This is a genomic window from Bifidobacterium apousia (genome assembly GCF_007559275.1).
In the GTDB taxonomy this organism is placed as follows: Bacteria; Actinomycetota; Actinomycetes; order Actinomycetales; family Bifidobacteriaceae; genus Bombiscardovia; species Bombiscardovia apousia.
On sequence record NZ_VMHK01000002.1, the window covers coordinates 461,374 to 519,044 of the forward strand.

The following is a 57,671-nucleotide window of genomic DNA, read 5'->3' on the forward strand; positions in this document are numbered from 1 at the left end:
CGCCTGACATCAACGAGTCTGTGGCCGAGTACTCCGCTGTCGGCGACGTGGTCCGCTTCGGCCTGGGCGCTATCCGCAATGTGGGCGACAAGGTGGTGGCGGACATCATCAAGGAGCGCCAGGGGCCACGCGGCAAGTATGTCAACTTCATGGACTTCGTCAAGCGGGTGCCCATGGAGGTGCTCAACAAGCGAACCGTGGAATCCCTGATCAAGGGCGGCGCCTTCGACGGCATCGATCCCAACAGAAGGGCCCTCTTCCAGATTCATGACGAGGCCGTCGACCAGGTCATGCCCATCAAGCGCAAGCAGGCCGAGGGTCAGTTCGATCTCTTCGCTGACCCCGATGACGACGTGCCCCAGCAGGATGCCTTGGGCGACGCCCAGGTGACCGTCCCTGACATCGACGAGTGGGACAAGTCCACCAAACTCAACTTCGAGCGTCAGATGCTGGGTCTGTACGTGTCCGACCATCCGTTGAGCGGCATGACCTCGGTTCTGGCTGGCATGCGGGACATGTCCATCGCCCAGCTGCTCAACCGGTCCAAGGGCATGGACGGCAAGGCGGTGACCCTGGCGGGGCTGGTCACTGCTGTGGACCGACGGGTCTCCAAGAAGGGCAATCCCTGGGCCATCGTCACCATCGAGGACCTGGAGAGTTCCATCCAGTGCATGTTCTTCGGCAAGGTCTACGACGCCCACTCCGACGACCTGGTCCTGGACTCGGTCATCCGGGTGAAGGGTGTGGTCGAGCTGCGGGACGAGGCCACCAACATCCGCGTCAACGATATGGAGGTGCCCGTTTTGGAGTCGGCGGACGAGCGGCCTCTGACCATCACCCTGCCCAGGCAGGCCCTGGATCGGGGGCACATGGAGCGGCTGGCCCGGATACTCAAGTCCCACCCCGGCTACTGCCAGGTCCGTCTGGCGGTCACCGACGATCGGGGCAACGTCCGTTTGCTGACCTTCGGCGACGGATTCCGCACCAGGCACGACACCTCTATGATGGCCGAGATCAAGTCCGTTTTCGGACCCTCCTGTCTGCCGTCAGCCTAGGACGCGCCCGCAACCGTCTCACCATTTGGGACGGTGGTGAATCGCTGGCTTTGGGGACACAAAAGTTCACTACCATCAAAGTATGTCAAAGCTCATGATGAGAACCATGGATCTGCGCGGGAAAACCATGTCCCGCGCCCAACTCCTCGCCGCCATGCCCCGAGCCGATATGGGTACCCGGGAGGCCAGCGCCCAGGTGCAGCCCATACTGGATCAGGTGCGTGAGCATGGGGCCGGCGCCTTGCGCGACCTGGAGGAGAAGTTCGATCATGTGCGTCCTCATGATCTGAGGGTCCCGGCATCGGCCATGCAGGAAGCCTTGGATGGGCTGGACCCCAAGGTCAGGGCGGCAATAGAGGAGTCCGTTGCCCGCATCCGCAAGGTCTGCACCACCCAGGTGCCCAAGCCTATGGCCACCGACCTGGCCCGCGGCGCCCGGGTCAGCGAGCGGTGGATCCCGGTTCAACGCGTAGGTCTCTACGTGCCGGGAGGCAAGGCCCTGTATCCCTCCTCGGTCATCATGAACGCGGTGCCTGCCCAGATTGCCGGGGTCGATTCCCTGGCCGTGGCCACTCCGCCCGCCTCCGACGACCCCCGTGGCCTGCCGGCGGCCATCATCCTTGCCACCTGCGCCATCCTGGGGGTGGACGAGGTCTATGCCGTGGGTGGTGCCCAGGCCATAGCCATGTTCGCATACGGGGCCAAGGGATCCGAGCCTCAGGATGGGGAGATTCTCTGTGACCCGGTCGACAAGATCACCGGCCCGGGCAACATCTTTGTGGCAACGGCCAAGCAGATGGTCTCCGGCATGGTGGGCATCGACGCCGTGGCCGGACCCACGGAAATCGCTATTCTTGCCGACGGCCAGGCCAACCCCGACTGGGTTGCGGCAGACCTGATCGGCCAGGCCGAGCACGATGAGCTGGCCGGCTCGGTGCTGATCACCGACAGCCAGGACCTGGCCCAGGGCGTTCAGGAGGCTCTGGAGCGCAGGGTCCCTCGAACCGAGCATGCCGACCGGGTGCGCACCTCCCTGGGCGGCAACCAGTCGGGAATCATCCTGACCGACGGAATCGACCAGTCCATCGACGTGGCCAATGCCTATGCCGCCGAGCATCTGGAGGTTCAGACCGCCGATCCTGACGCCGTCATCGACCGGATCCGGAATGCCGGCGCCATCTTCCGCGGCCCTTACTCTCCTGTACCCCTGGGCGACTACATGTCCGGATCCAACCACGTCCTGCCCACCGGCGGCACCGCCAGGTTCGACGTGGCCCTGGGCGTCCACACCTTCATGAAGCCTGTCGAAGTCATCGAATATGACCAGGAAGGGCTCAAACCCATCGCTGCCAAGATCAACGATTTCGCCGTAGCCGAGGACCTGCCCGCCCACGGCGAGTGCATCCTGAGCCGGTTCCTGGACGACCCCTACGACAAGGCCGACCTGGAAGCCAACGAAGAGAAGGCCGGTCTGCGGTGAGTGCCATACCTGCCGATCTGCCCCTCCGCACGGATCTGGTGGGGGAGGAGCCCTACGGCGCCCCCCAGCTGGATGTCCCGGTCTGTCTGAATGTCAACGAGAACCCCTACCCCCTGGACCAGGAGGTGGTCGAGGCCATCTGCCAGCGTGTCCGCCAGGTGGCTCCAGGCCTCAATCGCTATCCGGACAGGGAGCATGAGGACCTGCGGCGGGCCCTGGCAGCCTACCTGAAAAAGGAATCAGGGACCTCGCTCCGACCCGAGCAGATCTGGGCGGCCAACGGGTCCAACGAGATCATGCTCCAGCTCTTCCAGGCCTTCGGCGGGCCGGGGAGGACCGTCTTGGGCTGCGACCCGACCTATTCCATGTACCCCGAGTACGCCCGTGACACCTTCACCGACTGGGAACTGGCCCACCGGCTGCCTGATTTCAGCCTGGATATGGATACGACCATCGAGCGCATCGAGGCTTTGGGGCCAGCCATGGTTCTGGTGACCAGCCCCAACAATCCCACGGGGACGCCCCTGCCCATGGATCAGCTAACCAGGCTTCTTGAGGCCTGCTCCAAGGTCCCTGTAGCGGGCGCGGATCCCTCCGCCCGACCCATCGTGGTCGTGGACGAGGCCTACATCGAGTTCCGCGACCCGGGCACGCCCTCGGCGGTCAGCCTGATCGGGCAGTACGACCACCTGGCAGTCAGCCGGACCATGTCCAAGGCCTTCGCCTTCGCCGGCGCCAGGGTGGGCTACCTGGCCGCATCCCAGGGGATAGTCGACGCGGTCCGCATCGTCCGGATGCCTTACCATCTGAGCGCCCTGACCCAGGCTGCGGCCCTGGCTGCCCTGGAGCACACCGACCTCCAGCTGGCTCGGGTGGATCAGCTCCGCCGGACCCGTCAGGAAACCGCCCGGTGGCTGGCCGGGCAGAAGTTCCATGGCCGGCCCTTGACCGTGGTCCCTTCGGCCTCCAACTTCATCCTCTTCGGTACCTTCCCCGACCGCGATGCCGTCTTCGAGGCCATGAAGGATGAAGGCGTGCTGATCCGGGCCGTGGGCCCCGAGGGCTACCTGAGGGTCTGCATGGGCACGGACGCGGAGATGGAGCGATTCCGCCAAACCCTGGTCCAGGTCCTCAAGCGGTTCTAGGAGGATACAGACCAGCGGCACGGCTATGCTGGTGGTCTAGACGTCGTGCAGAAGACCTAGTGCGGACGGAGTGCGCGGCAGAAAGCGGAGGAGCAGCAATGGCAGGCAGAACAGCCACCATCACCCGCCAGACCAGTGAATCCAAGGTGAGCCTGAGTCTGGACCTGGATGGCACCGGAGTGACCGACATCGACACCTCGGTTCCCTTTTATGACCATATGATGACGGCCCTGGGCCGCCATTCCCTGATCGACCTGACCATCAAAGCCAGCGGGGACACCCAGATCGACGTTCATCACACCGTCGAGGACGTGGCCATCGTCTTTGGCGAGGCTCTGGCCCAGGCCCTGGGCGACAAGCGGGGCATCAAGCGCTTCGCCGACGCCACCGTCCCCCTGGACGAGGCCCTGGCGCGAGCCGTGGTCGATATTTCCGGCAGGCCCTATGCGGTCTGCACCGGCGAGCCTGAGGGGTTCGAGTACGCCATGATCGGCGGGCACTTCACCGGCTCCCTGGTCAGGCACGTCATGGAGTCCATTGCCCTGCATGCCGGCATCTGCCTGCACCTGACCCTCTTGTCGGGCAGGGATCCGCACCACATCGCCGAGGCTGAGTTCAAGGCCCTGGCCAGGGCTCTGCGCTTCGCCGTGGAGCCGGATCCCAGGGTGAAGGGCATCCCCAGCACCAAGGGGTCGCTATGAGTGCTGATGAACACGACGAGAATGACAGCGAGGATCAGGGTTTGCCGGATTCCGGCCATCATCTGAGCGAGGAAGAGGTCGAGCGGGCCCTGGCCAGCTTTGAGGCCGAGTTCGATGAAGGCCAGAATCAAGCGGATCAGCCCGTTGAACACTCCGGATCAGGCGTGGATGACGAGGCTGGTTTGGATTCCGCGCCCGCTGACGAATCGTCGATGGGACCGGACGGGGCCAATGGCGTTGCTGCCGATTTCGACCAAGAGCTTGAAGGCCTGATCGGCAACCGGGCTAAGGCCGCCGTCATGGTGACCCGTCTGGCTTCGGCAGAGCTTCTGGCGGCCTTCTGCCAGATCTCCGATATTTCGGCCTGGTGCATCCAGGCCCGTGAGGGTGCCGTGGCTGTCCTGAGAAACCTGGACGGTGACGGACCCGAGGCAGCCATCCGCGATCTGACCACGGTCGTATCCGGGCTCAGCGCCATCCTGGCGGTCAACCGGGCCGACAAGCTCGAAGTGACCCTCTGGATCAGCGGGCAGTCGGGGCAGACGCTTGCGCCGCCCATCCTCTTTGCCGCCACCGCTGACTTCGTGGAGGACCTGATGATCGGGACCACCACCGTGGACAGGCTGCGCCAGGATGGGGCCGCCATCTTCGACTCGGGGGAGTACAACCGCGAGAAGGCCATGGGCATCATCGCCTCGCACACCAGGTTCGGGGCCGGAGGATCGACCCGCAAGGGTCGCGTCGAGTAGACGTTGGGACAACAGACCTGCTAGGAGGAACATGACCAGGATACAGGTGCTTGACTATGGGTTCGGCAATGTCAGATCCATGGTGCATGCCCTCTCCCAGCTGGGGGTCGATGCGCAGATCAGCGCCGACCCGCACCTGGCTATGAAGGCCGACGGCCTGGTCATTCCCGGCGTGGGGGCCTACGGGGCCTGCATGGCAGGGTTGCGCGCCGTCGGCGGCGACCGGATCATCCTGGACCGCCTGGCCCAGGGCCTGCCGGTTCTGGGGGTCTGCATAGGCCTTCAGATCATGTTCCAGTTCGGGGACGAGGACGGCCGCAGCGAGCCCGGACTGGGCCTGATCCCCGGCCGGGTGACCAAACTGGACGCTGATGTGGTGCCCCATATGGGCTGGGACCATGTCCAGGCGCCTCAGGGGACACAGCTGTTGGCGGGGGTCCAGGACCAGCGTTTCTACTTCGTCCACTCCTATGCGGCCATGACGGTGCAAGGGGATGACCGGGCCGGCGTGGCGCAGCCCGATCTGTCCTTACGAGTATCGGCGTTGAATGAGCATGGCGACAGGCATCCAGGGTCAACAGAGGGTGCATCGTTCGGTGAACCGCTGGTTACCTGGGCCACTTATGGGCGCAGCAGGTTCGTTGCTGCCTATGAGTGCGGTCCCTTGAGCGCCACCCAGTTCCATCCTGAAAAGTCCGGTCAGGCCGGGGCACGGTTGCTGACCAATTGGGTGCGGACCCTTCCCGGGGCTTCCGGACTCCCCTCTGAGAAAGGTGAATGAGATGCTGACGCTCCTGCCCGCTGTTGATGTCCGCGACGGAAAGGCGGTCCGCCTCAGGCAAGGGGTCTCCGGCTCCGAGAAGGTCTACGGCGAGCCTGCCGATGCGGCCAAGGCCTGGGTCGACCAGGGTGCCCAGTGGCTCCACCTGGTGGATCTGGATGCGGCCTTCGGCACTGGAGACAACCGTGACAAGCTGGCCGCCCTGGTCAACGAGCTGGGCGATCGCGTCAAGGTGGAGTTGAGCGGCGGCATCCGTGACGATGCCAGCCTGGAGGCCGCCCTGGATGCGGGTGCCACCCGGGTCAACATCGGCACGGCGGCGCTGGAGGATCCGGAGTGGACCAGCCAGGTTCTGGCTCGCTACGGGCAGAGGGTCTGCGTGGGTCTGGACGTGCGCGGACACACCCTGGCCGCACGGGGCTGGACCAGACAGGGCGGGGACCTTTTCGAGGCCATGGAGCGACTGGACCGGGACGGGTGCAGCCGGTACGTGGTCACCGACGTGACCCGCGACGGGATGATGACCGGCCCCAATCTGGACCTGCTGGGCCAGGTGGCTGACCGGACTCCGGCCAAAGTGACCGCATCAGGCGGCATATCCAGCCTGGATGATCTGAGCCGCATCCTGGATCTGGTTGATCGGGGCGTGGACAGCGCCATTCTGGGCAAGTCCCTCTATGAGGGAGCCTTCACCCTGGGGCAGGCACTGGACCTGGTCTCGGGGCATTGTTAACGCTATAAGCAAGTCTGCGAAATATAGGAATGGGAGCATAAGCTCTATGGATAAGCAAGAGGAGTTCGCGCTGCGCACTGTCGAGGAGCGCGATGTCCGGTTCATTCGTCTCTGGTTCACCGACGTCTTGGGAACCTTGAAGTCGGTGGCCATAGCGCCCACCGAGCTGGAAGTGGCCTTCGAGGAGGGGCTGGGCTTTGACGGCTCGGCCATCGAGGGCATGACCAGGGTCTCCGAGGACGACATGATCGTCAAGCCCGACCCGTCCACCTTCCAGATCCTTCCCTGGAGGGGCGGACCGCAGGGCACAGCCCGGATCTTCTGCGACGTGCTCACCCCGGACGGCGAGCCCAGCAGCGGGGATCCCCGGCACGTGCTCAAGCGGGCCCTGGCCAAGGCCAAGGAGAAGGGATTCATCTTCTACACCCATCCGGAGATTGAATTCTACTTGTTCGAGAATCAGGAGGACTGGTCCCAGACCCCGACCCCCATCGACGAGGGCGGATACTTCGACCATGTGCCCCGCAGCCCGGGGATGGACTTCCGCCGGGCCTGCGTCAACATGCTGGAGCAGATGGGCATCTCGGTGGAGTACTCCCACCATGAGGCCGGACCGGGGCAGAACGAAATCGACCTGCGCTATGCCGACGCCCTGACCACCTCCGACAACATCATGACCTTCCGGACCGTGGTCAAGGAGATCTCCTTGGAGCGGGGGATCTATGCCAGCTTCATGCCCAAGCCCTTCACCGACCAGCCGGGATCGGGCATGCACACCCATCTGAGCCTGTTCGAGGGGGACACCAACGCCTTCTACGAGGTAGGGCAGGAGTTCAACATGTCCCAGACGGCCCGGCAGTTCGCCGCCGGCATCCTGGCCCATGCGGCCGAGATCTGCGCGGTGACCGACCAGTACGTCAACTCCTACAAGCGTCTCTGGGGCGGGGCCGAGGCGCCCAGCTACGTCTGCTGGGGGCACAACAACCGGTCCGCCCTCCTGCGCATACCCCAGTACAAGCCTGGCAAGGGCAACTCGGCCCGGATGGAGTTCCGTGGGCTGGATCCGGGGGCCAACCCCTACCTGGCCTACTCGGTGCTGCTGGCCGCCGGCCTGGACGGGATCGAGCAGAAGATGACCCTGTGCGAGCCCACCAGCGATGATGTCTGGGAGCTGACCGACGCCGAGCGGCAGGCCATGGGCATCGAGCCCCTGCCTGACAGCCTGGACGCGGCGCTCAAGGTCATGGAGAAGTCGGACTTCGTGGCCCAGGTGCTGGGCGAGCAGACCTTCGAGTACTTCCTGCGCAACAAGCACCGGGAGTGGGCCGGATACAGCCGGCAGGTCACCCCCTACGAGCTGGCCTACTACCTGCCCAGGCTTTGAAACCAGGACTCACTGGTCCGATCGGCCGAACCAGTTGTTGTAGATGATGACGAAGTTGCGGTTGCCATAGCTTGAGCAGCGGTCGCCTTCGCCGTCGCCTGCCTGCAACGCTGCCTCGTTGGGCTGGTAGGGCGTATAGATATAGAGCAGGGCAGTGGCGTCGTTCTCGATGTAGACCTTGCCGCTGCCGCAAGAGGCATCGGGGCTGAAGCGCACATCGTTCAGGGCCTTGGTCTGGTAGGCATACTGATCCCGATGGGCCTGGTAGTAGCGGAATCGGTGGGCGGCCCCGTAGACCTGATTGAAGAATCCGGCATAGCGGGTGTCGCAGTCTGCATCATCCGGGCAGGAAAGGCCCATGGCCGACTTGAGCTGAACCTGTGTGGGGGACTGGTTGGTGGCCACCAGATGCTGCTCCTTTTGCAGCATGGTCAGGAGGACCTTCTGGCTGATTCCACAGGAGCGGGCGGCACCGTCGATGATCTGAGCCGCGCTCTGTCCCTTGCCGCCCTTGTAGGCATCACATAGACCGTCACCGGGACGGTCGGGGACATCCATCTGCAGGCTGCGCAGGCAGGTGGATCCGCTGCATGAGGCCTCATGTTTGTTGAAAAAGTCCTGGACATCGTCGGCGTTCATGTCCACGGTGTCATGGAAGCGGTGATCGGTGATGATCTTGCCAGGATTGAAAACGTACTCCTGGGAAAGCTCCTCCTGGTGGCGGATGACGCGGCCGACCATCAGCCGGTAGGAGACGAAGCGGACAGCCAGGATGCACAGGGCGACCACCAGGACTATGGCCATCAGGGCGGCCCCCAGGGTCTGCGCGCGGCGGAGGGTCATCCGTCCGCGTTTGGTGCTGCCCCTGCGTGATCGTCCCGATGGCCTTGTGCTCATGGTTTTCCTTCCAGCGCCTTCCTGATTCGTTGCAGGCTGACAGGGATGGCTGTCCCCAGCTCCTGGGCCCAGATGGAGACGAAGTACTCCTCCATCATCCAGCGTCCCCTTCGCGCACGGTCCATGGCCTGGTCTCGTCCGGGACCGGCGGGCAGAGCCTGGGCCGTCTTGGCCGCCTGGTCCACCAGATCCTGGGCGGTCTGCGCCTGCCAGGCCCATCGTACGTCACGGTCCTTGTCCCTGCGGGCCTTGTCCAGACGCATCTGATCCGCCTTCAGATATGTGCGCAGGCGGGGGAGGGCGTAGGGCGGGTCGGTGCCGATGAAGCCCTTGGCCACCAATCCGCCGGCGTGCTGGCGTATCCACTGCAGGACCGAGAGCAGCGGCAGATCAGCTGGGCCTGATACGGCCTTGTCCACCTGGGCCGAGGTCTCCAGAATGGCGACCACATCCTTGGCCACCTGGTAGACGGTATCCTCGTAGACCTGGCTGACGCCGGCCACAGCCTCTTGCAGGGACCGGTCGTCGGTGATGGCCTCAGTGTGGGGGATCAGGCGCTTGACAGCAGCCATCTGCAGGTCCTCGGCAAGGGCAGAGGTGTCCGGGTAGGGGGCCGAGGCCAGCATCAGGGCCTCCCGGCTCAGCCAGCGTGAGGAGATCCTTTGGGCAGGCAGGTGGAGCTTGTCCAGGGCGGCCTGCCAGATCAGCTCCTCTCGCGATTTGGTGGTGGCGCCGGACTGGTGAAGCAGGTCGGCGCTCTTGACCACCTGGCCCTGTCGGGCGGCCTTGCTGGCCTGGGAGTCAACCCGGGACCGGGCCGACTGCCGGGCCTGTCCGGCCAGGTCGCGCTGCAGGTCGGTCAGGGACTTGGACCGGCCCAGGACCTTGGGATGGCCATGGCGCCGTTTCTCCTCCACCTGGAAGGTGGGCCGCAGGTAGTCGGGCAGTCGTTCCAGCCTGTCCTGGGTGAAGACCTCCGGGTGCAGCTGGGCTCCGACCGTGTCTATGGCCGCGGCGGTGAAGGCCTGCTCGAAGTCCGGCCAGTCCTCGGCGGGGATGGCTTCTGCACCGTTTTCGTTCCCGGACGCAGACTGCTGGTCAGCCGATCCGTAGGTGGCCTGCTCTGCCGAGTCAGGATCGGCGCCGGGCAACAGGGGATAGTGGCCGTCTATCCAGGCGCGGATGGTCCGGGCGGCGTCAGGGGCGGGGACGAACTGGACCCGCAGGGCCTTGGGCAGGGACTTGATGGTGGCTGTGATCAGGTCGTCCAGGAGGCCGGGCACGGTCCAGCTGAACTGCCCTGGTGTCAGCTGGTTCAGGCAGTGCAGGGGGATGTGGACCGTGATGCCGTCGTCCGGCTCTCCCGGCTGATAACGGTAGGTCAGGGGCAGGTCCATGGGCCGGCCGTCGGTGCCCAGGGTGTGCCAGTGGTCGGGGTAGTCTCCGGGTCGGTAGGAGACGGACTGGTCGTTCAGGCGCTCCACCTTGTCAGGGTCGAAGTCCAGCAGGTGGGGGTCCGCATCGTGATGCCGCCGCCACCAAGAGCCCAGTGCGGCCAGGGAGGTGGCCTCCTGGGGAATGCGCTCCTGGTAGAAGTCGTAAAGGTCCTCCTCGGTGACCGTGCCGGTCACCTGGCGGGTCCGGCTGGTCCGCTCGCCGGCCTCGCTGAGCACCTGACGGTTGGCCTGGATGAAGCCGTCATGCGGGAAGCGCTCGCGCACGTCGCCCTGGACCAGGCCCTGGCGTATCAGCATGTCCCTGGCTTGGCCGGGGTTGATACGGGCCCACTGGACCGTCCTGTCGCGCACGATGGGCAGTCCGTAGAGCAGAACCTTGGAGGTTGCCACCGCGGCACCACGGGAGGCCGACCAGTGGGGTTCGGCGTAGGTGGTCCTGGTCAGGGACTTGGCCAGGGGTTCGGCCCAGGCCGGATCAATGGCCGCGCAGCAGCGCGCCCAGAGCCGGGAGGTCTCCACCAGCTCGGCGGCCATGATCCAGGGCGGATTGGCCTTGGAGAGTGCAGAACCGGGGAAGATCGCGAAATGCGTGCCACGCGCCCCCTGGTAGTCGTTCTTGGCCTGCCGGCGCGCCCGCTTCATGGCCTTGGCCCGGGCCGCGCCATGCAGGCCGGCGAAATCGGAGGCCTTGGGCTCGTGGATCACCTGCATGCCCAGGCTGGAGAGCAGGCCGGCCAGCATGGAACGATGGATGCCCTGGTCGTCCCAGGAACAGACCAGGGCGTGTGCCGCCTGCTGCCCCATAGGCAGGGCCAGGAGGGCCTGGTCCGGGCCCTTGACGGGAGTGGGGGAGCCTACCTTCATGTGCAAACCCCGGCACATCTGGGCCAGCTGCCGGTAGAGGTCATGCCACTGCCGCATGCGCAGGAAGGCCATGTACTCCTGTTTGCAGGCCTTGCGCAGGGTCCCGTTGGAGGGCTCCTTGTCCTGCGGGAAGAAATGGTTCCAGATGTTCAGGGCCGTCAGGAAGTCGCTGGAGGGGTCCTCGTAGCGGGCGTGGATCCGGTCGGCCTCCTCGCGCTTCTCCTCCGGGCGCTCCCGCGGGTCCTGCAGGGAGAGGAAGGCCACGACCACCAGAACGGCGGCCAGGGTGTCCGGGGTGGCGTCCTGGCCGGCCTGCAGGATCATTCTGCCCAGACGGATGTCGATGGGGATCCTGGCCAGCCGCCGTCCCAGGCTGGTCAGCCGGATGAGGCCCTGCTGGCGGGAGATGGCTTGCAGCTCGGTCAGCTCCCGCAGACCGTCGCTGACTGCCCGGGTGTCGGGCGGATCGATGAAGCCGAAGTCGGTGACGTCCTCGGCCGTATGGGCCACGCCCACCGAGAGCATGTGCAGGATGACCGAGCCCAGGGAGGTGCGCAGGATCTCAGGATCGGTGAACTTGGGACGGGTGTCATAGTCATCCTTGGCATACAGACGGATGGCGATGCCGTCGGCCACGCGCCCGCAGCGGCCTGCACGCTGATCGGCCGAGGCCTGTGAGATGGGTTCGATGGGCAGGCGCTGGACCTTGGCCGACTTGGAGTAACGGCTGATCCTGGCCAGCCCGGGATCCACCACATAGCGGATGCCCGGCACCGTCAGGGAGGTTTCGGCCACGTTGGTGGCGATGACGATGCGCTGATGGCCATGGTGTTCGAAGACCCGGTGCTGCTCCTTGGCCGACAGGCGGGCGAAGAGGGGGATGATCTCCAAGGCGTCCAGGCGGCGCATGTCGGAGGTCCTAGGGCCGAAGTGCCGTCGCAAGGCGGTCTCGTACTCGCGGATATCGCGTTCTCCGGCGGCGAAGACCAGGATGTCCCTGGGGCCGTCCACGTGGGTGGAGTGGATGACCAGCTCGGCGCAGGCCCGGGCCACCGCCTGGGGCATGTCCGGCTCCTCCCTGTCCTGGCCCTCTTGATCGGAGTCGAACCCGGGGACATGCCGCATCAGGGCAGGGGCCGACCCGGCAGGCTCGTAGAGCGTCTGGACCGGGTAGGTGCGGCCGGAGACCTCCAGCACGGGCACCTGGGTGTGCAGGGCCCTGGCGAAGTGGTCGCGGAACTTGACCGAATCGATGGTGGCCGAGGTGATGATCAGCTTCAGATCTGGCCGTTTGGGCAGCAGGGCGGTCAGATACCCCAGCAGAAAGTCGATGTTCAGGCTGCGCTCGTGGGCCTCGTCGATGATGATGGTGTCGTAGGCCCGCAGCTGGGGATCGCCCTGGATCTGCGCCAGGAGGATGCCGTCGGTGACCACTCGCAGGCGGGTGCTGCGGCTGGACTTGTCGGTGAACCGGACCTGGTAGCCGATCTGGTCGCCCAGCCTGGTGCCCGTCTCCGAGGCGATGCGCTCAGCCACGGTTCTGGCGGCGATCCTTCTGGGCTGGGTGTGCACGATCTGATGCCCGTGGTCGCCGCGACCCATTTCCAGGAGAATCTTGGGGATCTGGGTGGTTTTGCCCGAGCCGGTCTGGCCCGAGACGATGACCACCTGGGAGGACTGCACGGCATGGACGATGTCCTCCTTGGCCGCGCTGATGGGCAGCTCGGCAGGATACTCGAACCTCATGCCCGGCCCACCTCGATGATCCGGTAGCCCTTGGACGAGGCATACTTCTCCGCCGTCCATCCGGAGCCCAGGGCCTCAGCCAGCCAGGGGATCAGGGAGTCGGCGCCCAGGTTGCGCTGGACCACCAGGTAGGCCCGGCCTTGGGGCTTCAGCCTGGGCAGGTAGGTCATCAGCAGGTCGTGCAGGGCCGCCTTGCCCACCCGGATGGGCGGATTGGACCATATCAGGTCGAAGCGCAGATCGTCCGGCACCTGTTCCGGGGTCAGGGTGCGCACCCTGTCAAGATCCTGGGTTTGTGCATTGCGGGAAGTCAGATCCAGAGCCCGCAGGTTGGTGTCCACAGCATAGACGTTGGCCTTGGGCGCCTGCATGGCCATGCTCAGAGCGATAGGCCCCCAGCCGCAGCCCAGGTCCAGAAAGTCGCCCTTGGCCGGGGGCTGGGGGACGCGTTTGAGCAGGACCGAGGTGCCCAGGTCAAGCCTGCCCGATGAGAAGACCCCGTGGGAGACCTCCACCTGGCAGGTGCGGCCGGCCAGCTCCACCTGGATGGTCCGCCGCTGGTCGGGGGAGGCCGGACGGGCTACGAAGTACTGTTCGCCTCCGTCCGTCCCGGTCCTGGAGGATTGCCCCCGGCTGCTGCCATGGTCCCTGTGCGTCATGTCCATCCTGTCCGTCTTTGAAATCTGCCCGTCCCTCGGGCATCCGCTGATGTCTGCTAAGAAGATGATAATAAAGACTGTGTCATGATTCCGCCTACACCGGATTCGTTCCCTAGTCCATAGATCGATGCAGAGGTGCCTTTGACCCAAGAACAACCGACCCAAGAGCATAGCCCAGCAGCTGTCGAAGCGCACCAGGACCCGCTCGCCCACAAGTCCGAGGTGCTGACCGGCAGCGAAGGGCAGGTCGGGCAGGGCCAGGATCAGGAGTGGCAGGAGCGCAGCCGCCGCAACGCCTTCCGTCATGTCGAGGGGCTGGGTGAGCTCCAGGACGTCACCGAGGTGGAGTACCGCAAGGTCCGTCTGGAGCGGGTGGTCCTGGTCGGCGTCTGGTCGGGTTCGCGGACCACGGTCGGTCAGGCCGAGGAGTCCCTGCGCGAGCTGGCCGCCCTGGCGAGGACGGCCGGGGCCGAGGTGCTTGACGGGCTGCTCCAGCAGCGGGTCAAGCCGGATCCGGCCACCTACCTGGGTTCGGGCAAGGCACGGGAGCTGGCGGATATCGTGGCTGGGCTGGGTGCCGACACCATCATCACCGATGACGACCTGCATCCCTCCCAGCGGCGGGCCCTGGAGGATGTCACCAAGGTCAAGGTGGTCGACAGGACGGCCCTGATTCTGGACATCTTCGCCCAGCATGCCACCAGCCGCGAGGGCAAGGCCCAGGTGGAGCTGGCCCAGCTGGAGTACATGCTGCCCAGGCTGCGCGGCTGGGGCGGATCCCTCTCCCGCCAGGCCGGCGGCCAGGCTGCCGGGCAGGCCGGCGGCATAGGCTCCCGCGGCCCGGGAGAAACCAAGATCGAGACCGACCGTCGGGTCATCCGGCGGCGGATTTCGCGGCTGAAGCGTCAGATCGCCCAGATGGCCCCCTCTCGCCAGGTCAAGCGTGGGTCCCGGCGGCGCTATCAGCTGCCGGCCGTAGCCGTGGTGGGGTATACCAACGCCGGCAAGTCCTCGCTGACCAACCGGCTGACCGGGTCCGAGGAACTGGTGGAGAACGCCCTCTTCGCCACCCTGGATACGGCCGTCAGGCGCACCAAGGCGGCAGATGGCCGACTCTACGTCTATGTGGACACGGTCGGGTTCGTCCGCCGCCTGCCTACTCAGCTGGTCGAGGCTTTCAAATCCACCCTGGAGGAGGTGGGTCAGTCCGACCTGATTCTGCACGTCGTGGACGGCTCCCACCCCGATCCCTTTGGGCAGATCAGGGCTGTGGATGCCGTGCTGGCGGATATCCCCGGCGCTGAGTCCATTCCCCGTCTGCTGGTCTTCAACAAGGTTGATCTGATCGATCAGGATGCCCGGCAGCGGCTTGTCAACCTTGAGCCCGAGGCCTTTTTGGTCTCGGCCCGACAGGGTCAGGGTCTGGAGTCCCTGCGCAGACGGGTGGAGGAGCTGCTGCCCGCCCCCGCTGTGCATGTTCAGGCCATCCTGCCCTACACCAGTGGCTCCCTGCTGGAGCAGGTACGGCGGCTGGGACGGGTGAATTCATTGGAATACCGGGCCGATGGGGTTGCGCTGAGCGCTGATGTGGACGACCGGCTGGCGGCTGCCGTGCTTGACCAGGCCATTGATCAGAAGCCCTTGCAGGCCCCAGTGGGTGACACGCCATCAGCCGGGCTGAGCTCCTAAGGGGCATGCGCACGCCAGGTCACCTATGCTGGGTAGACTACGTATGTTGTCAGCGGCAAACCCGTTTCCCGGGTTCCGATAAGAGAGGTCCATAAAACTATGGCGGAATCATCAATCAAGCCAACCAAGCTAGCAATCGTGGGAGCCGGAGCCGTGGGGTCGACTCTGGCCTTTTCGGCGGCCCAGCGCGGTGTGGCTCGGGAGATCGTCCTTGAGGATATCAACGCCCAGCGTGTTGAGGCCGAGGTCCGCGACATGCAGCACGGATCCAGCTTCTACCCCACGGTCACCATCGACGGCTCGGACGATCCACAGATCTGCGCCGACGCCGATATGGTGGTCATCACGGCCGGAGCCAGGCAGAAGCCGGGACAGACTCGGCTCGACCTGGCCGGTGCCACCATCAACATGATGAAGTCCATCATCCCTCAGATGGTCGAGGTGGCCCCCAACGCCATCTTCCTGCTGATCACCAACCCTGTCGACATCGTCACCCGGGTCTCTCTGGAGCTGTCCGGGCTGCCGGTCAACCAGATGTTCGGTTCGGGCACCAACCTGGATTCCGCCCGGCTGCGGTACCTGATCGGTCAGCAGACCGGTGTCAACGTCAAGAACGTGCATGCCTACATCGCCGGCGAGCACGGCGACTCCGAGGTCCCGCTCTGGAGCTCGGCCACCATTGGCGGGGTGCCCATGTGCGACTGGATGGAGCTGCCCGGCCATGAGCCTTTGGACGCGGCCAAGCGCGAGGAGATCCACCAGGAGGTGAAGAACGCCGCCTACCAGATCATCGAGGGCAAGGGGGCGACCAACTTCGCCATCGCCATGTCCGGCGTGGACATCATCGAGTCCATCCTGAACGGCACCGACCGCATCCTGCCGGTCAGCTCTTTGCTGGAGGACTTCCACGGCATATCGGACGTGTGCATGTCGGTGCCCAGCGTGCTCAACCGTGACGGGGTCAACACCCACATCAACACTCCGCTGAGCGACGGCGAACTGGCCGCTCTGAAGCGCTCCGCCGAGACTCTCAAGGAGACTGCCAGCAAGTTCGGCTTCTGAGTATTTCACAGAAAACTCTTGCCTTGCAGCCGCTGGTGGCATACTTTGGTGTCTGACGAATCGGGGTATGCATGAGCGCTCATGAAGGTGGTATCCAGGGCGGCGGATCCGCCCATCGTCGACAGTTGTTGACGACCCTGGCTCTGACGGGCTCGGTCTTTGTTGCCGAGGTCGTCGGCGCCTTGGTCACCCGCAGCCTGGCTCTGTTGGTCGATGCCGGGCACATGATGACCGATATGGCTGTGCTGATCGCCTCCACGGTTACTGCTGTCTTGATGGAGCGCCGCCCAACGAACCGACGGACCTGGGGCTGGTCCCGTCTGGAGGTCATCACGGCGGCTGGCGGTGCTTTGGTTCTGCTGGCAGTGGGCATCTATGCCATCGTGGAGGCTGTCCTGCGGCTCTGGTCGCCCGGTCGGGATCAGGTCCATCAGCAGGGGCTGCTGCTCTTCTTCGGACTTTTGGGTCTGGCTGCCAATGTGGGATCGATTCTGGTCTTGGCCTCCGGGCACAAGGACAATTTGAACATGCGTGCCGCTTTTCTCGAAGTGGTCAACGATGCATTGGGTTCGGTGGCGGTCCTGGTTTCAGCCGTGGTTATGATGATCACCGGCTGGGCCGGGTTCGATGCCGTGGCGGGAGCCCTGATCGCTCTGCTGATGATTCCCCGCGCGATCAAACTGCTGGCCAGCAGTGTCTCTGTGCTGCTTGAGGAGACTCCGGCGGACCTCGACATGGCCAAGGTCAGGAAGCACTTGGAGGGCGTGCCTGGCGTACTTGAGGTACATGACCTGCATGCCAACAGCGTTTCCACCGGTCTGCCGCAGCTGACGGCGCATGTGGTAGTGCGTCAGGGCACGACGGCTGTTGAGAGCGAACGCATTCTTACCAGCATGCAACGCTGCCTGCGCGATCATTTCCCTGTTTCGGTCGAACACACGACCTTTCAGATAGAACCCCAGGGCCACCGGGATAGCAGCGGCGAGCATTTGGACATGTAGTCCTCAGACCTTGCGCAGAACGGTGACTACCTTGCCCATGATGACGGCGTGGGTGCCGTCGATGGGGGAGTAGGCCGGGTTGTGGGGAATCAGCCAAACGTGGCCCTCCTCGCGGCGGAAGGTCTTTACCGTGGCTCCATCGTCCAGCAGGGCTGCGACGATATCCCCGTTCTCAGCCTCCTGCTGGCGGCGGACGACGACAAAGTCCCCGTCGCAGATGGCGGCATCGACCATGGAATCTCCATGGACCTCAAGCATGAAGAGCTCGCCGGACCCGGTCAGACGCTCGGGCAGACGCATGACATCGTCCACATGCTGCTCGGCCAGAATGGGCTGGCCGGCGGCGATTCTGCCGACCAGGGGCACGTCGCGCGACTGCATGATGGCCTCGTCGGCCTGCGCATCAGGGAAGGGCATGATCTTGGCGGTTCCAGCAGTTGGCTCAGGCTGATCCTGGACCAGCTCTATGGCACGTCCCTTGTTTGCAGTCAGACGGATGTAGCCCAGATCCTGTAAGACCTGAAGCTGGTGCTTGACGGAAGAAGTGCTGCGCAGTCCCGCATCTCTGCCGATCTCCCTGTAGGAGGGCAGGAATCCGCGCTCTGACAGATGCCGTTTTATGGCTTCCAAGACCTTGGCCTGGCGATCGGTCAGTTTGGGTCTGGACCCCTGATTCGGACTCTTGGAGGCCGCTGCCTTTTCTTTCGTCGTGTCCTTGGCTGAGGGTGAGCCGGTTTCCTGAGATCCGGCGCTGTTGGCAAGAGTGGACTGGTTGAGGGAGCTCGTGGCCGTGGACCCGGTAAAGGGGATGGTACTCACGATGGGCTCCTTTCCTTGGAAACTGAACTCAGTCTAACCTGCCCGAAGTGAAAAATCAAACAAATGTTCGAATCAGCCTTGCCAAATAACCGTCACGGTGCCAGAATGAGAACATCTGTTCGATAGAACAAATGTTCGAAAGAGGTGTGCCATGGTTGATCGTACCTGTGCCAGTTCCCGCATGTCTGCACCGACGAACCTGTTTTCGGTCTGCCTGGCGCATGCAAGTTCTGTGTTCTCGTCCGTCATGGTCCGTCTTCGCAGAGCTGCCGATGCCTGTCTGCCTGATCAGGGTTTTGCGGGTGTCGTCGTGCGCAGAGTCGCGGTTTTCCTAGTTGCCGGCGCTTTGACCCTGGCTGGGTTAGGATGGATGGCTCGACCGGCCAGCTCCGCTCCAGGACCACAGGAGGTTGTCACCAGAACAGTTCGCCCGGGCGATAATGTCTGGTCTTATGCGGCCTCAATCACCCCGCAAGGCGAGGATGTCACCAAGAACGTCGACCGCATCATGCAGATCAACAACATGTCCTCACCCAATCTGCGCGTTGGGGACCGAATTCTGATTCCTAGCGACGAGTGAGGCAGCGATCTTCGGTTCAGGGAATGAACAATGGGTCTTTAATAGCCTGTCGCCTGGATAAAGGCACTAGCTGAAATCGAGGAGTTTGTCCAGTGTTATACGCTGATAGGCCTGGTATACGTGGGTCTTGAGGTTCTTTGGCGCTATGATGTTGCATATGCACTGTCCTTTCTGCCAGAATCCCGATACCAAGGTTGTGGATACGCGAATCAGCGACGACGGCCATGCCATCAGACGCCGCCGTGAGTGTCCGCAATGCTCGCGTCGGTTCACCACGGTGGAGACCTCAATCCTCTTGGTTATGAAACGCTCAGGCAATGCCGAGCCCTTCAACCGCGACAAGGTCATTGCTGGCGTGAGGAAGGCCTGCCAAGGCAGGCCCATCGACGAGAATGACCTGAAACTCTTGGGCCAGCAGGTTGAAGAGGACCTGCGTTCACGTGGCCTGGCACAGGTCGATTCGGAAGAGGTCGGCAGGGCCATCCTGAAGCCTCTCAGGGAGCTGGACGAAGTGGCCTATCTGCGCTTCGCCTCGGTCTACCGCAACTTCAGCAACTTGGAGGACTTCCAGCAGGCCATCGACACCCTGCGCGCCGAAGACCAGTCTGCCGAAGAGCAGTCTGCGATTCAGCAGTCCTAGAATTAGCTATTCAGACATCGGCCATTTTGACTGGAACAGGCCACCAGCTTTCGTCAGTGTGCGACTGGGCTGATTTGTAACGAGATCGGACTGTGATTAGAAGCGAACGGGGGTGCCGGGCCACGATACAGGCCCGGCACTGAGGGCGCTTCATCCCAGGTCCAGCAGCCTCTGATCCTCGGAAGTCTGGGCGATGACCAGCTCCTGGGTGGGGCGCGTCATGGCCACATAGAGGTCGGCCGCCGCGCTCAGCCTGGAGGGGGCCTCATCCTGGATGGCCCCAGGCTCAACCAGAACCACGGCATCGAACTCCAGGCCCTTGGTGTGACCGGTGGTCGTGACAGTGATCTGGTGCTCCTGAGCCTTGTCAATATGCATCCGTGAGATTACTTCGGCGTCCAGGGCGCCAGGAACGATGATGGCCAGGCGTCCGGTGCCGTCCTTGCCCAGATGACGTTTTGCCAGCTCGCTTACCAGGTCAGGCAGCTGGTCCAACAGGCTTGCTTGATCCTCTGCCCGCAGGTGGCTGACCGAGCCCTCCACCTCTCGCACGGCCTTGAGCGTTGAAACTTCAAGACCTTCGGAGGCTGCGAAGGAGGAGGCCAGGTTGGATACCTGACGAGGGTTGCGATAGTCGATGGTCAGCAGCCGCAGGTCCCAACCATCCGGTCCGAAAAGCGTGTCCATGGTGGAGGCCCAGGACCTGGTGCCTCCCAGAGCAGCCGTCTGTGCCACGTCCCCGACGATGGTGAAGGATCGGGAGGGGCAGCGCCGGACCAGCATCCTCCAGTCCATGGCCGTCAGCTCCTGGGCTTCGTCGACCACGATGTGCCCGTAGACCCATTCACGGTCGGCGGCTGCCTGAGTGGCCGCCTGGTTCTCGTCCTGACCGTTGATGGAATCAAGCAGCATCTGCGAGGTTACGATGCCTGTGCCGATGCCGTTCTGGGCCAAGGTGTCGCTGGCAAAGCGACGTTCCTCATCGCGGCGGGCCTTTTCGGCCTGGTCGCGATCCGCCTGGCGGGGGTCGGGGCCCAGCAACTCCATGGCCTCATCCAGGATAGGGATGTCGGATACGGTCAGTTCGGCGCCGTCCTGGCGGGTCAGCAGATCAATCTGTTCTGGGGTCAGCCAGGGGGCGAACCGGCGCAGACGGTCCGGCCTGGACCAGAGGTCATTGACCAGCCAGCGGGGGTTCATGGGCAGCCAGGCTAGATTGAGGGTCCGCCGCACCTGGTCGTTCAGTCTCAAGAGGGAGGTGACCCGGGCAAGTTCCTCGGCTCCGGGCTGATAGTCCACCCCTTCGGCATAACGGGCGGTCATGGCGTTCAGAGCCGAGCGCACGAAGGTGTTCCGGGCCTTGTTATGGGGCTGGTGGCTGCGTCGGGCATCGATCAGGGCCTGCTCCAGGTCGACCGCCAGCATGGGGACGGCCACCCCGTCCACCTTGACCGTGGGCAGGGAGGCAGGCACCCGTTCCCGGGAGGCGACGGCGTTGGCTACAGCCTCAGCCATGCGAATGTCTCCCTTGAGACGAGCCACGTGCGGGTCCTCCCGGCGTTCAGTGCTGATGCCGGGGATGAGGTCGCCCATGGTGCGGCTGAGCACTCCGGTCTCGCCCAGGGAGGGCAGGACCTGGTCGATGTAGTGCAGGAAGGCGCTGCTGGGCCCAACGATCAGCACGCCCGAACTCTCCAGTCGACGCCTATGGGTGTAGAGCAGATAAGCCGCCCGGTGCAGAGCCACGGCCGTCTTGCCGGTGCCAGGTCCGCCCTGGACCACCAGTGGACGGGTCATGGGGGAGCGGATGATCCGGTCCTGTTCAGCCTGGATGGTGGCCACGATGTCGGTCATCTGCCCGGTGCGGCGACTGGACAGGGATGCCATGAGCGCGCCCTCGCCGGCCAGGGTGCCGCCCTGGGCCGCCTTGTCCACTTCCGGGGCCGACAGGTCCAGAACCTCATCCTCGATGCCGGTGACCTGGCGGAAGTTGAGGGTGATGTGCCTGCGCATGACAATGTCGCCATGGTCCGCCGGGGTGGCCTCATAGAAGGGGCGTGCGGCCTCGGCACGCCAGTCGGTCAGGATGGGTTCATGGTTGCTGTCAAGCAGGCCCAGTCGCCCGATATATCGCCGGCCGCCCTGGGCTGTATCCAGTCGGCCGAAGACCAGACGGTCCTCTACGGCCCGCAGCTGGGTGAGCCGGTCCTCGTACATGTTGGCGAAGGAATCCCGCTCGGTACGCTGGGTGGGTGAACCGTGGGAGCCGGCGGCCCGAACCGCGTCCAGTCTGGTCCTGGCCTGCGCCCGCAGCTCGTCCAGACGGCCGTAGGCCCTGTCCACCGCCGTCTGCTCTTCATGCAGCTGTGAGGAATAGCTCGACATGTGCGTCCGTTCTGTGGAATGTTCAAAAATCGGATGATCCAATATACCGCTCGACCTCTACTTTTTCGGACCAGCTGACCCTTGGCCGCGTCCGCTTTGCCGAGTGGCGAAACGCCGAGGCGGATTCTTTGGCGAGGCGAATGGTTGGATTTGGGCCTGAAGCGGTGTCAAGGTGGTGAGCAATGGGGATAAGTGGGGTAAAGTGGGGAGCACTGCGTAGGGGACGCTACCCGATGGGGCCGTCCTATGGTTACCAAACTGGCATTGGAGGTGGGGCATGGCCGATATATATGACGCAGATGCCGCCTCGCCTTCCCTGCCGCCCATGCTGCTGGGCACCTACACCCCCAAGATGGATTCCAAGGGCCGCCTGGCGCTGCCAGCTAAGTTCCGTGCCCAGCTGGGTCAGGGCCTGGTCATGGCCCGTGGGCAGGAACGTTGCGTCAGCCTGCTGCCCACCGAGGAATTTCGACGGATGGCCGTGCGCATCCAACACACTTCCATGGGCGACAAATCGGCCAGGGACTACCTGCGTGTATTTCTGTCCGGTGCCGTCGACCAGGTCCCCGACAAGCAGGGCCGCATCCTGGTTCCCCCCATGCTGCGCTCCTATGCACGGCTAACGGGCCCCGTCGTGGTCATCGGCGTGGGCACTCGTGCTGAGATCTGGGATCAGGATTCCTGGACTGCCTACCTGGAGAGCAAGGAGCAGGGCTACGCCGACATTGCCGATGATGTTCTTCCGGCGGTGGATTGCTGATGGAGGCCCTGATGTCAGATCACAATCCTCCCGACCAGGAGGCCGTGGACAGCGGCAAGGTCCACCGTCCCGTCCTGCTGGAACGCTGTCTTGCACTGGCCCGACCCGCCTTGGAGCACCCGGGGGCCGTGGCTGTGGATTGCACGCTGGGCCTGGCTGGTCACGCCACCGCCTTCCTCAAGTCCTGCCCTGGGGCCCGTCTTATTGGCATAGACAGGGATAGCCAGGCCCTGGATCTGGCCACTGGCCGGATGCGCGACGAGGGTCTGGCCGACCGCTTCACGCCGGTGCACGCCCCCTTCGATCAGCTGGACCAGCAGCTGGATGCCCTGGGCCTGGGGCAAGTGGACCTGGTCTTCATGGATCTGGGATTGTCCTCCCTGCAGATCGACCAGCGCGACAGGGGATTCACCTACCGTCAGGATGCCCCGCTGGACATGCGCATGGACACCAGCCAGGAGCTGACGGCCGCACGGGTTCTGGCCGAGTATGACCAAGACCAGTTGGCCGACATCTTCTCCCGGTACGGGGAGGAGCGCTATGCAGGCCGCATCGCACGGGCCATCGTCGAAACCAGGCAGGAGCAGCCACTGACCACCTCTGCTCAACTGGACCGTCTGGTGGATAGGGCAGTGCCGCGTGGCCATCGTCCGCCAGGCAATCCGGCCAAGAGGGTCTTCCAGGCCCTGCGCATCGAGGTCAATGGAGAGCTGGACCGTCTCAGGCGCACCCTGCCCCAGGCCATGCTGCGGCTGGCCAAGGGAGGTCGTCTGGTCGTGGAGTCCTATCACTCCCTGGAAGACCGCATGGTCAAGCGCTTCATGGCGCCGGGACTGCACGTGGATCTGCCGGCGGGCATGCCGGTGGTGCCGGATCAGGCCCGCCCCTACCTGTCGGATCTGACTCATGGCGCCATCAAGGCCGACCTTGCCGAGCGGGAACGCAACCCCAGGTCCGCTTCAGTGCGCCTGCGGGCTGTTGAGATGATCGGAGACATTCCTGAGGAGCGTCGTCGCCGGCTTCAGGCCGAGGCCCGTGGGCAGGGCTCAGCAGGTCGCCATCGTCGTGCCGGCCACGGTTCGGAATCGAGGCGCCGGTCATGACCATGCCAGCACGTTCAGTCCGTTCCAAGGCCTCTCCGGACAAGGGTCATCCTCGCATCCAGGAGATGCCCACCAGGCCTGAGCTCAGTCTGATCAAGGGCACAGGCAAGGCCCGCCGTCCCGAACGAGGTCCAGTGGCTGAGGGGGCCCGGCGTCTGATCGGCTGGACGCGGACCCGTGGCAATCCTCTCTTGCGCATCATGGCCTCCGTGATCTTTCTGGCCGCCTGCATGTTCGGATCCCTGATGCTGCGCACCCAGATGGTCCAGGACTCCTTCGAGGCCACCAGGGTTCAGCATGAAATCAGCAATCTGACCCAGGACGTCCAGGATGACCAGAACAAGCTCGACCAACTCCAGGCCTCCCTGCCGGACAAGGCCCAGCAGTTGGGCATGCAACCCCAGCAGGGCCTGAACTCCATCGATCTGCAAGGCTACAAGCCCCCTCAGGGTGCCCAGGGCAAGGCGGGGCATCCATGAGCGGCAAGGGAACCAAACGCTCCTGGCACCTGTCTTTCTGCAAACGTTCCTTGTCTGTGGGTCTGATTCTGGTCCTGGTGGCCGCCTTGGCCCTGGGTAAGCTGGCCTATATCCAGCTCTTCGACGGAAGGTCCATGGCGCAAGCGGCTGCGGCGGGCCGCACGGTGCCGCACACCATCAAGGCCCAGCGTGGCCGCATCCTTGATGTCAATGGCCGGGTGCTGGCCCAGAGCCTGGAACGATACAACATCATCGGTGATCCCGAGGCGGCCGCATCCTTCATACCTGTCAACTGCACCAAGCGCACAGGCAGTGACTGCCACAGCATCAAGGGGCATCCGGTGGGCGCTGACGGTGCCGCCGGCGTGGCCCGCCTCTTGGCGCCAGCCTTGGGCATGAACGCCATGGAGCTGGGCGGCAAGCTCAGCGTCCCCGGACGGTACGTGGTCTTGGCCAAGCGGGTGACTCCCGAGGTCAAGCGCTCCATCGACAAGCTGGGGCTGCAGGGGATCATCACGGCAGAGCTGAGCAGCGAACGCACGTATCCGCATGCGGATCTGATGGGAGCCCTGATCGGGGGCATCGACGACAGCGGCAAGGGCGTGGCCGGGATCGAGCAGATGGAGAACCGGCAGCTGACCGGCTCTGACGGCTACACGGTCTACCAGCAGGGGATGCTTGGCCAGGAGATCCCCGGAACCGTGACCCGTCAGCGCAATCCGGTCAACGGCAAGGATGTGACCCTGACCGTTGATCAGGACGTTCAGTGGTACGTCCGTCAGGCCCTCAAGTCGGGCTGCCAGCGCTTTCATGCCGACTGGGCCCTGGCCGTCGTCCAGGACACCCGCACCAACGAGATCCTGGCCCTGGCCGACACTGACGATTACCAGGCTGGCAGCGACCAGGCCAAGGTCAACTCCTCGCGGGCGGTGGCGGAGACCTTCGAGCCCGGCTCCATCGGCAAGACCATCTCGATCTCCGGCATGCTTCAGGAGCAGGTGCACTCCATGAGCGACCGCTTCACTGTGCCCGACCACATCACCGTGGACAACCAGCAGTACAAGGATGCCTTCGACCATCCAGCCGAGCACTGGACCCTTGCCGGCATTCTGCAGAACTCCTCCAACGTGGGCATGGTCATGGCCGGCGAACACTACCCGGATCAGAAGCGCTACGACTATCTGACCCGCTTTGGCATCGGCCAGGCCTCGTCCCTGGGCCTGCCGGGGGAGTCCAAGGGCCTGCTGACTTCGCCTCAGACCTGGGACCGACGCACGCGCAACACGGTATTGTTCGGCCAGGGCTACGCCACCAACGCCATCCAGCTGACCAACGTCATCGCCACCCTGGCCAACAAGGGGGTCCGGGCCGACCAGACCATCATCCGCGGCCAGGATGCCGTCAACGCCAACCGGGTGAGGGTAGTGGACGAGAAGGTGGCGGCTACGGTCATGAACGGCATGGAGTCGGTGGCTGAAAAGTACCAGAATACAGCCAAGGTGGATGGCTATCGGGTGGCTTCCAAGACCGGCACCGCCGAGGTGGCCGACAGCTCGGGCGGCCTGGGCGGCATCATCAGCGACTGGGTGGGCATCCTGCCTGCTGACGATCCCCATTATGTCGTCACCGTAGTCCTGAAGAATCCCCACAGCAGCGATGGCGTTTTCGGCAGCATCACCGCCGGCCCCATCTTCGCTCAGATCGGTGAATTCCTTATGCAGAAATACCAGGTCCCCACGTCTGCGCCCAGAACCGATGCTATCCCGGTAACATGGTGATACCGGCAGGCATCATGGCGTTCCCGGACGAAGGAGAGATTGCAGCATGAGTGCGCTGAGTGAATCAATCTCCCGACGGTTGACCCTGGGTCAGCTCAAAGGACGCTACGGGCTGACCCTGGTCCCCGATTTCGCTGAACCAGTTACGGTGACCTCACTGGTGGACGACCTGCCCTCAGTGCGGCCCGGCAGTCTGTATGTGCCAGCAGACCAGCAGGTGGACCAGGGCATGATCGAGGAGGCCGAGCGTCGAGGGGCCTACGCAGCCCTGCTGCCGACCTCGGCCCGTCAACAGGTGGGACGAGCCCGCATACCCCTGCTCTTCGGCACCATGCACGCCTGGCAGATGGGCCAGCTGCTGTCCAATGCCGCAGGGGACCCTTCGGGAGCCCTGGCCGTCTTCGCCCTGGTCGGTTCCCAGGTGCAGGAGCAGGTGGATCTCTTGGCCGACTTCCTGCACGTGCTGGGCAATCCCGTCGGCATTCTCAGCTCCAAGGGTTCGTACTCGCTGGACCGGCGACTGGACCTGGAATATCCCCTGAGCATGTTCGATGTGCAACGCAGTCTGTCCATCGCCCTGGAGGACGGGGCGGCCGCCGTGGTCATCTCCGTGGACGAACAGACCCTGGCCAGGGATGCCCTGCAGGCGGTGGATCTGGATGTAGTGGCCCTGGGCGCCCAGGAGGGCTCCACGCGCGATATGCGGCACGTACGGCTGATCTCCAGGGCCCGCCGATATGGGTTCAGCCTGGGCGGGCACACCATCGTAGCCCGGCGCAACGAGGAATCCGACGGGCTGGCCCGGCAGTCCCTGCCCGCCGAGGCACAGAGCGACGACCTGTCCCTGTGCATCGCCATGACCATGGCCGCCGGCGTCAAACGCAACAACATCAGGAGCGCCCTGCGCGTCTCCCGCGAAATGTCCTGAGAGGTGAGGATGAGTCAGTCTGTAGGGGCCGGGTCCATGCCCATGACCCTGGAAGAGGTCGTCGAATATGTGCACGGTCGGCTGGTCGAGGTCAGTCCTGGTCACGAATCCGACCAGCGGTCCGTGCGCATGCGGGTGGTGACCGACTCCCGTCAGGCCAAGCCCGATGGACTCTTCGTAGCCATCAAGGGCGAGCACGTGGATGGCCATGACTATGTTCCCGGCCTGGGAGCCAAGGGCTGCCGGGCGGCCCTAGTCGACCATCTCGTTCCGGGCGCTGACCTGCCCCAAATTCTTGTGGACGATACGGTTGACGCCTTGGGGCTGCTGGCCCGGGCCAGCATAGACCGTCGGCGCGCAGCGTCAGAACCCTTTACGGTAATTGGCATCACCGGATCCGTCGGCAAGACCACCACCAAGGATCTGCTGTCCTCTCTGCTGGCACTCCTGGGTCCGGTGGTGGCCCCTGTCGGGTCTTTCAACAACGAGATCGGCCTTCCTCTGACAGCCTTGGAGGTCGGGCCTGACACCCGGTATCTGGTGGCCGAGATGGGTGCCAACCACCTGGGTGAGATCGCCCGGCTGACCACAATGGTTCCTCCGGACATGGCTCTGGTCCTCAAGGTAGGAGTGGCCCACCTGGGCGAATTCGGCTCCGTGGATCGCATCGCCCAGGCCAAGAGCGAGATCGTGCAGGGTCTGGTGCCGGGCGGGACCGCCGTGCTCAACGCAGACGATTCCCGGGTGGCTGCCATGGCTGATCTGGCCTCTGGCCCTGTTCTGCGGTTTGGCATGGCCGCTGAGGACGGCGGTCAGGACCGCAGCCTGGACGGCTCGGCTCGCTACCTTGACAGCGACAGCCTGGACAGGCCGGCCTTCGAGCTGCGTCTGCCTGGCCAGCAACCAGTGCGGTTGCGTCTGGGCATCCCGGGGCGGCACAATGTCATGAACGCCCTGGCTGCCGCCACGGTAGCCCACGCTCTGGGTCTGGACGCAGGGCGCATCGCCGATGAGCTGGGTCGACAGCGGCAGATCAGCCCGCATCGGATGGCCCTGTCTTCGGTCCGGCTGCCGGATGCCTCCTTCACCCTGATTGACGATTCCTTCAACGCCAATCCCGACTCCGTGCGGGCCGGTCTGGACGCTCTGGCCGCCTGGAGGGGATCCGACGGTCCGGTCTATCGTATAGCTGTCCTGGGGGTCATGCTTGAGCTGGGCGGCCAAGGGGAGCGGCTGCACCAGGAGATCGGCGCCTACTGCCGTCGGTTGGGCATTGATGCATTGGTCGCGGTGGGCTGCCGGGATCAGCAGATGGACGGGTTGGTTCATGCCCTTGTCCGTGGCGCTGGCGGCCTATCTGGTCGGAGTGAGGAACAGCCTGGGGCCATGCGCGTCCTCTTCGCCCAGGATGCTGACCAGGCCGATCACATGGTTCGCCGCCTATGCGCCAAGCATCCTGACCGGCAAAATCTTGTCCTGCTCAAGGGCTCGCACATGTCCGGCCTGTCCGGTCTGGCCGACCGGTGGCAGGGCTGAGCCATGAATCTGCTGGCATCCCCACAGCGGGGTAGAACGTTCAAGGACAGCATCCAAGAGTTGGAGTACACACTGTGATTGCCCTCATCATCGGAATCCTGGTCGCCCTGGTGGTGACGCTGGCAGGCACCCCCCTGCTGATACGGCTGGTCCACCGTCTGCACTACGGCCAGTACATCCGCCAGGATGGGCCCAAGTCCCACCTGGTCAAGCGCGGCACCCCGACCATGGGCGGGCTGATCATCAACCTGGCCATCCTGCTGGGTTGGGCAGCCTCGGCGCTCTACCGCTACCTGTCGCGGGGGGAATCCGTGTCCCTGTCGGCCATGCTGGTGCTGTTCGCCATGCTCTCCATGGGCTTCCTGGGCTTCATCGACGACTTCGCCAAGGTGCGCAAGAAGCAGAACCTGGGCCTGTCGGTCAGGGCCAAGTTCATCGGCCAGTTCATACTGGCCACCATCTACGCGGTGCTGGCTCTGAAGCTGCCCACCAAGAACGGGTACCCCAGCGCCCAGGCGGGCATCTCCTTCGTGGAGCAGCCCATCATCGACTTCAGAATGGCAGGTAGCGTCCTGTCCGTGGTGCTGTTCATCATCTGGGTCAATCTGCTGATGACGGCCTGGAGCAATGCGGTCAACCTGACTGACGGCCTTGACGGGCTGGCTTCAGGCTCCTCCATGATCGCCTTCGTGGGTTACACGGTCATCGCCTTCTGGGAAAGCTACCACTTGAAGGGCGGCAGCCATCCCGGCCATGCCTATGCGGTCTCCGATCCCCTGGACCTGGCCATCATCGCCTGCTGCGCGGCCGTGGCCTGCTTCGGCTTCCTCTGGTACAACACCAATCCGGCCTCCATCTTCATGGGCGACACCGGATCCTTGGCCCTGGGCGGGCTCTTCGCAGCCCTGTCCATCGCCACTCATACCGAGCTTCTGGCGGTCATCCTGGGCGGGCTCTTCGTGGGCGAGGCCGCCTCCGATGTCATCCAGGTGGGCTACTTCAAGCTCACCCACAAGCGGGTCTTCAAGATGGCGCCCATCCACCACCACTTCGAGCTGATGGGTTGGCAGGAGTCCAAGGTGGTTGTCCGGTTCTGGATGGTGGACCTGATCTTCGTCCTGCTGGCCCTGGTCTGCTTCTATGCAGACTGGGTGGTCCGCTCTGGGCTGCCCATCTGAGCGCGTCCATTCACGGTACCGGACTTCGGCAGCCGGTATCATGCCAAGCAGATGTCGGAGCTAGCGGAATGAGGTGTTCATGGATATGGACTTGAGCCAGAAGCGGGTGCTGGTCGCCGGGCTGGGCATTTCCGGACGGAGCGTGGCCGCAGCCCTGCGAGGCCGGGCGGCCGGGGTGATCACTGTGGACCAGCGCGCCCCGCAGGCCGATCTTCATGACTTCGACCAGGTGGACTGGAGCCAGGTGGACCTGGTCATGGCCTCGCCCGTCTTCAATCCGCGCACCCCATTTATCCTTGAGGCGCAGCGTCGGGGCATCCCTGTGGTCAGCGAAGTGGAGATGGCTTGGATGCTGCGGGTGCCCGCAGCCCTGACCGGCCGGCCAGCCCCCTGGATCGGAATCACCGGCACCAATGGCAAGACATCGACCACCAGGATGGTCGCCGCCATGATGCAGGCCAGCGGGTTCACGGCCCCTGCGGTGGGCAACATCGGCAAGGCCGTCTCCACAGCCGTTCTGGACTCCGACAACGACATGCTCTGCGTAGAGCTGAGCTCCTTCCAGCTGCACTTCACCTTCTCGCCGACCCTGGAGTGCGCGGCCATCACCAATCTGGCCGACGACCACCTGGACTGGCACGGTGGCTTTGAGGCCTATGCGGCCGACAAGGCGCGCATCTACCGGGGCGTGCGCAAGGCCCTGGTCTACAACGCTGACGACTCCCGGGTCTCTGAACTGGCCAGGCAGGCGCAGCCAGCCCCAGGCTGCCGACGTGTGGGGTTCACCCTGGGTCGGCCCGAGCCTGGGCAGTTGGGCGTAGAGGATGGCTGGGTCATAGACCGCAGCGGATTGACCGGTCATGACTTTGAGGAGGGCGTCAGGCTGGTCCGGGTGGCCGACCTGACGGATCTGTGCGAGCCTGACGGCACGGTCTACCCCCATCTGCTGGCTGATGCCCTCTGCGCCCTGGCTCTGGCCCTGGGTGCTGGGGCCAAGGTCGACGCGGCCATCGAAGCCATGCGTGCTTTCACCCCTGGCGACCACAGGATCAGTACGGTGGCCACCCTGGGCCAGGGTTCGCAGGCCATCCGTTTTGTCGACGACTCCAAGGCCACCAACGCCCATGCCGCCGAGGCCTCCCTGGCCAGCTACCATGACGGCCAGGTGGTCTGGCTGGCCGGCGGGTTGGCCAAGGGCGCCCGCTTTGACGATCTGGTCCGGTCCCGCAGGTCCAAGCTGGCTGCAGCCGTGATCATCGGCCGGGATCAGCAGCCCATGGCCCAGGCCATCAAGGACCAGGCGCCCGATCTGCCGGTTACCCTGATCGACCCTGGTGCCAGCGATCAGGTTATGGCCCGGGCCATCCGTGCAGCCGGCTCCTACGCAAAGCCCGGCCAGGTGGTTCTGCTGGCCCCCGCCTGCGCCTCCATGGACCAGTTCGCCTCCTATGCCGACCGGGGTGACCAGTTTGCCCAGCAGGCCGAACAGTGGGTCCACGAGCATGAAGCGCGACACTGATCCGCACAAGGCTCCCTCCCGGGGGTCTGGCGGCAAGGGGGACTACCGGGGCTGGCGGGCCATTCTCAACCCGCTCTGGTGCTACTACGGCTTTTTGGCCACAGTCGTCGCCACCACGGTTTTCGGCCTGATGATGGTCTTTTCCTCCTCGGCTGTGGATCTGGTGGCCCAGGGCAGCTCTCCCTGGAGCCAGGTTATTCGTCAGAGCATATACGCCGTGGTGGGGCTGTTGCTGGCCCTTTTGGCCGTGAGGATCAGCATCGACCGCTACCGGAGCTGGAGTACCGGGTTTCTGATTGTCAGCCAGGGTATTCAGCTGCTGACGCGTACTCCCCTGGGGCGGTCCGCCAACGGCAATGAGGGCTGGATCTCGGTGGGGGGCATCTCCATGCAGCCAGCCGAGCTGCTCAAACTGGCCCTGTGCCTGTGGCTGCCACAGGCCCTGATCGAAGCCCAACGGCAGGTTGGCAAGGATTCCGACCTGAAGAGCCTGGCCAAGGCCTATGCCAAGCCTGCCGCCGGTTTTATCGTCAGTTTCCTGCTGATCATGCTGGGCAAGGATCTGGGAACGGCCATGATCATCGTCATCATCGGCTTCGTGGCCTTCCTGGTCTCGGGCTTCCCCCTGCGCTGGCTGCTCAGCCTGGCAGTTCTGGGGATGGCCGCGGTCATCGGCTTTTCGGTCTACGGCAATAGCAACCGGACCCAGCGGATCATGGCCGCCTACGGCAAGTGCTCGGCGGATGACATTCAGGGTGTCTGCTACCAGTCCATCCACGGACTGTATGCCATGGCCTCGGGGGGCCTGACCGGGGTCGGGCTGGGCAACTCCAGGGAGAAGTGGAACTACCTGCCCGAGGCGCACAATGACTTCATCTTCGCTGTCATCGGCGAGGAGCTGGGCTTTGTAGGGGCGGCCATGCTTATTCTGGTCTTCGTGGTCATGGGCTGGTGCATGCTGAGGATCGCCCTGACCACCAGGAACCGGTATGCGGGCATGGTGCTGATCTGCCTGGATGTATGGCTGGTGGGTCAAGCCCTGGTCAACATCTGCGTGGTTCTGGGCCTGTTGCCGGTCATCGGCCTGCCCCTGCCCTTCGTGTCGGCTGGAGGGACCGCCCTGATCTCCTGCCTGGCTTCGGCCGGGGTGGCCCTGCAGATGATTCGGACTCAGCCGGACGTGAAGGCGGCCACGGACGGGTCATGAGATATGGAATGGATATGGCGGAAAGGAAGCGGATTCAGGGATGACGACAGCGACGAGGACCGAGAGCGGGATGCCTGGGGACGACCAGGAGCATGCCGGTAAGGGCGCTGGTCCCCATCTGGTGCTGGCCGGTGGTGGGACGGCAGGGCATGTCAACCCCCTGCTCAGTGTGGCTGCGGCCATTCGGGAACGCTGTCCCCAGGCGGCTGTCAGCGTGATCGGTACTGCTGTCGGGCTGGAGCACGACCTGGTGCCGGCCGCCGGCCTTCCCTTGGATCTGATTGAGAAGGTGCCCTTCCCTCGTCGTCCCAATAAAGCTGCCCTGGACTTCCCCCGGCGTTGGCGGCATGAGGTGAAGCGTGTCCGAGGGTATTTGCAGGATCGGTCGGCCGACCTGGTGGTAGGTTTTGGCGGCTATGCCTCGGCGCCGGCCTACAGGGCTGCACGGAACCTGGGCCTGCCCATCGTCGTCCACGAGCAGAACGCCCGGGCAGGCATGGCCAACAAACTGGGTGCTCGCTGGGCTGATTTCGTAGGCACGGCTTATGAGGATACCGGTATCCGAGCCCGGGCCGGAGTGCCTGTGCGCCGCGTGGGTCTTCCCCTGCGGCCGGCCATCGCCCGACTGGCCAAGCAGATGGAGGCTGATCCCTCGGGCGCTCGCAGGAAGTCCGCACAGTCCTTGGGTCTGGATCCCGATAGGCCCATCCTGCTGGTCACCGGGGGTTCCCTGGGCGCGCTCAGCCTGAATAAGGCGGTGGCTGGCGCGGCCCGGCAACTATTGGAGCGAACCCAGGTCATCCATCTGACTGGTCGTGGCAAGGCCGACCAGGTCAGAGAGCAGGTGGCGGCTGATCTGGGCGATGCGGCCATCAACGATTTGGACCCGGCCCACCAGGGCCGGGGGGACTACCACATGGCCGAATACTTGGAGCGGATCGATCTGGCCTTCGCCTGCGCCGATCTGGTGGTCTGCAGGGCTGGTGCCGGCTCTGTCAGCGAGCTGGCCGCCCTGGGGGTGCCCGCCGTCTACGTGCCCCTGCCCATCGGCAACGGCGAGCAGCGATTCAACGCCCAGCCAGTGGTTCAGGCCGGGGGAGGGCTCATGGTCGATGATGCGGCGCTGGACGCCAAATGGGTGGCCCAGCACGTCCCTGCTCTTATGGCTGATAAGGATAGGCTGGCTGACATGCGCAGCCGGGCCTGGGGGTACGGGATTCGCGACGCTGCCCAGGTGATGGCTGAGCAGATCCTGACCATGGCCGACCAACACCTTGCCCGCAAGGACTCTGGGAGGGCCTAATCGGGCATAATGGAGGCAGGCGACGGGCGACCGTCCTGAACGGTCCTGAACTGTTGGAGGAGATGCAACTACTGTGCCCAAGCATGAATTGAATACTGTGCCCGGTCGGCAGGACGGCGGCGACCGGTCCCTGCCGGTTCTGGACCCCTGCCTGCCTGCCTTGGCCCGAGCCGGAGTGCGCGACCCCAGGGATTTGGGGCCCACCCACTTCATCGGCATCGGCGGGGCCGGGATGAGCGTGCTGGCCGAGATGCTCCACCAGGAGGGGGTGCAGGTCTCAGGCTCCGACCGCGCCGAGGGGGACAAGACCCGCCGTCTGCGTCAGCTGGGAATCCCGGTCGCCATCGGTCAGGACGCCAGCAACGTGGCCGGGGCCCGCACGGTGGTCTGGTCCAGTGCCATCAAGCCCGACAATCCCGAGATTCTGGCAGCTCGCGAGGCCGGCGCCCGGCTGGTCCATCGCAGTGACATTCTGGCCCTGCTCATGGCCTCCAGAATCTCAGTCACCGTGGCCGGTGCCCATGGCAAGACCACCACCAGCGCGCTCTTGGCCCACCTGCTGACCAAGGGCGGCCAGGGGGATCTGGCCGATCCCAGCTACGCCATCGGGGGCAGCCTTCAGAGCGGCCAGGGGCCCATGGACGGGGGGCATGTGGGATCCGGACGGGTCCTGGTGGCCGAGGCGGACGAGTCCGACGGCAGCTTTGGCAAGTACACTCCCGACATCGCCATCATCACCAACGTGGAGCCCGACCATCTGGACCACTACGGCACGGCTGACGCCTTCCACCAGGCCTTCGTGGAACATGCCCGGCATGCCCGCCGCTTCCTGGTGGTCTGCGGGGACGACCAGGGCGCTCTGGAGGTGCTGCGGCGGCTGCACGGGGACTGCCAGGCCAAGATCATCGTCTATGCCTCGGATCCCCAGCTGAATATGGACTCTTTGCCCGGGGTCCTCGGCCTGGTTCGCATCGAGTCCGAGTCCGAAAGCAGCGGCAGCGGTCGTGAGCATTGCCGTTTGGCTCTCCCGGCGCAGGTGTTTCAGGCAGCAGGGTTGGATGCCGGCAAGCCGCTCGAATTGCAGGTGGACTTGGCGATTCCCGGCATTCACAATGCCCGCAATGCAGCCGCGGCCATCATCGCCGCCATCCTGTTGGGAATGGATCCCGATGCAGCCGCCGCTTCTGCAGCCGACTTCCGTGGGGCCTCTCGACGCTTCGAGATCCGCGGAATCCAGCATGGGGTCACCGTAGTTGATGATTACGCCCATCATCCTACGGAGATCGCCGCCCTGCTGACCGCCGCCAGACGGCGTTATCCGGGGCGGACCATCAGGGTGCTCTTCCAGCCTCATCTGTATTCGCGAACGGCCATCTTTGCTGACCGGTTCGCAGATGCTTTGTCCCTGGCGGACGATGTGACCGTAACCGACATCTTCCCCGCCCGCGAGCTGGCCAGCGATTTTCCGGGCGTGGATGCCGGGACCATCCCTGCCGCCGCTCGCAAGGCATCGAACCATGAGTCCCAGGATTCCGGGAAGAGGTCGACCGGAGCTGTCTTCCGGGCCTGCCCGGACATGCATCAGGCAGCTCTGGATCTGGCCGGGCGGGCAGAGCCGGGGGATGTGATCCTGACTGTGGGCGCCGGCGATGTCACCGCCATGGGACCGGTCATTCTTGACAAGCTTGCTGAACGGGACGAGCAGTGAAGACCGGCAAGGGTCGCAGCGCCTCCGGCGGAGCCTCTTCCAGAAGCAGGGCCGTTCGGGCTGCCAAGGCCGCACGGACAGCCCGGTCTGGGCGCACCACCAAGCCTTTGGGAGAGGAACCGCAGACCGGCAGAACCGCCAGATCGGGCAGGTCGGCCGCTTCCGATGCTGCGGGATTGGCAGGTCGCCGGTCCAAGGCTGAAAAGACAGGCGGCAGGGGCAGGCGTCTCAAGCGGTCCAAGCGTCTCAAGGGTCGTCCCAATCGTGCCAAGAATGCAGGCGGCTCCAGGACACGTAGCCCAAGGTCGGCCTCTTCATCCTCCCGCTCTCTAGTCAAAGGCAGCAGCGCCTCAGCCTCCAAGTCTGTGACATCCAAGTCTGCAGAATCTCGTTCGACGAGTTCGGCCGGCGGATTCGTCGATGCCCGGACCATACCGCCGGACCGACCCGTCTCAGGCAGGATTGGCACCGACCAGGAGGATCAGGGGCTGGGGATCTTCGTACGGCCCAAGGTTCTGGACTTTCAGGCCCGGGTGCGCGAGAAGAAGAAGGTCAGTCGCAGGCTGGTCCTGATCCGGACAGGTGTCGTGCTCTTGGTCATGGCTCTGATAGCAGGACTGGCATGGTTGTTCTTTCTCTCTCCGGTCTTCCGCCTACAGACTGACAAGATCGGTGTCAGCGGCGGCAATGCCTGGGTGTCCAACGATAGGGTGGCTTCAATCGTGGCCCGTCAGGGGGATCGCTCATTGTTGCTGATTTCCACCAATGGCGTTGAGGAGGAGATCAGCGGCATGGCCGGGGTGACCGATGCCAAGGTCCGCAAGAGTTTTCCGCACGGTCTGGAGGTGAGCTTCGATGCCCAGGAGCCCACTGCGGTCTTCAAGGATGCACAGGACAAACTGACGGCCGTAGACAGACAGGGAAGGGTGCTCAATACTGTGTCCAAGCCGGTGAAGGGAGTGCCGGTCATCCAGGTGTCCACCGTCAATCGTGCCCAGCAGGATCAGGCGGTCAGGCAGACCCTGCGGATATTGTCGACCATGCCCGAGGCCATGCGCCATTCGGTGACCAAGGTGACTGCGGAAACCCAGGACTCCATCACCACCGAGCTGGACCAGGGCAAACATGTCATCATCTGGGGCGACGGCTCCGACCTGAAGCTCAAGCAGGCAGTGGTCGACAAGATCATCAACGATCCATCCAAGATCGGCGACAAGCATCAGTTGGATGTGTCAGCGCCCCTGCGGCCCATCGTCAAATAGCTGATGAAGAAGCTGTCGGCTTCATCAGCCTGTCGGTGTCCAGCAGGATGGTCACCGGTCCGTCGTTGACCAGATCCACTCGCATGTGGGCGCCGAATTGTCCGACGGCAACTGGCACACCGGTCGCGGCCAGTGCCCGGTTCAGATCCTGCCAGACCTTTTGGGCATGTCGGGGCTCTCCCGCAGCCATGAAACTGGGGCGATTGCCATGACGCAGATCTGCATAGAGGGTGAACTGGGAGATGGAGAGGATGGAGCCGCCGCAGTCCAGGACCGACCGGTTCATCCGGCCCTCCTCATCGGCGAAGATGCGCATCCGGGTCAGCTTGCGTACGGCATAGTCCACCTGGGCATCGCCGTCGCTGTCCTGGACGGCCACCAGGAGCAGGAGACCCGTGCCGATGCTCTGTGGATGGAAATCAGGATCCGGCTGCCCCTGCTCGTCGACCACATCGACCCGGGCATGGCTGACCCGCTGTATGACGATTCTCATGGTTCCAGTCTAAATACTTCAGGCGTTGTTGTAGTGCCGCACGGAAAAGCTGAACCGGTACCTGGTGAGGGTCAGGCTGGAGACCCGTTTGAAGATCGGTGGGCAGCTTCAGGTCGAAGCCCACTATGCCTGTGTTACTTAGGTAATATGACGGGCACCGCTCTCAATTGACGATCTTGAGTCCGATCACGCAAGCGACCAGGCCGATGATGAGCAGAATGCGGGCGAGTGAAATAGGCTCCGAGCCCGTAGCCATGGCGTATAGGACAGTCAAGGTAGCTCCGATACCGACCCAGACCGCGTATGCCGTGCTGGTAGAGGTGTTGCGCATGGCAAAGGCTAGACCCATCATGCTGAGAATCAATCCAAGAATAAATACGATGTCAGGGACGATTTTGGTAAAACCTTGGGATTTACCTAGCGCGGTGGCCCAGACCGATTCACAGACGCCAGCGAGTATAAGTATGATCCACGAGGACATGGCTCCCTTTCGGCAAGTCTTGTCGCTGTCCGGGTACTTGACCATCGTCCGGGAACCTGAATCAGATTCTGGAAATCAGAATAGCACGGGTTGAATCGTAAGATGTTGAGTCAGATATATTCATGGCGGTTCAAAGGTAGTAAATGATCAATGCTGATTCAATTCGTCAGAGATCCTGCTCATTTGGGATTACATTGCTGTTTGTCCACGAGGAATGGGGAACGCTGCAACCTAGGTGATCTGGTCGATTAAAACTGTCAAAAGCACACATGGCTACATCGCATGTCTTGGCTTCACCGCCTCACTAGCGTCAGTATCAGTTGCCACCTTCCTTTGAAGCTGGAAAAACTATGAGTGATGATTTTTTGTAGTCTTTCCTCGTTATCAGCCCCTGAGCTTATAGATGTTGATAAGTACTGACGATCATCGAAGATAGCAGCTAAATAGATTTTGCAGTCCTCTAGGTCGCAACAATTGAACTCTGGATCATTGGTGTCGATTTTATTTATCAAGCGTGTGATAGCGCGTTGACGTTTTGTTGCATCAGGACTTATATCGTTTTTCTGTTTGAGGTTATCAGATTCAAGGGTTTTCTGAAGTTCCTGAGTTGATAAAGAAAGCAAGGGAACTTGAATTGTGGTGCGGAAAGCGGGATCACATATTTCTGCCCATTCTCCTTTTTCGGCGGGATTTATGACGGTATGCATCAGATACTCGCGATGAGTATCCACAGATAATTCTGAGCTTAAGTATGACGCCGCAATTCCTGTGAATGCTTCGTAGTGAATCTGTTCAATATTACGCTGGTCATCTTTTATCAAATTGCTAACCCACCATTTATGAATAGGAGCTAAAAACCAATTCCAGCAGGGTAGCAGATAGATGACGACGATCAATATCGGCACCAAAAGAGTGTTTAAGGACATGGGCACAGTTGTTGAATTCAATACACTGGCAATGGCAAAGGCAAATATCGATATGAGCCAGGAAGACAATACTGTAAAGACTCGATATATCCATTTACAAACCATGCGACCCTTGTAGTGTTTTAGGTTCTTTCTACTTGGGCGACCGCCAACGCCGATGTATAGCATAAACAGAGGATCTAACAAGCAAGGAACCAGCTCAAAAGCAACAGTTATAATAAACGTCCCTATAGAGGCTACTGGGTGATTGTTCATTCTGGCGAATAGCGCTGCTATTCCATATGTTATAAAAGCAGCAAGTGTAGTCATGAGTATCAAACCGCAAGTAATACGAAGAAAAGCATCGACTATCGGGTGTCTTCTGACCAATGATCCCTTGGCTAATGACTGATATTCATTGAGGTGATCTGATCTCAGCATTTCGTTTTCCTGTATCATGTGAAGCGAAAAGACCTGTTTTACGCCATAGCTGAGAGCAAAGGCTGCGATATTGAAGCTGACGATTACCAATAACAGGCTCAGACCAAAATCGATCTGCTGCAACATGTCAGGGGATATGTAGCCTGTGAAAATGCTAATAGCACATGACAGGAAACAGACGAATACAATGAATGCTCTCGCTTTGCTGGATGATTCAGGAGTTTTTGTTTCCAAAAAAGCTGTGACAATAATGACGCTTATGATTAATGTCCACAAAGCCAGCAGCATATTTGCAGAGTCTTTATAAGGATTGTTAAGCACGAAATTGTGGAGGAAGGTATTTTGCTTATAACGATTTAGCTCTGCTTTATTTTCAATTAAGTTATATTCTGCCAACCTGAGACCGATTCCTGATGCTAAAAGCAGGAAAGAGTATGCTGTCGCTGCAAAGAATTGCCTTACATTTTCAGCTTGCCAGCTTTCTGCTGGATGGAATATTGGAGCTATATTCGAGTGATCTCTTGTAGTGGACATAATTGAAACCCGCTCTATCATCGTCTCTCATTGTGACCTTATAAAGTTAAATATAAATATGATTAAAGGACATGTAGTTTGTATACTGTCATGGTTGTGGATCGAGAAACAAGATGACCATCGAATTGGCCAATGAGTTGGAATTGCTTGTTTGCTAGGTCTTTCCATTTAAAGGGCTTCATTCTAATGCTGTGACGCCTAGACGATGTAAGGCATACGCTCACAATGAGTTCGGTATCATAAGGTTGAATCAGGGTTGATTCAGGGTCGATTCAGGGGTTTGCCGGATGTTGTCTTTCGCGTCGGTCGGCTATTTATATAAACAGAGGAATGTAGTCGAGTGTACGCACGAGGACGTGGCAGGTGAATGGAACATGACTTGGGCCTTACGTGATTTGAAAGCCAATGGTGGCATCTGGGCTGGCGTCTTTATCGTTCTTGTGGTCACCCAAACCCTGCTCTGTGCCATGAGCGTGAGCATGGGTGTCAACAGCTATTACCAGGGTTTGTCGGCCAAGACCAGGGATCCTGTCAAGAGCCTGGCTTCGGCCCTGAGTTTGATCTTCCTCACAGTCATTGTGCTCGGCTGCCTGGTGATCAAGCAGACTCTGCAGGCATCGATTCGCCAACGTCGGCAGGGGCTGGCCCTTCTTTCACTGCTGGGCGCTACGCCTAAGCAGATCCTGGTACTTACACTTTTGCAGGTGATGATTTTGGTTCTACCAGCCTCCCTCGTTGCTGTGGCTCTTTCACCTGCGCTGGCTGGAAGGATCCTGGATTGGTATTCCGCTGGAATGCGAATACCGGTACATTTCGCTTTTACCTGGCACGGTTTTCCCAGGTCTGCCCTGACTGGTCTCGCAGTGGGACTGGCTACGGCCGTCTTGGCGACCAGCCGGACATTGCGGGATTTGGGGAAGATGACACCAGTCCGGGTGGTGCGCCGTGCTGAGGAGAGCGAATCGATTGACCGGCCCCGACATGGACGCGGTCTTGTATCCCTTTTCCTTGGGCTGGCCTTGCTGCTATTGCCATTGCCTGTCTTTGCCTATCTTTCGCGCAACGGCTCTGGGTCCTTAGAGCCTAAGCAGGTCCAAGCGGTCATAAGTGCCGTTGGAAGTGGACCGCTGTTTGCTATTCTCTTGCTGCTGATTGCCTTGGCACGTTCTGGTGGGCCAGTTATAAGCAGGGTCACTCAACTTTGGACTGCTCTGGTCCCCTCGTCATCTGCTGTCTGGCGGATAGCGCGTTCACAGGCTGTGGCCAGGAGTCGAGATACGACATTCGGTTCAACAGTTATAGCTCTGACTGCCTGTATGTTTCTGGTTGGTGGTCTGTTGGCTGCCGGAGGCACCAGTACCATCGCCATGAACAAGGTACCGGGAATAGAGAATGTCACATCGGGTGGAACCTTGGAGTTGCTCTATGGTTTCTGGGCAGCGCTGCTGGTCGCCCTGGTCGGCGTGATTGCGGGGTTCGCCATCGCCGCTCGGGATCGTGACCTAGATTTGGCGCTCCTGTCAATTGCAGGCGCAAACCCGCGGCAGCTGACTGCTATATCCATATTGGACGGCACCATCGTGATGACTACGGGCATTATCATCGCAGCGGGCGGCACCGGACTGGTCGGGCTGAGCACAGCTATGGTCTACTGGCCCCTTATACACAGTCTGTCCGTAATTTTTCCCTGGCAGTTTTTCCTTATCTGCGGGTTGCCGATTATAGTCGTCGGCTCGCTGGCGACCATGCTGACGGCGCGGCCTGCTTTAATGCGCTCGCCCATAGCCATTCTGCAAGGGGCCATAGGTGAATGATTGACAATGAACTTTTACTCCTGGATCCGTGGTGCGTAATTGAGCGGTCTTGCCGAGCATTGATCTCGGCCATGGCTGTGTGACATATTCATCAACCTGCAGTTCCTTGCCGTATTGACCAGCGCTGGTCAATACGGCAAATGGATGTTGGCTGCTTGAAAATGGGTATCGTCATTATGACACGTCCATCTTGAGGAGATCCGCTGACGATTAACTTTTAACTGAGAAGTAGATAAACAGTTGGCGGTCAAATTTGTGTATTGGGTACAGTGATTCGTGTCAGTCTGAACAAGACTCGATTACTCAGACTTCACTTATGTCACAGTGTTTGGTCATGGCTGCCAGTGGTCATCAAAGTGAGAATCATTCGATTTTTATCGCGCTTGTACACCAGGAGCCAGTCTGCGTCGACATGTAGCTCCTCGTATTTGGACCAGCGTCCCTTCAACTGGTGATTTCGGTATTTACGTTTAAGCAGTGCTGAATTGTAATCAGCCAAGTCGTCGAGCACTTGATCGAGCCTGCTTAAGTCGAAATGCTTCTTCTTGATTTTCTTGACATCACGCAGGAATTTCTGCGTATATGCAAACTCATACATGATGGATGATGTCTTTCATATCCTCTACATCACCCACGTGAGTGACCGGTGAAGCTTGAGCTTCCTCCATTTCCCTGTCAAAATTGGAAAGTTGGGAGCGAAATGGAAGTCCCCCTTCGCGCAAAGACTGAGAAAGAAACATGTTTATTGCTGTGCCGAGATCAAGGCCTAGATCTTCGAAAAGCTGTGAGGCCCGACGCTTCATATCCTCGCTGGTGCGAATTTGAATTCTCGCTGTCTCTTTCATTACTTTCACCCGCTTCGATTGCTCTATTTGTCTTCTTTAGCTCCAAAATTATATCATTTGTGCTCCGAATGGAGTTATATTGGAGTTATTTTAACTCCACGAGTGAAGAAATGAGCATGACTTGAGATTCATGAACAAGGTTTTTGACAATGTGACGCACTAAAAAATGCGGGGAGTTGGATTCTTGAACCGTAAAGGCGGTATGAAAAGGGCCGGCCAAGTTGCCTCGGCCGGCCCTTGTTCTGTGGAGCTGCGGGGAATTGAACCCCGGTCCGGTGACCGCACCCTCAGTCTTCTACGTGCGTAGTCTGCTGGCCTTTGTGGCTATCTGTCTGCCCCCACCTGTGTCGCAGACAACCGGTGGCGGGCATAGCCGCAGTAAAAGTCCCCGAACCGCCCTGTGGCGCGGCAGTTCAGGCAAGTCTTCTTAATGACGCTCAGCATCCCCCCGAAGGCGAAGGGGAGTGAACGGAGCAGCTGCTCACTGGTTAATCCTGGCGCGAAGCTCAGGCAGCGAGAGCGAACTCAGTGCGGTTAGATTTAGCACTTGTTGTTTGCGGGAGGACATTAACGAGCGGACCCCCGCGTTCTCGGCACGCTTCCCTGCGACGAACAGGTCACCGTCGAAACCGATCAGCCCCAATCTTGAATTATCAAGCTCTGCCGGTGCCATTACGGACCGGCCTCGTCAGTATACAACAGATGGACGCTGCGGGTATTCCCGCTTCTCCCTGGGCATTGACTTGCATTTTGGTCAAGCCACAGAGCCCAGTCGGCTGGTGGCGTAGTCGCTGAAGGCGTGCACCTCCTCCACGTCCTCGTGAAAGGCCTCCCGCTTCGTGTCGTTAAAGAGGTAGATATTGAAGCGGGGCATGTCATCACCGGCAAAGGGGATGAAGCGCAGACCTTCGCCAGGGTGTACGCCAGCTGAGGTGATCAGGCTGCAGACCAGGCTGGATGTAGTCACCATTTTCAGTGTTTCCACGTCGGAGACCTCGATCAGGTGGCTGACAGGTTCAGACAGGTGAATCAGCCGTTCAGCTGCCTGGGCATGGACGAAATCACGGTTGAGGGTGGCGAAGGGAACGTCCCCGGGAAGCATGGCCAGGTCCTCGGGGTGCAGGCTGGTCATTCCTGCTGTGCCCAAACGTTCGGCCATGGACTGGGTGCAGACCATACCGAAGGGGAAGGATGCCAGCTTGGTCGTTTCAACGCCATCCACGCTCAGTGACTCGTCAACGCTGGCAACAGCCCCGTAGTCCACGCGGTGGGCCTCTATCTGGCCCAGCAACTTTTGGGATCCTATGGTTTCTACGGTCGTGTTCTTGTCTGGTTCGGACTGCTTCTGCTGCCCTTGTCCGGAGCTCAGCAGCGATGAGATGATGGGAGGCAGGCCGATGGTGCGCCGTCGAATACCGGTTCGTGCAGCCAAGGCCTCGGGCAAGGAGTTGATCAGGTCCAGGGCCTGGCTGACATGATCCACCACTGTTCTTCCAGATTGGGTAAGCTGTGTGCCGTCGCCAGCGCCGAAGCGCTGCCGCAGAACCAGCCTGGTTCCCAGGCGCTTTTCCAGCCTTCTGATGGCCTGCGAGACCGCAGGCTGGGAGATGCCTGCCTCCAACGCGACGTCTGTGAAACTGCCGTACCGGGCCAGCATGGTAAGCAGCTCGAGGTCGCGGACATTATCCATATAGGTCATGAGCCGCTTCCCTTGATTGTTGCTCAGATTAGTATTGCTTATCCGTCAACTTTGGCGAAAGACTACTTACCACCACCCTATCATTGTCGACTGGACTTAAGAAGATTGACACCTGGGGAATATTGATACGGCTTGGCTCATGATTGTGGTCCGGCCAACACGATCGTCGTTCATAAATCGTGCTGGCCGGACCACAATCTCAATATTGCAGGAAGCGAAGGCGCTGGTTTCGCTCAGGCATCATAGTGCCACTGGGCCTTGGCCACGGCGGCGTCCACATCCTCAATCGGCTCACGGTTCAGACCCTCCTGAACCGCCTGTTCAGCCACAGCAGTGGCGACCCGGCGCGAGATCTCCTTGAGGTCGGCCACCGGCGGCAGCACGGCGGTTCCGGGCTTGTCCACGTCGATCATGTCGGAGATGGCATAGGCTGCGGCCAACAACATTCCCTTGGTGACCAGCCGTGCCTTGGCGACGATGGCCCCGAAGCAGATGCCGGGATACATGAGGGCGTTGTTGCCCTGTCCGATGGCATAGGTGACACCCTGGTAGTCAACAGGCTTTGAGGGGGTGCCGGTGATGACGAAGCCGCGGCCGTGGGTCCAGGCGATCACGTCGGCGGCCTTGGCCTCGGCCAGTTCCGTGGGGTTGGAGATGGGGCAGAGCAGCGGCCGTTCCACATGCTTGGCCATGGCCTCCACAACGTTCTGGTCAAAGGCTCCAGGCTTGGTCGAGGTGCCGATGAGCACCGTGGGTTGGAAGGCGTCGACAACCTGCGCCAGCGAGGTCTTGTCGGTGACCGAAGCGAACTCATTTGGCTTGCGTGCATAACGGGTTTGGCCCTCGGTCAGATCATCCTGGCCCTGCTCGATCAGACCCTGACGGTCGAAGAGCAGGACCCTGCTGCGCGCGGTCTCGGTATCCATGCCTTGGCGGATGATCAGGTCGTCCACGATCTGGTCGGCGATGCCCACGCCGGCGGTCCCTGCGCCGAAGACCATGATCCTGGTGTCCTTGGGGTCGGTTCCGGCGATTTTTCTGGCGGCGATCAGTGCGGCCAGGACGGTCACGCCAGTGCCCTGGATGTCGTCATTCAGGGTCAGGATCCGATCCTGATAGCGCTTGAGGACGGGCGCGGCCTCGGGCCTGCCGAAGTCCTCCCAGTGGATCAGGGCCTCCGGATAGCGCTGGAGGACCTGTTGGACGAAGTCATCGATGAAGTCGTCGTAGCGCTGGCCTCTGACCCTGGCGAAGTGGTTGCCCACGTAGTCGGGATTGTCCAGCAGGGCTTGGCGGTTGGTGCCCACATCTACCATCACCGGCAGAACGCGCGAAGGGTCAATGCCGGCAGCAGCGGTGTAAACCGCCAGCTTGCCTGTCAGGATCTCAGCGCCCTGAGCGCCCCAGTCGCCGATGCCGAGGATGCCCTCCGCATCTGTGCAGACCACCAGGTCAATGGGCCGATCGCCGGCGTACTGGTCCAGGGCATCGCCGATCCCCTCGGGATGATCGATGGAGATGTAGGCCACATCGCTGCCCGAATAGAACTCGTCGTAGCGTTGGATGGACTGGGCCACGGTGGGGGCGTAGACGATGGGCATGTACTCGGTCAGGTGCTTGTCCATGCTCCTGTAGAAGAGCCGACGGTCGGTACGGCAGATGCTCATCAGGTAGAGTCGCTTGTCCAGATCGGTGGGCTGGGCCAGGAAGCGGCGGTAAACGATGCGCTCGCGCTGTTCGTCATCCTGTACGGCAGCAGGCAGCAGCCCGTCCAGTTTTAGCTCGCGCCGTTGCTCATAGTTGAATCCCAGTCCCCGGTTGGCATAGGAATCGTTGATGGTATCGAATCCTGTCATGGTCTCACTTGTCCTTCACGATCGGGGCCGGCCGCGTTGCCGGACCTCTGCAATCAGCCTAGAAAAGCCTTGGACACACCGGCAAATAAGCAGAATCTATATGCACTTAAGCCCCTTTTGCCGCTCTTTGACGGGCATTGGAGGTCATGGACGGCCGCCAGGTATGGCGCTCCTTCATATAGGGAATGCTTATTTGTCGCCCCTGCCGCCTGCCGCATAGCATAAGTCCACATGAGCAAGCCGACGAAGAGGTCGGTGGTTTCCAGGCGGTCATACGCCGGATCATGAGCGAAGGAGCAATGATGGGTGAAACAGTACGAACACGTGAGGGCAGGGGAGACCCCCAGGCAGAGGCCAGCCAGCCTTTCAATACGAGCCAGCTGGTCAAGGCTCTGATCTGTGTAGCGGTAGGGTTGGTCATCTTCCTGATTCCGCCTCCCAAGGGGCTGACCGCCCAGGGCATGCACATGCTGGGAGTCTTCGTAGGCACCATCCTAGGGCTGATTCTGCAGCCTCTGCCCACCTCAGCAGTGGCCATCATCGGCATGACCGTGGGGATGCTGACCGGTGCCCTGGATCCCAAGAAGGCGGCTTTCAACGGACTTGGCAGCGCATCCATCTGGCTGATTGTGGCGGCCTTCTTCATCGCCCAGGGCTTTGTCTCTACCGGACTGGGCCGTAGGATTGCTCTGGTCTTTCTATCTCGATTAGGCAAGTCCAGCCTGGGCACAGCATACGGGCTCTCGGCCGCCGACCTGGTCCTGGCCCCGGCCACCCCGTCAAACACGGCTCGTCTGGGCGGCATTCTATTTCCGATCATCACCTCCATCAGCGACGTGCAGGGTTCAAAGCCGGACACTGACGAGTCCCGGCGGCGCATCGGCGCCTACCTGGCGATCACGGCCAACAACGTCAACGCCATCACATCGGCCATGTTCCTCACGGCCATGGCGGCCGGCCCGGTTGTCGGACAGCTGGCCCAGAAGTTCCATGTGGACATCGGATGGGGTACCTGGGCCCTGGCCGGCATCGTGCCTGGCCTGATCTGCCTGATCATCATCCCCGCCCTGATCTACCGCATCTTCCCGCCAACTCTGAAGAACGTTCCTCAGGCTCAGGAGGATGCCAAGGACGAGCTCAAGGGAATGGGCCCGCTGAGCATGCACGAGTGGATTATGACCGTGACCTTCCTGGTCATGCTGGTCCTCTGGGCGACCGGTTCGGTGATCCATATCAACTCCACCACCGTGGCCTTCCTGGGCGTGGCCGTGCTGTTGTGCACCAAGATCATCACCTGGCAGGATATGGTCGCTAACAAGTCCGCCTGGTCCACGTTGATCTTCTTCGGCGTCCTGGTAGGCATGGCGGAACCGCTGAACACCCTGGGTGTCACCACCTGGGCGGGGGAGATCATTGCCGGACTGGTCAAGGGCCTGCCCTGGGTGCTGGTCTTGGTCATTCTGACGGTCTTCTACTTCCTCATCCACTACATGTTCGCTTCCGAGCTGGCTCAGGTGGCGGCCATCTACACGCTCTTCGTCAGCGTGGCCGTGGCTGCCGGGGTTCCCGCCATGCCTGCAGCGTTGATGCTGGGATGCGCCAGCGGTCTGATTGGCGCCATGACCCATTACGCCTCCGGACCGGCGGCCTTGATTTACGGTGCCGGATACGTCAAGACCTCTGAGTTCCTGCGGATCGGCCTGATCTGCGGACTGGTGACCGTGGCCATCTTCCTGACCGTGGGTCTGGGCTGGTGGCGGCTCATCGGCATCTGGTAAATCCCGATTCAGTAGATATATGTTTGGTCCCGTCCAGTCGGCATTGACAGCTCGACCGGGCGGGACCAAATCATGTTTAAAAGCGAGGGATCACTGACCCTGCTGGCCCAGATAGTCGGGGATATGCTCGGGATATTCGGGCCAGGCGCCCTGCTGGGTGCAGACGAAGGCGGCGGTGTTGACGGCAGCCCGGTGGGCCTGAGTCAGGGAGGCCCCCAGCAGACGGTTGATGGCGAAGGTGCCGGAGAAGGCATCGCCGGCCCCGACCGTGTCGGCCACGGTGATCTCAGGCGTAGGCAGGTGTGAGGACTGGCCGTCCGCCAGGTAGATCGTGCTGTAGTCGCTGCCGGCGGTCAGCACGATGGTGTCCAAGTGCCACTGATCCATGAACCAGCGGCAGAGCTCGTCGTCGGTGGCTCCGGGAACGTGGAACATGTCGCGCAGGGTGGCCAGCTCCTCGTCGTTGAGCTTGAAGACCGTGGCCATGTCCAGCAGCTCCTGGATCAGATCCTTGCTGTAGAAGGTGCCACGCAGGTTGATGTCGAAGAAGCGCATGGCATGGCTCTTGGTGTGGCGCAGCACCTGCAGGCAGGTCTCGCGCGACTTGCTGTTGCGCATGCTCAGCGTGCCATAGCAGACGGCATCGGCCTTGCTGGCCAGTCCGGCCAGGTCATCCGTGTACTCCAGATGATCCCAGGCCACATCCGGTTTGAAGACGTACTGGGGGATGCCCTCGGTCAGCTGAACCTCGACGGTGCTGGTGGGGTGGTCGTTGTGCTGCAGCACGGCATCGACGCCAGCCTGGTGAACAGCTTCTTCGAGCTCCCGGCCCAGGTCGTCGCGTCCTACGGCGCTGATGGCATAGCCTTCCGCTCCGTTCTTGGCTGCATGGTAGCTGAAGTTGACCGGTGCACCACCGGCCCGCTTGCCTGTAGGCAGGACGTCCCAGAGGATCTCGCCGATGCTGAGGACCATGGGTTTACTGGTCATGGTGTTCCTTTCCTGATGACGGGTGATGCGCCCGCCTTGTGCTTGTTGATTTCACAGCTGTACGGCCCATGCTGGCCGGGTGCTCCAAAAATTGGTTGGCCGCCACTGCCGCAGCGCCGGTCAGCGTGGCGTCGATGGGAAGGCGGGAAAGCAGGATCTGTGTGTGTTCGCGCAGGCCAGGCAGGGCGCGCTGGGAGACTATGGACCGAACCTGTTCCAGCAAGCGGTTTCCGGCAGCTGCCACCATGTCTCCGATGACAATCTGGGCGGGGTTGTAGGCGTTGACGATGGTCACGCAGCCATAGCCCACGTAGTCGGCTATCTGATCCACCAGAGTTTGGGCGGCCTGTTGACCAGAACGAGCCCGGTCGAACAGGCTCGCACATGCCTTGGCGTGGGTCATGGCCTCGACTCCGGGGAAGTGATTCCGCACATCCGGCTGACACATGCGGCGGTGGATGGCTACCGCCGAGCAGTAGCATTCCAGGCAGCCACGGTTGCCGCACTCGCAGGGCAGGCCGTTCAGATCGATGCTGACGTGGCCGATCTCGGTGGCCGCTCCCTGGCTGCCGTCCACCAGGGCACCCCTGTCTATGACTCCCAGCCCTACGCCTTCGCCCACCAGGAAGTAGGCCATGCTGGATGCACTCACGCGGGGGTCGAACAGGCTCTGGGCCAGTGCCCCGGCCCGAGCGTCCTGCTCGATGAAGGTGGGTACGCGGAAGGCCTGACCGAATTCGTGGATAAAGTCCACGCTGCGCCAGCCGGGCATGCTGGTGACCAGGGCGATGCGTCCGCTCTCGCGCAGATAAGGGCCCGGCACGGCCATGCCTACAGCCACGATGGCGGGGTTCGCCTCAAGTCGTCTTGCCACTCGGGTTCGGACATCGGCTACGGCACCTGGGATGTTGCCGGGGTCGACGGGGGGCAGCTCCTCCGAGTCCAGCAGGCGACCGCTGATGTCGAACAGTCCGATGCTGACCAGGCTGCGAGCGAACTTGACTCCGATGACCTGGTAGCGGTCGGCGTTCAGGGCCAGGCCGATGGATCGACGGCCGCCCTCAGAGTCCATGCTGCCGGTCTCGCTGATCAGGCCCAGACTCATCAGACGGGCCACCAGCTTGCCTACGGCTGCCGGTGTCAGATCGAGGTCCCGGGCCATTTGGGCTCGCGAACTGGTGCCTTGCTGGTGCAGATACTGGACGATGCGAGACTGGTTGAGCTCGGAGAGGGCCTTTGGCGTGCTGGCGTAGGTGCTGCTGCGCATATCAACCTCCTCCTTGAGTGGTTCCGTCACGCGATCCTCGCGCACTTTATGAACAGCGTTTATATATTAACACTGTTTAATATCTGCTCGCAAACACCTCCAACGGTTGCAAAACTGTTCAAGGTGCCGAGGAAGGGATTGCCATCGGCCGCAGTCGAGCTTGGCTGCTCAAGGGGCAGGGTTTCGGCTGGCAGCCAAGGTCGAACTATCCAGGCGGGGGTAGTCTGGTCTTCTATCCATCGATGTTGATTGGGACGGCTATGCACTGGTGATCATAAACGATGGCGGAGGAGTGGTATGCAGGCAACGGATTGGAACCAAGGTTGGCGCTATCGACATTTGCAGGAGTCAAAGGAACCCTGGAAGCCCGTTGAGCTGCCTCACGATGCCATGTTGGCAGAACCCAGAAGGGCCGATGCTCCGAGCGAGGCTAACAGTGGATGGTTCGTCGGGCGCGATTACGAATACTGCAAGAAGGTATGTGTTGACGGTCTTGGGCAGCACGATTCGATGATTCTGGAATTCGAGGGCGTGTACCAACACAGCGAGGTCTGGCTGGATGACCAACGCCTGAGCTTTCACCCTTATGGATACACGGGGTTCTTTGTCGACCTGAGTGGGAAAATCCGACCGGGGGAACCGGGCGTGATACGTGTTGTCGCCCGCAACGCCCAGCAGCCCAATTCGCGTTGGTATTCCGGAGCAGGCATCTACCGGCCCGTCACGCTCTGGAGTGCTGGCCCCCAGTATCTGTACCCGGACGGCGTCAGGGTCTCCACGCTCGGAGTCAATCCCTGTGCCATCCGGGTCTCATTGCGGGCATCATCAGGCGGGACTGCGCGGGTTCGCATTATGCGCCACGACAAGGATGAATCGGGGTCCTTGGCTGAGGTTGCAGTCCCTGTGGATTCCGATGGCAGAGCCCAGGTCGATATCGACCTTCCTGGCGCCCAGCCATGGAGTCCGGAAAGCCCGACGCTGTATGAATGCCAGGCGCTCTTCGTCTCCTCCTCGGGCTGCCATGACCAGGCTCAGGCGATATTCGGCATACGAACGGTTGCCTGGGGGGATCAGGGGCTGCTCATCAACGGTGTCCGCAGGATTCTCAAGGGTGCCTGCGTTCACCATGACAACGGGATTCTTGGCGCTTGCGCCTGGCCCGAGGCCGAGGAGCGGAAGGTGAGGTTGCTGAAACGCAATGGCTACAACGCCATTCGCAGCGCCCACAACCCCTGTTCGAAAAGTCTTCTGGAGGCTTGCGACCGTCTGGGTATGCTGGTCCTGGATGAATATGCCGACCAATGGTACATCCACAAGACCATCCACGACTATGCACAATACCTCCCGAAATGGTGGCGCAGTGATCTGGCTGATATGGTTGCCAAGGATTTCAACCATCCATCAGTCATCATGTACTCCATCGGCAACGAGGTCAGCGAAACCGCCCAGTCCAAGGGGGTGGAACTGACCAGGCGCATGGTCGACTTCCTCCACGGTCAGGATGCGAGTCGTCCGGTTACCTGCGGGGTCAACATCTTCTTCAACTTCCTGAGTTCGATCGGGCTCGGGGTGTATTCGAGCAGGAAAGCGGCCAAGCAGGCGGCGCACGATGGGCGAAAGAGAAGCTTGTCGCTTTCAATGAAGCGCCATGGATCTGTAGGGAGCCGATTCTTCAATGAAATGGCCGGAATCATGGGAGCGGACTTCATGAAGAAGGGTGCCACCCTGCCCTCCTGCGACCGCCTGACCCGTGATGCCTTCGCACTTATGGACGTGGCCGGATACAACTATGGAATCAAACGATACCTTCAAGACCTCCGCAGATACCCCCATCGGCTCATCCTGGGGACGGAGACCTTCTGCAGCGATGCCGACGAGTTCATGCGTCTGGCCTCCCGTTGCCCGCGCCTGATCGGAGACTTCGTCTGGGCAGGTATGGATTATCTGGGCGAAGTCGGCGTGGGCGCTTGGGAGTATCGACAGGAAGTTCCACGGTTCAGCGGGCTGGGCTGGCTGACTGCTGGTTCCGGCCGTCTTGATCTGACAGGCAGGCCGCTGGGCGAGGCCTTGTACACACGGGTGGCGTTAGGGGGCGAGGCCGGGCCCTATCTGGCTGTGCGGCCCGTCAATCACTCGGGGGAGAGGCATTCTCCCAGCGCCTGGAAGATGACAGATGCCCTTGACTCATGGTCTTGGGACGGCTGCGAGGGCAGGACCGCCCAGGTGGAGGTCTACGCCCGGGCTCATGAGGTCCTGCTGATGCTGAATGGCCGTTGCCTTGGCCGTTCGCGTTGGCGGGGTAGCACTCGTTTCCGTTTCTCCTGTCCTTATGAACACGGCCTGCTGGAGGCCTTGGCCTACGACAGCTCGGGCAGGTTGATTGGACGGAGTCGGTTGCGGTCAGCCGCTCCCCAGACCATGGTCAAGCTGGAGGCCGATCGGAGCACCGTTCGCCCGGGAGGGTTATGCTTTGTGAGGGCAAGGTATACCGACCAGCAGGGCATTGACAAACCCATGACATCAGGAGATTTGACTGCTCAGGTAGAGGGTGGCCGACTGCTGGCCTTTGGGTGTGCCGCCCCATACAATCCCGAAGGGTTTTTGACCGGGCATACGCGCACCTATTACGGCCAAGCCTTGGCAGTGGTGCAGGCGGATCGGTCAGCAGGTTCAGACGGCTCGGACGTACCCAAGCAGCTTGAACTCAAGGTTTCCGACGGTCATCGCAAGGCTGCTTTGCGCCTTCCAATCCATAGGTGACGTGATCGTCATCTATATAATTCAACGAATTGACAAAATCGATCCGTCCCTCTACGCTTAGTGCTCAGGAGGCAGGAACTGGTTTCCTCCCCTGTGAACGCTGTAAAGGCAAATGCATTAAGCAAAGGAGCATTATGGGTCTGTGGGACGTTGACAAGATCGAATACGTGGGTCGCCAAGGCGTCAAGGAGGGCCTGGGCTTCCGTTACTACGACAAGAACAAGGTGGTGGCCGGCAAGCCCATGAAGGACTGGCTGCGCTTCGCTGTGGCCTGGTGGCACACCTTTAACCAGGGCTTGGTGGATCCCTTTGGCGATCCCACTGCGCAGAGGCCCTACTACCGCTACACCGATCCCATGGATCAGGCGCTGGCCAAGGTGGACTACGCCTTCGAGCTCTTCACCAAGCTGGGGGTTGATTTCTTCTGCTTCCACGACCGTGACCTGGCTCCCGAGGGCGACACCCTGCGCGAGAGCGATGCCAATCTTGACAAGGTGGTTGACCGCATCGAGGCCGCCATGAAGGACACGGGCGTCAAGCTGCTCTGGAACACCTCGTCGCTCTTCACCAATCCTCGTTTCGAGGCCGGCGCCGGCACCTCGCCCTTCGCTGACATCTATGCTTACTCGGCCGGCCAGCTCAAGCACAGCCTGGAGATCGGCAAGCGGCTCGGCGCCGAGAACTACGTCTTCTGGGGCGGCCGCGAGGGCTACGAATCCCTCTGGAACACCCGGATGAAGGAGGAGCAGGACCATATGGCTGCCCTCTTCCACATGTGCGTGGACTACGCCAAGGAGATCGGCTTCGACGCGCAGTTCCTGATCGAGCCCAAGCCCAAGGAGCCCACACTCCACCAGTACGATTACGACGCGGCTACCACCATCAACTTCCTGCGCACCTACGACCTGCAGGATAACTTCAAGCTCAACATCGAGGGCAACCACGCCAACCTGGCTATGCACACCTATCAGCATGAGGTCCGCGTGGCCCGCGAGACTGGATTCCTGGGATCCTTGGACGCCAACCAGGGCGACAAGCTGATCGGCTGGGACATGGACGAGTTCCCCTCGGACCTCTACGATGCCACCGCTGTCATGTGGGAGGTGCTGGCCAACGGGAGCATCGGGCCCCGTGGAGGCCTGAACTTCGATGCCAAGCCGCGCCGCTCCTCCTTCCTGCCTGAGGACCTCTTCAGGACCCACATCGTGGGCATGGACACCTACGCCGCCGGTCTGCTGGTCGCGGCCAAGATGCACGAGGACGGCTACATCGAGCAGCTGCAGCAGGATCGCTATGCCTCCTTCGAATCCGGCATCGGCTCGACGGTCAAGGATGGCACGGCCACACTGGCCTCCTTGGAGGAGTACAGCCTTGACAAGCCGCAGGCAGAACTCATTGCCGCTGACAAGTCCGACCATCTTGAGGTCGTCAAGGCCACCATCAACAACTACATCGTCGAGGCTCTGGCCCAGGCCTGAGTTTTAGACGGCTGTCGTTTCCTAGCTCCGCGAGTGAAAGCCCGCGGGGCTTTTTTGTGTGTGCGGATCAATGCAGGCATGTTTGCCAGGCAGGACACGCCAATTGTATCCGACCCCTATTGCTTGGAACGGAGGGGAGTATAATCAAACTAAACCGCTTTAGTAGAGTTGCGAAGCGGGCCTACGAGGAGGTTGTGAGGATGCAGCTGAAGATAGAACGCGTGCTTGACAAGTGCGACCGTGTCATGCGTCAACGCGTGCTACCGAAGATTGAGCGGCCTATGGGCCAGGTCCAAGTCCGCTCTTTCGTCATTTCTGGAGAACCGATGCCATCATCGGAGTTCTTCGGGAAAGTACAGAGCAAGAACGTGGATTTCCAGCCTCTCTCCCTAGGGGATACTTGGGGCACAACCTGGGGGACCACCTGGATGGAGGTGACCGGCCGCGTTGATGCCGACTGGGCGACCAGGGCCCCGATCGAGCTGGTGGTCGACTTGGGCTGGCATCCCGATGCGCCCGGCGGTCATTTTGAAGCCCAGGCCTACAGGAGTGATGGATCGATCATCAAGGCGGTCAATCCCCGCAACCGTTGGATTCCGCTCGACGGCACCGACCTGGACGGGAATCCGACCCGTGACGAGGCTTCGGTCATCAACCCTGACGGAACCTTTACCATCTATCTGGAGGCGGCCTGTAATCCGCTCCTGCTCGGCACCCCCGCATTCGTGGAGACGCAGCTGGGGGAGGGAACGACCGGTCGTGCCGATGAGCCCAATGTCCTCAAGCAGATGGATGTCTGCCATTTTGACCATGAGGCATGGAACTACTACATGGATCTTGAGGTCACTGCCCAGCTGATCCGCGAGTGCGACCAGAGCCAGCCGCGGTACTGGCGTTTGGGCAAAGCCCTGCAGCGTTCGCTGAATATTTATGATGAGCGTGACCTGGCCACACTGGGGCCGGCTCGACAGGCCTTGGCAGGTGTGCTGGCAGTGCCGGCGACCCCCAGTGCCTTGGACCATGCGGCAGTGGGTCATTCCCATATTGACTCCGCCTGGCTCTGGCCCAAGCGGGAGACCAGACGCAAGGTGGCGCGGACTGTTTCGAACATGCTCGCGCTGATGGAGCGCGATCCTCAATTCATCTATGCCATGAGTTCGCCCCAGCAGTATGCATGGCTGGAGGAGGATCATCCCGATCTCTTCTCCCGCGTCAAGCAACGCATCCAAGAAGGCAGGTTCATCCCCGTCGGAGGGATGTGGGTGGAGTCTGACGGCATGCTGCCCTCAGGGGAGTCGCTGACCCGTCAGTTCACCTATGGCAAGCGGTACTATCGGGAGCATCTGGGGGTGGATACGACCGTGGTCTGGGAGCCGGACAGCTTCGGCTATACGGGCCAGTTCCCGCAGATTGCCCGCCGTGCAGGCATGACTTCCTTCCTTTCGCAGAAGATCTCCTGGAATGATACAACCAAATTCCCGCATCATACCTTTGATTGGCAGGGCATTGACGGAACGGCCATCTTCACGCATTTCCCTCCCATGGATACCTATGCCTCCAGCATGACGGCCCGCGAGCTCAACCACTCCCAAGAAAACTACCAAGACAAGGACATCTCGACCAGGGCCTTGGTGCTGTTCGGCTATGGCGATGGTGGCGGCGGCACCACCAGGGAAATGCTGGGACGCTATGAGCGCCTGCACGACGTGGAGGGATCGGCCAAGGTTCGGTATCAGGCTCCTGCAGACTTCTTCCGCCAGTCCGAGGAAGAGATCCGCGCGGAGGCCGGTTCCGAAATGCCCGTCTGGAAGGGTGAACTCTATCTGGAACTGCACCGTAAGACCCTGACCTCCCAGCAGGATATGAAGCGAGGCTGCCGTCAAGAGGAGGCCATGCTGCGCACGGTCGAATACCTGTGCGCCTACGCCGGCTTGCTTGATGACTCATACGCCTACCCGCGTCAGGAGCTGGACCAAATCTGGCGCACGCTGCTGCTCAACCAGTTCCATGACATTCTTCCAGGGTCCGCCATCTCCTGGGTACACAGACTGGCCAGGGAGGACTACCGCAGGGACATCGCCCGTCTTGAGCAGATCGGCGATAAGGCTGCCCGCGTCATAGCTTCCGCCCAGCGGCAGGCTCCCATGGTATCCGATGCTCGGCTGGTACCCATGGACGGCAGGGGCCAGACGGCTTGGGAGGCTGTCGGGCCAGTTCAGGCCCAGGAAGGCCCCGAGCGCATCCGGCCCGTTCAAGTCAGTCAAGAAGGCGGCGGATTCGTCGTGGACAACGGACTTATCCGTGCCGTCGTCGCTTCGGATGGCGAGGTTCATTCCATTCTTGACAGGACTTCTGGCAGGGATCTGGTCCCGCAAGGCTCCTCGGTGGGCGGATACGAGCTCTTCAAGGACGAACCCTACATGTGGGATGCCTGGGATCTGGAGCGTGATGCCCTGCTGACCGCTGCTCCGGTCGATGACCCAGTCACCATGGAGGCCTTGGATTCCGGTGTTCGGGTATCGCGTCGGCATGGTGAGACCACAATCGTCACCACGGTTGGGCTGACTCCCGGCGGCAGGCAGTTGGACTTCACTGCTGACGTGGATTGGCACCAGGATGAGCAGCTGCTCAAGGTGGACATACCCGTCGCCGTTCAGGCCAGGTACGCGCAATTCGAGTGCCAATACGGCTTTATCGATAGGCCCATTCAGAAGAACAACGCCGCTGAAGAGGCTCAGTTCGAGAGCTGCACGCACCGATTCGTCAGGATCAGCGACGACGACCTTGCTGTTGGCGTGGTCAACGCTTCGACATACGGCGGCGACACCACACCGATCCACTACGACGAGAAGGCTGGCAAAGAGGCAGGCACCTTGGTCAGGCTGACCCTCCTTTCCGCTCCGGTCTTTCCCGATCCGCATACCGACAGGGGCAAGCACAGCTTTGCCTGGTCCATCGTCCCTGGGGACACCCAGGCTGACATTCTGCAAGCAGCCTATGCCCTCAACGCGCCGGTCTTCCATCATGGACTGCCTGCCGTTGAGCCCTTGGCTGGTGTCGAGGATATTCAGGGCACCACCGTCATCGACTGGATCAAGACGGCTGATGACGACAGCGGCGATGTGATTGTCAGGGTCTACAATCCGGATTCTTCGCCTTCCAAGGCCAGGCTGCACACAGGGTCCGTCCTTCAGGGGGCGACTGTGAAAGAGACCAACTCCCTGGAGGACGGTCCTGTGCCCGAGGGTGTGCGGCCAGGCCTGTGCTCCGAGCAGGGGGCGCAAGCCGACGGGGCCCTGTTGGATCTGGTTCCCTTCCAATTCACCACCTTGAGACTCTCCAGGCGCTGAATCGCCTGACCATGGGTGTCTGTCCGGCCGGTTCGTTCGGCTATTTGGATCGGCCGGAAGCTCCACAAAGAAGTGAGTAGTAAAAAAGAAAGGAAGCTCCGATGAGAGCACTGAAGAAGGTAGCAGTACTGATCTGCGCCACGGCCATGGCGGGTTCCTTGGCGGCATGCGGTGGAAGCAACAGCAGTTCAGGCGGGTCGAAGGACGGTAAGCCGTCAGGCGAGATCTCCTTCCAGACCTGGAATCTGAAAAACGACAAGTACACGCCGTACTTCAAAAACCTGATTTCGGCCTACGAGAAGTCACATCCCGGCACCACCATCAAGTGGATCGATCAGCCCTCGGACAACTATGAACAGAAGCTGTCCGCCGACGCAGCAGCCAACTCCTTA

45 protein-coding genes, 1 other RNA gene and 1 riboswitch (2 of these 47 only partly in view) are annotated in these 57,671 nt (G+C 61.8%); of the genes, 31 read left to right on the top strand and 15 right to left on the bottom strand.

Translation table 11 applies throughout. The features are described 5' to 3' along the window. The 8 genes from dnaE to glnA all read left to right on the top strand — a co-directional run. Nucleotides 1–1,055, top strand: partial view of a DNA polymerase III subunit alpha gene (gene dnaE, locus FPK30_RS04505; protein WP_144085473.1) — the 3' portion only. It extends 2,503 nt beyond the left edge of the window; only the last 1,055 of its 3,558 coding nucleotides appear in the window; the start codon falls outside the window, past its left edge; it ends in the stop codon at nt 1,053–1,055. Between the two features lie 82 nt (nt 1,056–1,137). Beyond that, nucleotides 1,138–2,535 (top strand): histidinol dehydrogenase, encoded by a 1,398-nt coding sequence (gene hisD / locus FPK30_RS04510; protein WP_144085474.1) that lies wholly within the window; start codon nt 1,138–1,140, stop codon nt 2,533–2,535. Next, on the top strand, nt 2,532–3,680 hold the full coding sequence (locus FPK30_RS04515) for a histidinol-phosphate transaminase (RefSeq protein ID WP_144085475.1): 1,149 nt from the start codon (nt 2,532–2,534) through the stop codon (nt 3,678–3,680). Before hisD ends, FPK30_RS04515 begins: the two co-directional genes overlap by 4 nt. Before the next feature lie 98 nt (nt 3,681–3,778). Further along, nucleotides 3,779–4,381: an imidazoleglycerol-phosphate dehydratase HisB gene (gene hisB, locus FPK30_RS04520; RefSeq protein WP_024627238.1), complete on the top strand. Its 603-nt coding sequence runs from the start codon at nt 3,779–3,781 to the stop codon at nt 4,379–4,381. Continuing rightward, the gene (locus FPK30_RS04525; protein WP_144085476.1) at nt 4,378–5,130 is read left to right on the top strand and encodes a hypothetical protein; all 753 of its coding nucleotides are present in this window, start codon (nt 4,378–4,380) and stop codon (nt 5,128–5,130) included. The genes hisB and FPK30_RS04525 overlap by 4 nt, the downstream gene beginning before the upstream one ends. A 31-nt stretch (nt 5,131–5,161) precedes the next feature. Beyond that, nucleotides 5,162–5,911: an imidazole glycerol phosphate synthase subunit HisH gene (gene hisH, locus FPK30_RS04530; protein ID WP_144085477.1), complete on the top strand. Its 750-nt coding sequence runs from the start codon at nt 5,162–5,164 to the stop codon at nt 5,909–5,911. 1 nt (nt 5,912) lies between these two features. Beyond that, the gene (gene priA / locus FPK30_RS04535) at nt 5,913–6,644 is read left to right on the top strand and encodes a bifunctional 1-(5-phosphoribosyl)-5-((5-phosphoribosylamino)methylideneamino)imidazole-4-carboxamide isomerase/phosphoribosylanthranilate isomerase PriA (RefSeq protein ID WP_144085478.1); all 732 of its coding nucleotides are present in this window, start codon (nt 5,913–5,915) and stop codon (nt 6,642–6,644) included. A 46-nt stretch (nt 6,645–6,690) separates the two neighbouring features. Next, nucleotides 6,691–8,028, top strand: coding sequence for a type I glutamate--ammonia ligase (gene glnA / locus FPK30_RS04540; protein WP_045924085.1), 1,338 nt, complete (start codon nt 6,691–6,693; stop codon nt 8,026–8,028). A 9-nt stretch (nt 8,029–8,037) separates the two neighbouring features. Here the strand turns inward: glnA and FPK30_RS04545 are convergent, their stop codons facing one another. Genes FPK30_RS04545 through FPK30_RS04555 form a run of 3 tightly spaced genes read right to left on the bottom strand, consistent with a single transcriptional unit; the run spans nt 8,038 to nt 13,651 of the window. Next, nucleotides 8,038–8,925 carry a hemagglutinin gene (locus FPK30_RS04545; protein WP_144085479.1) on the bottom strand — a complete coding sequence of 296 codons (888 nt, stop codon included), beginning with the start codon at nt 8,923–8,925 and terminating at the stop codon, nt 8,038–8,040. Next, nucleotides 8,922–12,992: an ATP-dependent RNA helicase HrpA gene (gene hrpA, locus FPK30_RS04550; protein ID WP_144085480.1), complete on the bottom strand. Its 4,071-nt coding sequence runs from the start codon at nt 12,990–12,992 to the stop codon at nt 8,922–8,924. The genes FPK30_RS04545 and hrpA overlap by 4 nt, the downstream gene beginning before the upstream one ends. Then, a complete protein-coding gene (locus tag FPK30_RS04555) occupies nt 12,989–13,651 on the bottom strand; it encodes a class I SAM-dependent methyltransferase (RefSeq protein ID WP_144085481.1) in 663 nt (220 codons plus the stop codon). Before FPK30_RS04555 ends, hrpA begins: the two co-directional genes overlap by 4 nt. A 222-nt stretch (nt 13,652–13,873) precedes the next feature. Here FPK30_RS04555 and hflX point away from each other — a divergent pair, with 222 nt between their 5' ends. From hflX to FPK30_RS04570, 3 genes are all read left to right on the top strand, one after another. Then, nucleotides 13,874–15,340 carry a GTPase HflX gene (gene hflX / locus FPK30_RS04560; protein ID WP_144085566.1) on the top strand — a complete coding sequence of 489 codons (1,467 nt, stop codon included), beginning with the start codon at nt 13,874–13,876 and terminating at the stop codon, nt 15,338–15,340. A 99-nt stretch (nt 15,341–15,439) separates the two neighbouring features. Then, on the top strand, nt 15,440–16,402 hold the full coding sequence (locus tag FPK30_RS04565) for an L-lactate dehydrogenase (protein WP_024627229.1): 963 nt from the start codon (nt 15,440–15,442) through the stop codon (nt 16,400–16,402). 71 nt (nt 16,403–16,473) lie between these two features. Then, entirely contained in the window at nt 16,474–17,403 is a 930-nt protein-coding gene (locus FPK30_RS04570) for a cation diffusion facilitator family transporter (RefSeq protein WP_144085482.1), read from the top strand. A 3-nt stretch (nt 17,404–17,406) separates the two neighbouring features. Here FPK30_RS04570 and lexA read toward each other — a convergent pair whose 3' ends face one another. Further along, the gene (gene lexA / locus FPK30_RS04575; protein WP_144085567.1) at nt 17,407–18,057 is read right to left on the bottom strand and encodes a transcriptional repressor LexA; all 651 of its coding nucleotides are present in this window, start codon (nt 18,055–18,057) and stop codon (nt 17,407–17,409) included. Nucleotides 18,058–18,373: 316 nt separating this feature from the next. On the opposite strand from lexA, the gene FPK30_RS04580 reads away from it, so the two are divergent. Both FPK30_RS04580 and nrdR read left to right on the top strand, forming a co-directional pair. Beyond that, the gene (locus FPK30_RS04580) at nt 18,374–18,802 is read left to right on the top strand and encodes a LysM peptidoglycan-binding domain-containing protein (protein ID WP_144085483.1); all 429 of its coding nucleotides are present in this window, start codon (nt 18,374–18,376) and stop codon (nt 18,800–18,802) included. A gap of 157 nt (nt 18,803–18,959) precedes the next feature. Beyond that, nucleotides 18,960–19,442 carry a transcriptional regulator NrdR gene (gene nrdR / locus FPK30_RS04585; RefSeq protein ID WP_045924089.1) on the top strand — a complete coding sequence of 161 codons (483 nt, stop codon included), beginning with the start codon at nt 18,960–18,962 and terminating at the stop codon, nt 19,440–19,442. Between the two features lie 150 nt (nt 19,443–19,592). Here the strand turns inward: nrdR and FPK30_RS04590 are convergent, their stop codons facing one another. Next, complete coding sequence (locus tag FPK30_RS04590; protein WP_144085484.1) at nt 19,593–21,827, bottom strand: HelD family protein; 2,235 nt, start codon at nt 21,825–21,827, stop codon at nt 19,593–19,595. Between the two features lie 277 nt (nt 21,828–22,104). On the opposite strand from FPK30_RS04590, the gene mraZ reads away from it, so the two are divergent. The 12 genes from mraZ (at nt 22,105) to FPK30_RS04650 (ending at nt 36,588) form a co-directional block, all read left to right on the top strand. Beyond that, nucleotides 22,105–22,587, top strand: a complete 483-nt coding sequence (mraZ, locus tag FPK30_RS04595) for a division/cell wall cluster transcriptional repressor MraZ (protein WP_144085485.1) — start codon at nt 22,105–22,107, stop codon at nt 22,585–22,587. A gap of 11 nt (nt 22,588–22,598) precedes the next feature. Continuing rightward, nucleotides 22,599–23,690 carry a 16S rRNA (cytosine(1402)-N(4))-methyltransferase RsmH gene (gene rsmH, locus FPK30_RS04600; protein WP_186279381.1) on the top strand — a complete coding sequence of 364 codons (1,092 nt, stop codon included), beginning with the start codon at nt 22,599–22,601 and terminating at the stop codon, nt 23,688–23,690. Then, nucleotides 23,687–24,169 carry a cell division protein FtsL gene (ftsL, locus tag FPK30_RS04605; protein ID WP_144085486.1) on the top strand — a complete coding sequence of 161 codons (483 nt, stop codon included), beginning with the start codon at nt 23,687–23,689 and terminating at the stop codon, nt 24,167–24,169. Before rsmH ends, ftsL begins: the two co-directional genes overlap by 4 nt. After that, nucleotides 24,166–25,947, top strand: a complete 1,782-nt coding sequence (locus FPK30_RS04610; protein ID WP_144085487.1) for a peptidoglycan D,D-transpeptidase FtsI family protein — start codon at nt 24,166–24,168, stop codon at nt 25,945–25,947. The genes ftsL and FPK30_RS04610 overlap by 4 nt, the downstream gene beginning before the upstream one ends. 46 nt (nt 25,948–25,993) lie before the next feature. Further along, nucleotides 25,994–26,875, top strand: coding sequence for a UDP-N-acetylmuramyl peptide synthase (locus tag FPK30_RS04615; RefSeq protein WP_144085488.1), 882 nt, complete (start codon nt 25,994–25,996; stop codon nt 26,873–26,875). 9 nt (nt 26,876–26,884) lie between these two features. Continuing rightward, nucleotides 26,885–28,411 (top strand): UDP-N-acetylmuramoyl-tripeptide--D-alanyl-D-alanine ligase, encoded by a 1,527-nt coding sequence (locus FPK30_RS04620; protein ID WP_144085489.1) that lies wholly within the window; start codon nt 26,885–26,887, stop codon nt 28,409–28,411. A gap of 74 nt (nt 28,412–28,485) precedes the next feature. After that, nucleotides 28,486–29,589: a phospho-N-acetylmuramoyl-pentapeptide-transferase gene (gene mraY / locus FPK30_RS04625; RefSeq protein WP_045924096.1), complete on the top strand. Its 1,104-nt coding sequence runs from the start codon at nt 28,486–28,488 to the stop codon at nt 29,587–29,589. A gap of 79 nt (nt 29,590–29,668) precedes the next feature. Beyond that, complete coding sequence (murD, locus tag FPK30_RS04630) at nt 29,669–31,108, top strand: UDP-N-acetylmuramoyl-L-alanine--D-glutamate ligase (protein ID WP_144085490.1); 1,440 nt, start codon at nt 29,669–29,671, stop codon at nt 31,106–31,108. Continuing rightward, nucleotides 31,092–32,315 carry a peptidoglycan glycosyltransferase FtsW gene (locus FPK30_RS04635; RefSeq protein ID WP_144085491.1) on the top strand — a complete coding sequence of 408 codons (1,224 nt, stop codon included), beginning with the start codon at nt 31,092–31,094 and terminating at the stop codon, nt 32,313–32,315. Before murD ends, FPK30_RS04635 begins: the two co-directional genes overlap by 17 nt. A 70-nt stretch (nt 32,316–32,385) precedes the next feature. Further along, complete coding sequence (locus FPK30_RS04640) at nt 32,386–33,618, top strand: UDP-N-acetylglucosamine--N-acetylmuramyl-(pentapeptide) pyrophosphoryl-undecaprenol N-acetylglucosamine transferase (protein ID WP_186279401.1); 1,233 nt, start codon at nt 32,386–32,388, stop codon at nt 33,616–33,618. A 130-nt stretch (nt 33,619–33,748) separates the two neighbouring features. Next, nucleotides 33,749–35,326 carry a UDP-N-acetylmuramate--L-alanine ligase gene (gene murC / locus FPK30_RS04645; protein ID WP_420809429.1) on the top strand — a complete coding sequence of 526 codons (1,578 nt, stop codon included), beginning with the start codon at nt 33,749–33,751 and terminating at the stop codon, nt 35,324–35,326. Beyond that, complete coding sequence (locus FPK30_RS04650; RefSeq protein WP_260804432.1) at nt 35,323–36,588, top strand: cell division protein FtsQ/DivIB; 1,266 nt, start codon at nt 35,323–35,325, stop codon at nt 36,586–36,588. Before murC ends, FPK30_RS04650 begins: the two co-directional genes overlap by 4 nt. Here FPK30_RS04650 and dtd read toward each other — a convergent pair. From dtd to FPK30_RS04665, 3 genes are all read right to left on the bottom strand, one after another. Next, the gene (gene dtd / locus FPK30_RS04655; protein WP_144085494.1) at nt 36,581–37,081 is read right to left on the bottom strand and encodes a D-aminoacyl-tRNA deacylase; all 501 of its coding nucleotides are present in this window, start codon (nt 37,079–37,081) and stop codon (nt 36,581–36,583) included. The genes FPK30_RS04650 and dtd overlap by 8 nt on opposite strands. Before the next feature lie 163 nt (nt 37,082–37,244). Then, nucleotides 37,245–37,562, bottom strand: a complete 318-nt coding sequence (locus tag FPK30_RS04660; protein WP_144085570.1) for a DMT family transporter — start codon at nt 37,560–37,562, stop codon at nt 37,245–37,247. Between the two features lie 8 nt (nt 37,563–37,570). Continuing rightward, nucleotides 37,571–37,634, bottom strand: a riboswitch (guanidine-III (ykkC-III) riboswitch). A gap of 221 nt (nt 37,635–37,855) precedes the next feature. Further along, nucleotides 37,856–39,463 carry a hypothetical protein gene (locus tag FPK30_RS04665; RefSeq protein ID WP_144085495.1) on the bottom strand — a complete coding sequence of 536 codons (1,608 nt, stop codon included), beginning with the start codon at nt 39,461–39,463 and terminating at the stop codon, nt 37,856–37,858. Between the two features lie 266 nt (nt 39,464–39,729). Between FPK30_RS04665 and FPK30_RS04670 the strand changes: the two genes are divergently transcribed. Next, nucleotides 39,730–41,256 (top strand): FtsX-like permease family protein, encoded by a 1,527-nt coding sequence (locus tag FPK30_RS04670; RefSeq protein ID WP_144085496.1) that lies wholly within the window; start codon nt 39,730–39,732, stop codon nt 41,254–41,256. A gap of 319 nt (nt 41,257–41,575) precedes the next feature. Here FPK30_RS04670 and FPK30_RS04675 read toward each other — a convergent pair whose 3' ends face one another. From FPK30_RS04675 to FPK30_RS04695, 5 genes are all read right to left on the bottom strand, one after another. Beyond that, on the bottom strand, nt 41,576–41,854 hold the full coding sequence (locus FPK30_RS04675) for a type II toxin-antitoxin system RelE/ParE family toxin (RefSeq protein WP_045924101.1): 279 nt from the start codon (nt 41,852–41,854) through the stop codon (nt 41,576–41,578). After that, complete coding sequence (locus FPK30_RS04680; protein WP_101432134.1) at nt 41,847–42,101, bottom strand: type II toxin-antitoxin system RelB/DinJ family antitoxin; 255 nt, start codon at nt 42,099–42,101, stop codon at nt 41,847–41,849. The genes FPK30_RS04675 and FPK30_RS04680 overlap by 8 nt, the downstream gene beginning before the upstream one ends. A gap of 242 nt (nt 42,102–42,343) precedes the next feature. Beyond that, nucleotides 42,344–42,742, bottom strand: a transfer-messenger RNA (tmRNA) gene (gene ssrA, locus FPK30_RS04685). Between the two features lie 113 nt (nt 42,743–42,855). Further along, entirely contained in the window at nt 42,856–43,800 is a 945-nt protein-coding gene (locus tag FPK30_RS04690; protein WP_144085497.1) for a LysR family transcriptional regulator, read from the bottom strand. A gap of 233 nt (nt 43,801–44,033) precedes the next feature. Next, nucleotides 44,034–45,656 (bottom strand): NAD-dependent malic enzyme, encoded by a 1,623-nt coding sequence (locus FPK30_RS04695; RefSeq protein ID WP_144085498.1) that lies wholly within the window; start codon nt 45,654–45,656, stop codon nt 44,034–44,036. A 302-nt stretch (nt 45,657–45,958) separates the two neighbouring features. Here FPK30_RS04695 and FPK30_RS04700 point away from each other — a divergent pair, with 302 nt between their 5' ends. Next, on the top strand, nt 45,959–47,434 hold the full coding sequence (locus FPK30_RS04700) for a DASS family sodium-coupled anion symporter (protein ID WP_144085499.1): 1,476 nt from the start codon (nt 45,959–45,961) through the stop codon (nt 47,432–47,434). A 90-nt stretch (nt 47,435–47,524) separates the two neighbouring features. Here FPK30_RS04700 and FPK30_RS04705 read toward each other — a convergent pair whose 3' ends face one another. Both FPK30_RS04705 and FPK30_RS04710 read right to left on the bottom strand, forming a co-directional pair. Continuing rightward, a complete protein-coding gene (locus FPK30_RS04705) occupies nt 47,525–48,424 on the bottom strand; it encodes a carbohydrate kinase family protein (protein WP_144085500.1) in 900 nt (299 codons plus the stop codon). Further along, nucleotides 48,414–49,691: an ROK family transcriptional regulator gene (locus FPK30_RS04710; protein ID WP_144085571.1), complete on the bottom strand. Its 1,278-nt coding sequence runs from the start codon at nt 49,689–49,691 to the stop codon at nt 48,414–48,416. The genes FPK30_RS04705 and FPK30_RS04710 overlap by 11 nt, the downstream gene beginning before the upstream one ends. Nucleotides 49,692–49,988: 297 nt before the next feature. On the opposite strand from FPK30_RS04710, the gene FPK30_RS04715 reads away from it, so the two are divergent. From FPK30_RS04715 to FPK30_RS04730, 4 genes are all read left to right on the top strand, one after another. Further along, entirely contained in the window at nt 49,989–52,451 is a 2,463-nt protein-coding gene (locus tag FPK30_RS04715) for a glycoside hydrolase family 2 TIM barrel-domain containing protein (RefSeq protein ID WP_144085501.1), read from the top strand. 134 nt (nt 52,452–52,585) lie between these two features. Further along, entirely contained in the window at nt 52,586–53,929 is a 1,344-nt protein-coding gene (gene xylA / locus FPK30_RS04720; RefSeq protein ID WP_144085502.1) for a xylose isomerase, read from the top strand. A 200-nt stretch (nt 53,930–54,129) separates the two neighbouring features. Continuing rightward, complete coding sequence (locus tag FPK30_RS04725) at nt 54,130–57,279, top strand: alpha-mannosidase (RefSeq protein ID WP_144085503.1); 3,150 nt, start codon at nt 54,130–54,132, stop codon at nt 57,277–57,279. Nucleotides 57,280–57,380: 101 nt separating this feature from the next. Further along, nucleotides 57,381–57,671, top strand: partial view of an ABC transporter substrate-binding protein gene (locus FPK30_RS04730; protein ID WP_101432144.1) — the beginning only. The gene runs 1,011 nt beyond the window's last position; 291 of the gene's 1,302 nt are visible here — the first part of the coding sequence; it begins with the start codon at nt 57,381–57,383; the stop codon falls past the right edge of the window.

Excerpts from the sequence above, each read along its gene's own strand:
- mraZ (WP_144085485.1), top strand. The coding sequence starts at position 22,105 with ATGGCCGATATATATGACGCAGATGCCGCCTCGCCTTCCCTGCCGCCC.
- FPK30_RS04680 (WP_101432134.1), bottom strand. The coding sequence starts at position 42,101 with ATGAAAGAGACAGCGAGAATTCAAATTCGCACCAGCGAGGATATGAAG.
- FPK30_RS04620 (WP_144085489.1), top strand. The coding sequence starts at position 26,885 with ATGAGTCAGTCTGTAGGGGCCGGGTCCATGCCCATGACCCTGGAAGAG.
- dtd (WP_144085494.1), bottom strand. The coding sequence starts at position 37,081 with ATGAGAATCGTCATACAGCGGGTCAGCCATGCCCGGGTCGATGTGGTC.
- FPK30_RS04525 (WP_144085476.1), top strand. The coding sequence starts at position 4,378 with ATGAGTGCTGATGAACACGACGAGAATGACAGCGAGGATCAGGGTTTG.
- FPK30_RS04695 (WP_144085498.1), bottom strand. The coding sequence starts at position 45,656 with ATGACAGGATTCGATACCATCAACGATTCCTATGCCAACCGGGGACTG.
- murD (WP_144085490.1), top strand. The coding sequence starts at position 29,669 with ATGGATATGGACTTGAGCCAGAAGCGGGTGCTGGTCGCCGGGCTGGGC.
- FPK30_RS04590 (WP_144085484.1), bottom strand. The coding sequence starts at position 21,827 with ATGTCGAGCTATTCCTCACAGCTGCATGAAGAGCAGACGGCGGTGGAC.
- rsmH (WP_186279381.1), top strand. The coding sequence starts at position 22,599 with ATGTCAGATCACAATCCTCCCGACCAGGAGGCCGTGGACAGCGGCAAG.
- hisD (WP_144085474.1), top strand. The coding sequence starts at position 1,138 with ATGTCAAAGCTCATGATGAGAACCATGGATCTGCGCGGGAAAACCATG.
- FPK30_RS04690 (WP_144085497.1), bottom strand. The coding sequence starts at position 43,800 with ATGACCTATATGGATAATGTCCGCGACCTCGAGCTGCTTACCATGCTG.
- FPK30_RS04610 (WP_144085487.1), top strand. The coding sequence starts at position 24,166 with ATGAGCGGCAAGGGAACCAAACGCTCCTGGCACCTGTCTTTCTGCAAA.
- FPK30_RS04725 (WP_144085503.1), top strand. The coding sequence starts at position 54,130 with ATGCAGCTGAAGATAGAACGCGTGCTTGACAAGTGCGACCGTGTCATG.
- FPK30_RS04580 (WP_144085483.1), top strand. The coding sequence starts at position 18,374 with ATGGTTGATCGTACCTGTGCCAGTTCCCGCATGTCTGCACCGACGAAC.
- FPK30_RS04635 (WP_144085491.1), top strand. The coding sequence starts at position 31,092 with ATGAAGCGCGACACTGATCCGCACAAGGCTCCCTCCCGGGGGTCTGGC.
- FPK30_RS04615 (WP_144085488.1), top strand. The coding sequence starts at position 25,994 with ATGAGTGCGCTGAGTGAATCAATCTCCCGACGGTTGACCCTGGGTCAG.
- hrpA (WP_144085480.1), bottom strand. The coding sequence starts at position 12,992 with ATGAGGTTCGAGTATCCTGCCGAGCTGCCCATCAGCGCGGCCAAGGAG.
- hisB (WP_024627238.1), top strand. The coding sequence starts at position 3,779 with ATGGCAGGCAGAACAGCCACCATCACCCGCCAGACCAGTGAATCCAAG.
- nrdR (WP_045924089.1), top strand. The coding sequence starts at position 18,960 with ATGCACTGTCCTTTCTGCCAGAATCCCGATACCAAGGTTGTGGATACG.
- glnA (WP_045924085.1), top strand. The coding sequence starts at position 6,691 with ATGGATAAGCAAGAGGAGTTCGCGCTGCGCACTGTCGAGGAGCGCGAT.
- FPK30_RS04670 (WP_144085496.1), top strand. The coding sequence starts at position 39,730 with ATGTTGTCTTTCGCGTCGGTCGGCTATTTATATAAACAGAGGAATGTA.
- FPK30_RS04675 (WP_045924101.1), bottom strand. The coding sequence starts at position 41,854 with ATGTATGAGTTTGCATATACGCAGAAATTCCTGCGTGATGTCAAGAAA.
- FPK30_RS04700 (WP_144085499.1), top strand. The coding sequence starts at position 45,959 with ATGGGTGAAACAGTACGAACACGTGAGGGCAGGGGAGACCCCCAGGCA.
- FPK30_RS04565 (WP_024627229.1), top strand. The coding sequence starts at position 15,440 with ATGGCGGAATCATCAATCAAGCCAACCAAGCTAGCAATCGTGGGAGCC.
- FPK30_RS04660 (WP_144085570.1), bottom strand. The coding sequence starts at position 37,562 with ATGTCCTCGTGGATCATACTTATACTCGCTGGCGTCTGTGAATCGGTC.
- FPK30_RS04640 (WP_186279401.1), top strand. The coding sequence starts at position 32,386 with ATGCCTGGGGACGACCAGGAGCATGCCGGTAAGGGCGCTGGTCCCCAT.
- FPK30_RS04545 (WP_144085479.1), bottom strand. The coding sequence starts at position 8,925 with ATGAGCACAAGGCCATCGGGACGATCACGCAGGGGCAGCACCAAACGC.
- FPK30_RS04570 (WP_144085482.1), top strand. The coding sequence starts at position 16,474 with ATGAGCGCTCATGAAGGTGGTATCCAGGGCGGCGGATCCGCCCATCGT.
- FPK30_RS04705 (WP_144085500.1), bottom strand. The coding sequence starts at position 48,424 with ATGACCAGTAAACCCATGGTCCTCAGCATCGGCGAGATCCTCTGGGAC.
- FPK30_RS04665 (WP_144085495.1), bottom strand. The coding sequence starts at position 39,463 with ATGATAGAGCGGGTTTCAATTATGTCCACTACAAGAGATCACTCGAAT.
- hisH (WP_144085477.1), top strand. The coding sequence starts at position 5,162 with ATGACCAGGATACAGGTGCTTGACTATGGGTTCGGCAATGTCAGATCC.
- FPK30_RS04555 (WP_144085481.1), bottom strand. The coding sequence starts at position 13,651 with ATGACGCACAGGGACCATGGCAGCAGCCGGGGGCAATCCTCCAGGACC.
- priA (WP_144085478.1), top strand. The coding sequence starts at position 5,913 with ATGCTGACGCTCCTGCCCGCTGTTGATGTCCGCGACGGAAAGGCGGTC.
- xylA (WP_144085502.1), top strand. The coding sequence starts at position 52,586 with ATGGGTCTGTGGGACGTTGACAAGATCGAATACGTGGGTCGCCAAGGC.
- FPK30_RS04715 (WP_144085501.1), top strand. The coding sequence starts at position 49,989 with ATGCAGGCAACGGATTGGAACCAAGGTTGGCGCTATCGACATTTGCAG.
- ftsL (WP_144085486.1), top strand. The coding sequence starts at position 23,687 with ATGACCATGCCAGCACGTTCAGTCCGTTCCAAGGCCTCTCCGGACAAG.
- FPK30_RS04710 (WP_144085571.1), bottom strand. The coding sequence starts at position 49,691 with ATGCGCAGCAGCACCTACGCCAGCACGCCAAAGGCCCTCTCCGAGCTC.